This is a genomic window from Pseudarthrobacter sp. 902506025, assembly GCF_040702325.1.
In the GTDB taxonomy this organism is placed as follows: Bacteria; Actinomycetota; Actinomycetes; order Actinomycetales; family Micrococcaceae; genus Arthrobacter.
The window spans coordinates 1-55154 of the sequence record NZ_JBFBKW010000009.1; the positions used below are offsets into that span (position 1 = coordinate 1).

General features: G+C 64.0%; 57 protein-coding genes, 3 tRNA genes, 1 other RNA gene and 1 pseudogene (1 of these 62 running past the window's edge). 38 read left to right on the forward strand and 24 right to left on the reverse strand.

The window, feature by feature from the left end:
* Window positions 1-153 precede the first annotated feature (153 nt).
* From AB0280_RS15530 to AB0280_RS15575, 10 genes are all read left to right on the forward strand, one after another.
* On the forward strand, window positions 154-666 hold the full coding sequence (locus AB0280_RS15530; RefSeq protein ID WP_366367720.1) for a hypothetical protein: 513 nt from the start codon (window positions 154-156) through the stop codon (window positions 664-666).
* Entirely contained in the window at window positions 666-1187 is a 522-nt protein-coding gene (locus AB0280_RS15535; RefSeq protein ID WP_366367722.1) for a hypothetical protein, read from the forward strand. Before AB0280_RS15530 ends, AB0280_RS15535 begins: the two co-directional genes overlap by 1 nt.
* On the forward strand, window positions 1187-1681 hold the full coding sequence (locus AB0280_RS15540) for a hypothetical protein (RefSeq protein WP_366367724.1): 495 nt from the start codon (window positions 1187-1189) through the stop codon (window positions 1679-1681). The genes AB0280_RS15535 and AB0280_RS15540 overlap by 1 nt, the downstream gene beginning before the upstream one ends.
* Window positions 1681-2106, forward strand: a complete 426-nt coding sequence (locus AB0280_RS15545; protein WP_366367725.1) for a hypothetical protein — start codon at window positions 1681-1683, stop codon at window positions 2104-2106. The genes AB0280_RS15540 and AB0280_RS15545 overlap by 1 nt, the downstream gene beginning before the upstream one ends.
* An 18-nt stretch (window positions 2107-2124) precedes the next feature.
* Window positions 2125-3354: a hypothetical protein gene (locus AB0280_RS15550; RefSeq protein ID WP_366367727.1), complete on the forward strand. Its 1230-nt coding sequence runs from the start codon at window positions 2125-2127 to the stop codon at window positions 3352-3354.
* A 3-nt stretch (window positions 3355-3357) separates the two neighbouring features.
* Complete coding sequence (locus tag AB0280_RS15555) at window positions 3358-3813, forward strand: hypothetical protein (protein WP_366367728.1); 456 nt, start codon at window positions 3358-3360, stop codon at window positions 3811-3813.
* A complete protein-coding gene (locus AB0280_RS15560; RefSeq protein ID WP_366367730.1) occupies window positions 3814-4569 on the forward strand; it encodes a hypothetical protein in 756 nt (251 codons plus the stop codon).
* The gene (locus tag AB0280_RS15565) at window positions 4569-5075 is read left to right on the forward strand and encodes a hypothetical protein (protein ID WP_366367732.1); all 507 of its coding nucleotides are present in this window, start codon (window positions 4569-4571) and stop codon (window positions 5073-5075) included. Before AB0280_RS15560 ends, AB0280_RS15565 begins: the two co-directional genes overlap by 1 nt.
* 11 nt (window positions 5076-5086) lie before the next feature.
* A complete protein-coding gene (locus AB0280_RS15570; RefSeq protein WP_366367733.1) occupies window positions 5087-5308 on the forward strand; it encodes a hypothetical protein in 222 nt (73 codons plus the stop codon).
* 111 nt (window positions 5309-5419) lie between these two features.
* A complete protein-coding gene (locus AB0280_RS15575) occupies window positions 5420-5761 on the forward strand; it encodes a histone-like nucleoid-structuring protein Lsr2 (RefSeq protein WP_366367734.1) in 342 nt (113 codons plus the stop codon).
* A gap of 51 nt (window positions 5762-5812) precedes the next feature.
* Here AB0280_RS15575 and AB0280_RS15580 read toward each other — a convergent pair whose 3' ends face one another.
* The 3 genes from AB0280_RS15580 to AB0280_RS15590 form a co-directional block, all read right to left on the reverse strand.
* A complete protein-coding gene (locus AB0280_RS15580) occupies window positions 5813-8059 on the reverse strand; it encodes a type IV secretory system conjugative DNA transfer family protein (protein WP_366367736.1) in 2247 nt (748 codons plus the stop codon).
* Between the two features lie 88 nt (window positions 8060-8147).
* Complete coding sequence (locus AB0280_RS15585) at window positions 8148-8282, reverse strand: hypothetical protein (protein ID WP_366367738.1); 135 nt, start codon at window positions 8280-8282, stop codon at window positions 8148-8150.
* 278 nt (window positions 8283-8560) lie between these two features.
* The gene (locus AB0280_RS15590) at window positions 8561-8878 is read right to left on the reverse strand and encodes a hypothetical protein (protein ID WP_366367739.1); all 318 of its coding nucleotides are present in this window, start codon (window positions 8876-8878) and stop codon (window positions 8561-8563) included.
* 163 nt (window positions 8879-9041) lie between these two features.
* Between AB0280_RS15590 and AB0280_RS15595 the strand changes: the two genes are divergently transcribed.
* The gene (locus AB0280_RS15595; protein WP_366367741.1) at window positions 9042-9926 is read left to right on the forward strand and encodes a hypothetical protein; all 885 of its coding nucleotides are present in this window, start codon (window positions 9042-9044) and stop codon (window positions 9924-9926) included.
* Here AB0280_RS15595 and AB0280_RS15600 read toward each other — a convergent pair.
* Window positions 9889-11346 (reverse strand): recombinase family protein, encoded by a 1458-nt coding sequence (locus tag AB0280_RS15600; RefSeq protein WP_366367742.1) that lies wholly within the window; start codon window positions 11344-11346, stop codon window positions 9889-9891. The genes AB0280_RS15595 and AB0280_RS15600 overlap by 38 nt on opposite strands.
* A gap of 37 nt (window positions 11347-11383) precedes the next feature.
* Here AB0280_RS15600 and AB0280_RS15605 point away from each other — a divergent pair.
* From AB0280_RS15605 to AB0280_RS15620, 4 genes and pseudogenes are all read left to right on the forward strand, one after another.
* Window positions 11384-11998: pseudogene (locus tag AB0280_RS15605) on the forward strand (ATP-binding protein); the annotation flags it as partial.
* A 116-nt stretch (window positions 11999-12114) separates the two neighbouring features.
* Window positions 12115-13251 carry a DNA-processing protein DprA gene (gene dprA, locus AB0280_RS15610; protein ID WP_366367874.1) on the forward strand — a complete coding sequence of 379 codons (1137 nt, stop codon included), beginning with the start codon at window positions 12115-12117 and terminating at the stop codon, window positions 13249-13251.
* A gap of 46 nt (window positions 13252-13297) precedes the next feature.
* Window positions 13298-14224 (forward strand): tyrosine recombinase XerC, encoded by a 927-nt coding sequence (locus tag AB0280_RS15615; protein ID WP_275181329.1) that lies wholly within the window; start codon window positions 13298-13300, stop codon window positions 14222-14224.
* Between the two features lie 241 nt (window positions 14225-14465).
* Window positions 14466-14969, forward strand: coding sequence for a DUF3145 domain-containing protein (locus AB0280_RS15620; protein ID WP_159631751.1), 504 nt, complete (start codon window positions 14466-14468; stop codon window positions 14967-14969).
* 117 nt (window positions 14970-15086) lie between these two features.
* Here AB0280_RS15620 and fabF read toward each other — a convergent pair whose 3' ends face one another.
* The 6 genes from fabF to aceE form a co-directional block, all read right to left on the reverse strand.
* Window positions 15087-16322, reverse strand: a complete 1236-nt coding sequence (gene fabF, locus AB0280_RS15625) for a beta-ketoacyl-ACP synthase II (protein WP_224026390.1) — start codon at window positions 16320-16322, stop codon at window positions 15087-15089.
* A gap of 174 nt (window positions 16323-16496) precedes the next feature.
* Window positions 16497-16742 (reverse strand): acyl carrier protein, encoded by a 246-nt coding sequence (locus tag AB0280_RS15630; RefSeq protein ID WP_009359314.1) that lies wholly within the window; start codon window positions 16740-16742, stop codon window positions 16497-16499.
* 77 nt (window positions 16743-16819) lie between these two features.
* Window positions 16820-17881 carry a beta-ketoacyl-ACP synthase III gene (locus AB0280_RS15635; protein ID WP_224026389.1) on the reverse strand — a complete coding sequence of 354 codons (1062 nt, stop codon included), beginning with the start codon at window positions 17879-17881 and terminating at the stop codon, window positions 16820-16822.
* Window positions 17878-18807, reverse strand: coding sequence for an ACP S-malonyltransferase (locus tag AB0280_RS15640; RefSeq protein WP_224026388.1), 930 nt, complete (start codon window positions 18805-18807; stop codon window positions 17878-17880). The genes AB0280_RS15635 and AB0280_RS15640 overlap by 4 nt, the downstream gene beginning before the upstream one ends.
* Window positions 18808-18895: 88 nt before the next feature.
* Complete coding sequence (locus AB0280_RS15645; RefSeq protein ID WP_159631754.1) at window positions 18896-20140, reverse strand: PucR family transcriptional regulator; 1245 nt, start codon at window positions 20138-20140, stop codon at window positions 18896-18898.
* 186 nt (window positions 20141-20326) lie between these two features.
* Window positions 20327-23068 carry a pyruvate dehydrogenase (acetyl-transferring), homodimeric type gene (gene aceE, locus AB0280_RS15650; RefSeq protein WP_366367745.1) on the reverse strand — a complete coding sequence of 914 codons (2742 nt, stop codon included), beginning with the start codon at window positions 23066-23068 and terminating at the stop codon, window positions 20327-20329.
* Between the two features lie 426 nt (window positions 23069-23494).
* On the opposite strand from aceE, the gene AB0280_RS15655 reads away from it, so the two are divergent.
* The 5 genes from AB0280_RS15655 (at window position 23495) to AB0280_RS15675 (ending at window position 25898) form a co-directional block, all read left to right on the forward strand.
* A complete protein-coding gene (locus tag AB0280_RS15655; RefSeq protein WP_141160169.1) occupies window positions 23495-23914 on the forward strand; it encodes a DUF3052 domain-containing protein in 420 nt (139 codons plus the stop codon).
* Window positions 23911-24405 (forward strand): peroxiredoxin, encoded by a 495-nt coding sequence (locus tag AB0280_RS15660; RefSeq protein WP_224026385.1) that lies wholly within the window; start codon window positions 23911-23913, stop codon window positions 24403-24405. The genes AB0280_RS15655 and AB0280_RS15660 overlap by 4 nt, the downstream gene beginning before the upstream one ends.
* A 6-nt stretch (window positions 24406-24411) precedes the next feature.
* Window positions 24412-25332 carry an NAD-dependent protein deacetylase gene (locus AB0280_RS15665; protein WP_224026384.1) on the forward strand — a complete coding sequence of 307 codons (921 nt, stop codon included), beginning with the start codon at window positions 24412-24414 and terminating at the stop codon, window positions 25330-25332.
* A 97-nt stretch (window positions 25333-25429) separates the two neighbouring features.
* Window positions 25430-25505: transfer RNA gene (locus AB0280_RS15670), tRNA-Val, on the forward strand.
* Between the two features lie 102 nt (window positions 25506-25607).
* Window positions 25608-25898, forward strand: coding sequence for a hypothetical protein (locus tag AB0280_RS15675; RefSeq protein ID WP_159631757.1), 291 nt, complete (start codon window positions 25608-25610; stop codon window positions 25896-25898).
* A 163-nt stretch (window positions 25899-26061) separates the two neighbouring features.
* On the opposite strand, the gene AB0280_RS15680 is transcribed toward AB0280_RS15675, so the two are convergent.
* Window positions 26062-26787, reverse strand: coding sequence for a FadR/GntR family transcriptional regulator (locus tag AB0280_RS15680; RefSeq protein WP_159631758.1), 726 nt, complete (start codon window positions 26785-26787; stop codon window positions 26062-26064).
* A 232-nt stretch (window positions 26788-27019) separates the two neighbouring features.
* Between AB0280_RS15680 and gndA the strand changes: the two genes are divergently transcribed.
* Both gndA and AB0280_RS15690 read left to right on the forward strand, forming a co-directional pair.
* On the forward strand, window positions 27020-28456 hold the full coding sequence (gene gndA / locus AB0280_RS15685) for an NADP-dependent phosphogluconate dehydrogenase (protein ID WP_224026383.1): 1437 nt from the start codon (window positions 27020-27022) through the stop codon (window positions 28454-28456).
* A gap of 135 nt (window positions 28457-28591) precedes the next feature.
* Window positions 28592-29425: an oxidoreductase gene (locus AB0280_RS15690; RefSeq protein WP_224026382.1), complete on the forward strand. Its 834-nt coding sequence runs from the start codon at window positions 28592-28594 to the stop codon at window positions 29423-29425.
* Between the two features lie 32 nt (window positions 29426-29457).
* Here the strand turns inward: AB0280_RS15690 and epsC are convergent, their stop codons facing one another.
* From epsC to msrA, 3 genes are all read right to left on the reverse strand, one after another.
* Entirely contained in the window at window positions 29458-30042 is a 585-nt protein-coding gene (gene epsC, locus AB0280_RS15695) for a serine O-acetyltransferase EpsC (RefSeq protein WP_159631761.1), read from the reverse strand.
* A 39-nt stretch (window positions 30043-30081) separates the two neighbouring features.
* Entirely contained in the window at window positions 30082-31017 is a 936-nt protein-coding gene (gene cysK / locus AB0280_RS15700; protein WP_159631762.1) for a cysteine synthase A, read from the reverse strand.
* A 65-nt stretch (window positions 31018-31082) separates the two neighbouring features.
* Complete coding sequence (gene msrA, locus AB0280_RS15705) at window positions 31083-31607, reverse strand: peptide-methionine (S)-S-oxide reductase MsrA (RefSeq protein ID WP_224026381.1); 525 nt, start codon at window positions 31605-31607, stop codon at window positions 31083-31085.
* A gap of 100 nt (window positions 31608-31707) precedes the next feature.
* Here msrA and AB0280_RS15710 point away from each other — a divergent pair, with 100 nt between their 5' ends.
* A complete protein-coding gene (locus tag AB0280_RS15710) occupies window positions 31708-32631 on the forward strand; it encodes a Nif3-like dinuclear metal center hexameric protein (protein ID WP_201302414.1) in 924 nt (307 codons plus the stop codon).
* Between the two features lie 61 nt (window positions 32632-32692).
* Window positions 32693-33430, forward strand: a complete 738-nt coding sequence (locus tag AB0280_RS15715) for a zinc ribbon domain-containing protein (protein WP_159631764.1) — start codon at window positions 32693-32695, stop codon at window positions 33428-33430.
* Between the two features lie 27 nt (window positions 33431-33457).
* On the opposite strand, the gene AB0280_RS15720 is transcribed toward AB0280_RS15715, so the two are convergent.
* Entirely contained in the window at window positions 33458-34222 is a 765-nt protein-coding gene (locus AB0280_RS15720; RefSeq protein WP_224026379.1) for a YaaA family protein, read from the reverse strand.
* A 58-nt stretch (window positions 34223-34280) separates the two neighbouring features.
* On the opposite strand from AB0280_RS15720, the gene rnpB reads away from it, so the two are divergent.
* The 5 genes from rnpB to AB0280_RS15745 all read left to right on the forward strand — a co-directional run bounded on the left by rnpB (window position 34281) and on the right by AB0280_RS15745 (window position 38205).
* Window positions 34281-34668, forward strand: an RNA gene (rnpB, locus tag AB0280_RS15725) — RNase P RNA component class A.
* 44 nt (window positions 34669-34712) lie between these two features.
* Window positions 34713-35246 (forward strand): TspO/MBR family protein, encoded by a 534-nt coding sequence (locus AB0280_RS15730; RefSeq protein ID WP_201302415.1) that lies wholly within the window; start codon window positions 34713-34715, stop codon window positions 35244-35246.
* A 271-nt stretch (window positions 35247-35517) separates the two neighbouring features.
* Window positions 35518-36996 (forward strand): glyceraldehyde-3-phosphate dehydrogenase, encoded by a 1479-nt coding sequence (locus AB0280_RS15735; protein WP_366367749.1) that lies wholly within the window; start codon window positions 35518-35520, stop codon window positions 36994-36996.
* A 75-nt stretch (window positions 36997-37071) separates the two neighbouring features.
* The gene (locus tag AB0280_RS15740; RefSeq protein WP_159631767.1) at window positions 37072-37281 is read left to right on the forward strand and encodes a hypothetical protein; all 210 of its coding nucleotides are present in this window, start codon (window positions 37072-37074) and stop codon (window positions 37279-37281) included.
* A 126-nt stretch (window positions 37282-37407) separates the two neighbouring features.
* Entirely contained in the window at window positions 37408-38205 is a 798-nt protein-coding gene (locus tag AB0280_RS15745) for an HNH endonuclease family protein (protein WP_224026378.1), read from the forward strand.
* A 51-nt stretch (window positions 38206-38256) separates the two neighbouring features.
* Here the strand turns inward: AB0280_RS15745 and def are convergent, their stop codons facing one another.
* The 3 genes from def to orn form a co-directional block, all read right to left on the reverse strand.
* On the reverse strand, window positions 38257-38829 hold the full coding sequence (gene def / locus AB0280_RS15750) for a peptide deformylase (protein WP_224026377.1): 573 nt from the start codon (window positions 38827-38829) through the stop codon (window positions 38257-38259).
* Window positions 38830-38959: 130 nt separating this feature from the next.
* Window positions 38960-39032, reverse strand: a tRNA-His gene (locus tag AB0280_RS15755).
* A 129-nt stretch (window positions 39033-39161) separates the two neighbouring features.
* Window positions 39162-39791, reverse strand: coding sequence for an oligoribonuclease (gene orn, locus AB0280_RS15760; protein ID WP_224026376.1), 630 nt, complete (start codon window positions 39789-39791; stop codon window positions 39162-39164).
* Between the two features lie 155 nt (window positions 39792-39946).
* On the opposite strand from orn, the gene mptB reads away from it, so the two are divergent.
* Window positions 39947-41503 carry a polyprenol phosphomannose-dependent alpha 1,6 mannosyltransferase MptB gene (gene mptB, locus AB0280_RS15765; protein ID WP_366367751.1) on the forward strand — a complete coding sequence of 519 codons (1557 nt, stop codon included), beginning with the start codon at window positions 39947-39949 and terminating at the stop codon, window positions 41501-41503.
* Between the two features lie 6 nt (window positions 41504-41509).
* Here mptB and AB0280_RS15770 read toward each other — a convergent pair whose 3' ends face one another.
* Complete coding sequence (locus AB0280_RS15770) at window positions 41510-42217, reverse strand: DNA alkylation repair protein (RefSeq protein ID WP_224026374.1); 708 nt, start codon at window positions 42215-42217, stop codon at window positions 41510-41512.
* 79 nt (window positions 42218-42296) lie between these two features.
* On the opposite strand from AB0280_RS15770, the gene AB0280_RS15775 reads away from it, so the two are divergent.
* A complete protein-coding gene (locus AB0280_RS15775) occupies window positions 42297-43199 on the forward strand; it encodes an aldose 1-epimerase family protein (RefSeq protein WP_224026373.1) in 903 nt (300 codons plus the stop codon).
* A gap of 27 nt (window positions 43200-43226) precedes the next feature.
* Here the strand turns inward: AB0280_RS15775 and AB0280_RS15780 are convergent, their stop codons facing one another.
* Complete coding sequence (locus AB0280_RS15780; protein WP_224026372.1) at window positions 43227-43994, reverse strand: alpha/beta hydrolase; 768 nt, start codon at window positions 43992-43994, stop codon at window positions 43227-43229.
* Window positions 43994-45109, reverse strand: a complete 1116-nt coding sequence (locus tag AB0280_RS15785; protein ID WP_307490340.1) for a LacI family DNA-binding transcriptional regulator — start codon at window positions 45107-45109, stop codon at window positions 43994-43996. Before AB0280_RS15785 ends, AB0280_RS15780 begins: the two co-directional genes overlap by 1 nt.
* Before the next feature lie 167 nt (window positions 45110-45276).
* On the opposite strand from AB0280_RS15785, the gene AB0280_RS15790 reads away from it, so the two are divergent.
* The 3 genes from AB0280_RS15790 to AB0280_RS15800 are packed head-to-tail and all read left to right on the forward strand — an operon-like array spanning window position 45277 to window position 48496.
* Window positions 45277-46446 carry a Gfo/Idh/MocA family protein gene (locus tag AB0280_RS15790; RefSeq protein WP_366367753.1) on the forward strand — a complete coding sequence of 390 codons (1170 nt, stop codon included), beginning with the start codon at window positions 45277-45279 and terminating at the stop codon, window positions 46444-46446.
* Window positions 46446-47660, forward strand: coding sequence for a dihydrodipicolinate synthase family protein (locus tag AB0280_RS15795; protein ID WP_275180265.1), 1215 nt, complete (start codon window positions 46446-46448; stop codon window positions 47658-47660). The genes AB0280_RS15790 and AB0280_RS15795 overlap by 1 nt, the downstream gene beginning before the upstream one ends.
* Complete coding sequence (locus AB0280_RS15800) at window positions 47657-48496, forward strand: sugar phosphate isomerase/epimerase family protein (protein ID WP_275180264.1); 840 nt, start codon at window positions 47657-47659, stop codon at window positions 48494-48496. Before AB0280_RS15795 ends, AB0280_RS15800 begins: the two co-directional genes overlap by 4 nt.
* A gap of 132 nt (window positions 48497-48628) precedes the next feature.
* On the opposite strand, the gene xylB is transcribed toward AB0280_RS15800, so the two are convergent.
* On the reverse strand, window positions 48629-50047 hold the full coding sequence (gene xylB / locus AB0280_RS15805; protein WP_366367755.1) for a xylulokinase: 1419 nt from the start codon (window positions 50045-50047) through the stop codon (window positions 48629-48631).
* A 3-nt stretch (window positions 50048-50050) separates the two neighbouring features.
* The gene (xylA, locus tag AB0280_RS15810; protein ID WP_224026366.1) at window positions 50051-51238 is read right to left on the reverse strand and encodes a xylose isomerase; all 1188 of its coding nucleotides are present in this window, start codon (window positions 51236-51238) and stop codon (window positions 50051-50053) included.
* Window positions 51239-51387: 149 nt separating this feature from the next.
* On the opposite strand from xylA, the gene AB0280_RS15815 reads away from it, so the two are divergent.
* Complete coding sequence (locus tag AB0280_RS15815; protein WP_366367756.1) at window positions 51388-52614, forward strand: ROK family protein; 1227 nt, start codon at window positions 51388-51390, stop codon at window positions 52612-52614.
* Window positions 52615-52665: 51 nt separating this feature from the next.
* On the opposite strand, the gene AB0280_RS15820 is transcribed toward AB0280_RS15815, so the two are convergent.
* A tRNA-Arg gene (locus AB0280_RS15820) sits at window positions 52666-52738 on the reverse strand.
* Window positions 52739-52945: 207 nt separating this feature from the next.
* Between AB0280_RS15820 and AB0280_RS15825 the strand changes: the two genes are divergently transcribed.
* From AB0280_RS15825 to ettA, 3 genes are all read left to right on the forward strand, one after another.
* Complete coding sequence (locus tag AB0280_RS15825) at window positions 52946-53497, forward strand: single-stranded DNA-binding protein (RefSeq protein ID WP_159631781.1); 552 nt, start codon at window positions 52946-52948, stop codon at window positions 53495-53497.
* Window positions 53498-53683: 186 nt separating this feature from the next.
* Window positions 53684-54271: a DUF6993 domain-containing protein gene (locus tag AB0280_RS15830; protein ID WP_275180261.1), complete on the forward strand. Its 588-nt coding sequence runs from the start codon at window positions 53684-53686 to the stop codon at window positions 54269-54271.
* Window positions 54272-54332: 61 nt separating this feature from the next.
* A protein-coding gene (gene ettA, locus AB0280_RS15835; protein WP_159631783.1) for an energy-dependent translational throttle protein EttA crosses the window boundary here: on the forward strand, window positions 54333-55154 show its start. The gene runs 861 nt beyond the window's last position; only the first 822 of its 1683 coding nucleotides appear in the window; it begins with the start codon at window positions 54333-54335; its stop codon lies beyond the right edge, outside the window.

Consider the following 55154-nt stretch of genomic DNA (forward strand, 5'->3'; position numbering starts at 1 on the left):
CGGAACTCCGCCCCATAAGCCGTGGGCATGGTCAACATCCTTCCACGAGCACAAGCTCGCTAGGTCAAGGAGTCAACAAAACCCGGGGCAGTCCCCCTCACCAATCTGGTAGACGGCAAGTTCGACTTCAAGTTCCTAGCGGATAAGACGGTGATGACCTACCCGCAGCTCGGCTCACCGCGGACTGACTTCCGCATCGTGTTTGACCGCACTACTAAACGGTCCAACTTTGACAGGGCGACTCTCTCACGCGGTGCCAACAACCTTTTCAACCAGATAATCGGCGTCGGTAGCGGGCAGGGCTCGGATCAGATCTTCTCATTCAAAAACGACACGGCGTCACAGATCGAGTTCAAGCTTCGCCAGAAGACCGTCCAGTTCAACGAGGTCAAAGTGCAAGCCACGCTCGATGAAAACACCCAGGCACAACTTGATCGCTACAAGAAGCTTCTACGCATGCCGCAGATAACGCTGTCTGGTGCTGACCTTCCAGATGTACCCCTTGAAGTCGGTGACATCATCCCGTGCGTGTTCAATGGGCGAAAGCTGCTCGAAGACCTGACTGGCGTCTACCGCATAGAGCGGCGAGAGGTAACTGTCGATGAGAACCACTTCATCAAGGAGATGAAGCTGTACTTCGAGAAGACAGGGGAGTACGTGGGCTAATGGACAGCTTGATTAGCCAGCTTCCAGAACGCCAGCTCATAAACGGCATCCGGCAGGCGGAACAGATCGGGGCAGAGCTAAAAGCTGCCAAGAGAATGAGCGGCGCCAGTGGCCAACTGAACTACACACTTCAATCTGCCAATACATGGGATCGAACGGAGACAGTCAGCGCGGGAAGTATCACTCAGATGACCCTTGTCGTCACCATGACGTGTGACCAGACACAGCCGTGGCCAGAGGCGCTGCTGTATATGGACATGCGCGCCAACGGCACAGCAGATGCCAACAAGTTCAGCTACCTCAATGGGACCTATGCCGGTACGACGTACTCAGGCGCTCTCGGTTGGAGTGACGGCACCAGCGTCATCACGAGTGGAGGCATGACCAGGAACTTCAGCAACCTCAGTGTGATCTTCACCTGGACGATGGACTTCTTCTACAAGGGAACCATCACCTATTACGCCAAGCCAGTCATTCGCTCTTCGTGTGGTGGCACCATGACGCTGACGAGGACGCTCTAATGGGAGTCACCAACGTCGATAGCCTGTTGGAGAATCACGCCGTCTCAACCCTTCGAGACGCGGCCCAACTAATGAACGAGCGCAAGGCCATGCAACGCGTCGGCGGTTCGAGTGTCCGCTACTTCCGAACGGATAGTCCTGGTGCGTGGCTCTGGACCGGGCAGATAGATACGGTGCCGGCTGCCGCTGGCAGCTTCTCGGGCTTGGCGCGATTCCTGGTGATTCTGACATCAGGCACGAGCGTTGCTTTGATGTCATCATGCGTCGTCGAAGTTGAGGGCAGTACTGATGGGGTCACATGGGTTTCCCTTCCAGCCGCCACAGGTCCGGGTGCAGGTAACTGGACGCTTCAAGATGCGGGGGTGATCAATGCAGAGCCTTACAAGTCCAAATACGAACTACGGCTGGACGGTCCCTACAACGAGTACCGGCGATTCAAAGTACAGGCGCTCTCATCTGATCCCGTTGCGATTAGTACCACGAGGATTCTCTAATGAGCGTGCTCGATTCTCTCCCAGAAGGCGAAGTCAGTCGTCTCATCCGCCAAGTCGAAACGGTGCAGAAAGAAAGCAAAGCGCCGCAGACGATTGGTAGCTCGGGTGTCTTGATGGGCATCACTATCAGCCAATTTTCGGTCGATCTTACCGTCCCTCCACTGGACGGACGCATGATCCTCTTGCAATACACGCCTTCAGACCTCAGCTTTGGCGGCGGGCTCATCTACCGCGCTTATCAGAGCGTAAATGGGGCCGGGACTTATACGGAGATATTTCTCCAATACCGACTCCGCGTTGGTTCGGATGGCATTCAGTCATGGAAGTTTCCATCATTCAATGACGCGAGCGTAAATCCCAAGACCTATAAATTCTTTTTCTATGGCATTGGCACTGGCGCATTCTCTGCAAGTTTAGTAAGTTAAAAATAGGAATCAACATGAATGTTTAACAATTTCAAAACCTACAACTACTCACTCTCAAATGTCACCCCCGATGGTCTTGGTCGTCACGAAGGCGCGTTCCTTAATGGCGACATCATCAACGGCTTCGACACGGTTATTGGAACCGGCCTTCAAGTCATCATCAACCCTGGCAATGCGCTAATCCGTATCGGCACAGGTGGTACGACCAGCGCCCGACTAGTAAGCTTGACTGCTGCGTTTACGGGTACCCTCGCTACGGCTGACGCCAGCAACCCACGTATAGATGCCATCGTCATGTACGTCGATACCAGCGTGAACCTTCCTGGTGGCACACCAACGTCAGCCAACTCAGACGGTCCTGGTGTCACAAAAGTTGCCTATGTATCTGGTACGCCAAACGCCAGCCCCGTCGCTCCAAGCACAGCAGCCATCCAAACAGCTATTGGATCTGCAAGCTATCCGTACACGATCTTGGCCAACTGGCGGGTAGATGCAGGCGCGGCTACCTTGTCGCAGAGCAAGTGCACCGATACTCGAGTCTTTGCCACTCCAACGAATCCCCGGGCAATCGGCAACAGGAGCATGATTGAAAGCGGCTGTAACTGGACGTACACAAATGCCACACTGAATGGTGCTGGAACAGCCGGCCAAGTCTTGATTGCAGTAGGAACAGCTTTAGTCCCTCAGCCTGTCGCTGCCGCCAGCAAGACTTTCACAGCAAACCGAGACACATACATCTACGTCACGCTTGGAAACTCCACCCCTCAGTACTCAGAACAAACAATCGGCGGTATCAACCCGACTCTTCCAGCAAACTCAGTGCTCGTTGCGGTGGTCTACAGCACGGCGACAATCCAGTCTGCTTCAAACCAGAAGCCAGCGGGATCAATAGTGACTGGAACCATTCCGGCTGCCACCTTCGGCAGTACCGGCGTAAAGAGAATCACCGGAATTGGCGGCACGCCAAAGATCGTTCGGTTTACTATCATGCCGACCGCAAGTACGACGGTTTCCGCTTCCGGCAGCGGTGGGATGACGAGCAGTGGTCAGTTTTGGGTCTTTACATCCGCGTTTGGATCGAATCTTGCTCGCGAGTCCGGAGCGACGGCTTGTATCGTCATACGCTCATCGGGCGCCAACACCCCTCTTGTGACCGCTTCATATTCTTCTATGGACGTTGACGGCTTCAGTATCAACGTCACCACGGCAGCCACTGTTTACGACGTTGCTTACGAGGTCTACGCGTAGGCCATGAACTTCGAATACCTCCCAGCCACGATTTCAGCCGCAGGCGGAGCCCTGATTGGGATTTTAGGTGCGGTCCTGATCAACAATCGCAAGAACAGGAAGTCAGCGGCATCATTGGCCGACGCCCATCTGAAGACGTTCTACGAGACGATGAACAGCGCTCTTACTGACCAGGAGAAACGCCACTCAGACTCAATCGCACAACTTCGCGCGGAACAACGTGAGGAGCGCAAACAGTGGGCAGACGAGCGCAAGGCGTTCAACGAAAGAATCGACAAGCTCCAAGACCAGGCACGGCTAGATGGCCGACAGCTCCACGCCAAAGAGCTGGAAGTAGCCAACCTCACCGGCAAAGTAAATGTACTTGAAGAGCGCCTACGCCTCATGAACGGCGATACATCGACGACTTCTGTAGTCGTGCCGCACGGTGGACACGTCACTGTTGGAGCGGCTGCCTAAATGAAGACAAAAGACGAAGTCCGAAACTGGCTCGTCGCCAACGTAGGTGCTCGCCACGTCACCTACGACAGCAACGGAAACTCAATCGGCGCTCAGTGTGTCGGCCTCATCAACGCATTTACCGATTGGCTTGGATACCCGCGGATACCTGGGTTATACGCCTTCGAGCTCTTCGACAACGCCAAACAGTTCTCGGAGTACGAGGTGATTCCTAACTCAGCGACGTTCGTGCCACAGCTGGGAGACATCCTGGTCTATGCGGAGGGGTCCTTTGGTTCAAGTGTCGGCCACGTCGAGATTGCAGGGGACAACAGCACTCTGAACGTAGTGGATGCCCTGGCCCAGAACTACCTGAATCCTTCTGCCACTAAGGGATCGCCCGCTGCTTGGGTGAAGCACGGTTATGGAGACTTCCTGGGAGCAGTTCGTCCCCGGCTCATGCAAAGAGTAAAAGAAAGCGTGGCAGCAGAATCAGCTCCACAGAAGGAGAAAGTCACAATGGTTGATGAAGCAGGATTAAACGTACTCTACAAGTTTTACTTGGCGTCCCCTATTACCGACTACGGCTACAAGAACCGGCTAGGCAAGCAAACCTTTGCTCAAGCTCAACGAGAGATCATGGAATCTGCGGCGGCTAAGGCGCTTGTGAAGAAGCGTGCCGAGGAGCAGACGGGATTCATCAACCACTTGCCAGATATGTACAAGGCGGTAGTGAAGCTTCCAGAGCAGGTAAATGTGGAGCCTAGTAAGGGCTAATGAAAACGCAGCTGGTCATTCTCTTGATCTGCTGTGGCTTGTTGCTTCTGCTCCTGCATGTTCTACCTGCCCCAGCCCCAGCGTCGGCCCCGGCTTCTAGTGACGCCAAGTGCAAGATGCGCGGAGAGCTACCAGATCCCGTTTGCACGCCAGGAGTCATCAATCCGAAGGTGACTCAAGCGAACATCCAGCAGACGATCTGCGTGAGCGGATGGAGTTCAAGCATCCGCCCTGTGACCAGTTACACCAATGCTCTCAAGCTTCAACAGATGAAAGAGTACGGCTTCACAGACAGCCCAAGTAAGTACGAGCAAGATCATCTGGTGAGCATCAGCCTTGGTGGGCATCCAACAGACCCGAAGAATTTGTGGCCACAACCTGACGCAGCGCCTAACCCAAAGGATGCTGTTGAAAACAAGTTGCGGGCCAAGGTTTGTTCGGGAGCCATGTCACTCGCCACAGCTCAACAGAGGATCGCGACTGACTGGCGCACAGCATCAAATTAATAAGGAGGCATATGACACAAACAACTAAAACATCATTCTGGAACACCAACGTAGGCAAGACCTTCAAGGCAGCGCTCTACTTAGCTGCGTCAGCTGGGTTGAGCTACTTGATCACAGCTTCAGCGAATGACCAGGCTCTATTCGGTCCGGTTACAGCGATCATTAACGTCGCGTTAGTCTTCGTCAAGCAGACATGGTTCACATCAACCACGCCGAATCTTGGCTCTAATTAGTGCCTAGCGTCGCTTCTGAAAGCTTCTAGGCTCAAAGACGATATCTTGCACACGTGAAGCTCTCCACGTCGCTGGAGAGCTTCTTACATCTTTTGCGTGTAGTCTTGAAGAATGGCTAAAGAAACTATCGTCGTCCTTCGTTCCGATGTATCCGGTGAAGTTATCCCGGAAGGCGAGGGCGAAACCATCGCTTTCAGTGTTGGGAAGAACTCCTACACAATCGATCTGACCTCCGCAGAGGCAGCAGAGTTCAAGAAGACTCTCGGCAAGTACACGTCGGTTGCCACTCAAGAAGTATCGCGGCTTCCGCGCTCAGCTGGATCGTCTGCTCCGAAGAGCAATAAAGAAGAATTGTCTAAGATCCGTGCATGGGCACAGGAGCAAGGCTTGAATGTCGCACCTCGTGGGAGAATCTCGCAGGATATTCAGGACAAGTACCGCGCCGCAAACTAGGTTGCACCACGAAGAAGCCCCATCTCACACTGAGAGTGGGGCTTCTTTTTTCTATTCGTCGTCACTTGTCTTCTTGCGTCGCCCCATATTTGGATGCCTATGGGTTTCATCAACTCGCGCGCGACGTCGGTTGTCGATGTCCTCGTGGACCTTGGCGATGGGCGTGCCGTGCTTGATTCCCGATAGATGCATAGCCCGATCAGCGGTACCGAGTGACGGGAATGGTGCCAGGGCTGTGAAGGTCACGGGATCTCCGGTGCCGCGCTCGTTGGCTATCCAGGCTATCGCGTCGTACTTCTTGAGGCCGGTAATGTCAGTCTCGGTGACATGAGACGAACCGATTGAATTGAGCCACATGCGAGCTTCCTTGGCGGTGCTCTCGAACAAGACTTTGGTTCCGGTGTTGTTGAGGATGGCCGAGCGTGTGTTTCTGTCGATCCTGTCGCTGTCGTCCATGTACTGGGTAGAGGTAGTCAGGATGAACTTGTGCTTGCGGGCCTGAGACAAGACGTCATCGAACGGGACGTTACTCTTGGTCATCTGTTGAGCCTCATCAAGGTAGATGAAGTTGTATTTGTCTGGAGTAAGGTTCTGCGCTTCGGTCCAGAGGGCTTGGAAGAACAATGATGCAAGGAGCGCAGAGGTGTCCTCTGGAAGACCAGCTAGGTTGATCAGGAGAATCTTGTTGCCAAGCAACACATCTTTGATGTTGAAGCCTGACTTGGTCTGCCCCAGGATGTTGTAAATTTCGGGACGGCTATTGAGCTGCCAGAGCCGGTCATAGAGCGGTTGCGACCGTACTCGTCTCTCTTCCTCCTTCAAGTTCATCCAGTCATCCATGAAGTACTTGATCTGGCGGTCTTTCACTGAGCTAACGACAGACCTTGCCCACGTCACTTCTTCGGGTGTCCGCGGCCTGAGGAGAGGAAGAAGGTCAATCAGGGTGGCATTGCCGTACTCGATCAGCGCGTACAAGCCATGGTGGATTAGCTCACGCGTCCACACTCCCTTGCTATCGGGGTAGAGCTGCTGGAACATCGCGGAAATTTGATCGACAACCTTGTGAGCATTTCCTTGATCGAGAGGGTTGAAGCCCACGGGATTCATATCGCTGACGTTTACGATGATCACGTCATCAAGCCGTTCAAACGGTATGTAGTTGAGAGTGCGGTTGAAAAATGTCTCTGGTGAGTTGCTGTTGCTGGCATCAATGCCGACCACACCGTACCCGTTGGCCATATTCTGAGCAGCCGAGTTACCGAGTGTCACTGACTTACCAGTACCAGGCTTGCCACCAATGTGCATGTGCAGTACCTCTTTTTCTCCGTAGCCCTGAGCGATTCGTCGTCCCTTCTGACTGCTGTGGTTGCTTGTTCCGAAGACGAGTCCGACTCGTGCGATCTCTTCGGTTGCGTAGAACTGTCGTGCCTGAGAACGGGCAAGTCCTGGCATAGAGACGTCACCAAGTGGGAAGCCGGCCACTGCCGCTAGCTCAGGGACGTTTAGCAGTGAGGGCAGTCGCCAGGGCGTCGAAGCGCTGTTCACGGTGTCTCGTTGCACGTCGATGTCGCCTACTGGTTTCTTGGTAAGGAACCAAGTGCTCTGACTATTGGCTGTCTTCAAGCCCTTGAAGATGCCGCCTGTAAGGAACTTTGCCCTCGCCTCAGTTTTGGCTTGCGCAGCAACCCGAGCAATGACCTCATAGCAGTCGTAATCGAGCTTCTTACGCCGATCTTCTACTTCCTCACGGCTAGCTGTTTGCCCGAGCATCTCGGATACGATGCCATGTCTGGTTGAGGTGACGGGATGCTCTGTAGATGGCTTCCGTATGAGTCCTGCTGGGGCGATGACCCACTGAAGAACTGCTGATTCACCGTCACCTAGCGCGTGCGCCAAATTGGTCAGGATGTCCTTCGAGATCACTTCCGGGGTGTTGACGTTGAGCGTGCGGGTGCTATCTGAAAGCGTGATTTCTTCCACGTAGGTCCATGCCTTGCGCGGCCTCGTCACGTCGTCTTCAATGACGCTTCCGGGGATCTGGTGACGTATCTGGCTCGTGACCTGTTCGGCGTACTGCCACGGAACAAGCAGGCGAAACTCCATGCTGCCGTTTAGTGCCCACGCTTCAAGCACGAGACTAGGCCTGCCCATGATGAAGGTGAACGAACCAAGCGGTAGCGTCGTGTGGATGACTCTAAACATCGCCTGTACGGCATCTACAGGCAGCTCTCCAGGGAACCTCACGATGTAGGTCTTGCGCTCTTTGTCATAGTCGGATTGCGACTTAAACAGTCCCATCTAACCCTCCTGAGGGATGGATTGAAAAAGGGGATTGAAAAAGCCGCGTCATGCCACTTTTTACTGTGACACAACGCGGCTTTTTCGACTAGCGGCGGCTTCTGAGCGATCCGTTGATGAACCTCTTGATCAAAACGTAGATGACCACAAAGAAGCCGATGACCGCGAAGAATGGCGACGTGGCGGTATATAGCCAACCAAAGAGCGCGGTAATGAGATCCATAACGCTGTTGTTGAACTCATCAGCGTTTGTTGTAGTTGCTCGAACCATCAAACTGATCATGACGTCCCCTTAGACGATTCCGCGCAAGCGGTGGTAGTGATTAGCGGTTCTATCCATACGGCGCTTTGTTTCAGCGGCGTCCCTAGATAGGGCGATGGCCCTCTGGCGTACAGGATCAATTCGCTTTGGCTTGTCCGGTATGAAGAGATCAAGGATGGTCACAACCCCGTGGTAAGTCGCGATACCAAGGCCGATGCAGACGATCAGCAGTGAGAGGTTCATGAGAAGCCCCACTTCGATTCGGTGGTTGACTGACCACCATTAGCGCGGGTTGCTGCCCTCTCGATGAACGCCAATTCCAATGGAGCCAGGAGGCGGTTCAATGTCTCGTCATCACCCGCAAGCTGCCGGCGGTAGGCATCAACTTCGACAGCCTTCTCCATGCTGTACTTCGTGAGATGAGCGTCGCCCTCAGTGACGTAAGCCCGGAACCTAAGAACGTCCCGGTATTCAGCCGTTGCGACCTCAAGCTCAGAAAGCTTCTTCTTGTCGTTGTTGTCGTCGCCAGTGATGAGGCGAACCAGTGCGTTGGCCATGATGGCTCCTTGGTTGGAAGGGGGGGGTTTGCCCGATTGGGCGTATTTCCAGCCTGGGACACGAATGGCTATAAATCAGCCCCATGTAGCTACTCTGGCGGGTGACACTTTAGAGTTGCGCCATAAGGCAGACGCGACAACTTAGCGACATGGGGGCTTCAAGATGATGACCGTTGACCAGTTAGTAAAGGCGTTCCAGCAGATGCGGCAAGGTCAGGGAATCACCGTTGAGAAGTTGCAGCATCGCCCTGAGCTGCTTGCGCACTTCAACATCGCGACCGGTGCCGAGTTCATAAGCTTCCTTGAAGAGGCGACTGTGCCGGTTATGAACCACCCAAAGTGCAAGGCTGCGCTCGTCGCCCTGGCCATCGGGCATGACCGTCTAAAGGACTTGAGAGAACGGCGGCGGAAACTGGCGGGGGTCCCCATTGACTATAAAGGCGATTTTGAGCAGAACTGTCGCCGTGTTGAAAATGAAGGATTTATAGAGATCGCCACCCTGCTACTGGACATTGGTCGAAAGCGTATAGACAGTCGGGATCTCTACGCGCGTATGGACGCGCTAGAAGCAGCTGTTCGGAATCTCTCAAAGATTGCATTGGAGCTAATTGGCCTTGCGCCTGTTCATGAAGAATACACGAAGCGGGTAACGGAAGCCATAAAGGAGTTCGGGCAGAACCTACGTGTGCCACCACCTGGAGATATGCCTCTGTACGGGGACGAATTCGATTTCATCCTTCCGGCGATAAGATTTCCCAAACCAAGCGAACGTCAGGGCGGGATCGATCGGGTTGAGTTGATTGGGACTGCGCTTACGCTTCAGACGGGGATAAACGCCTTGCTGGTTGCTGGCGGTAGTTTTGACACCGAAGACAGAGTAAAAGCCCGTAAGGTCAACAATGATATAGCGCGTCTTGGTGAATTACTCCAACCCATGAGGACTCCGGTGCAAGAGGATGGGCAGAAAGTTCCCCTGATCGGTGACTCGATCCAGATCCGTGAACCAGGAATTACGCCTTCCAGCGAATCTCAACGCGGTCAGGATTGAACTTGAACCCTTTGTAGATCACCTTCTGATCTCCAAGCTGCTTCGGATAAATCAAGACCTTCTCGATGAGCGTGTCCACAAGCTGCCGTCGCCACTGTATGTCTGCCTTATCCCACGCCTCACGGACAGTCTGGCCGGCAGGAATGAGCCCAATGGTATTGCGACTCGTCTTTTGGTCTAGCTCGCGTCCTAGAGCATCTAAACGTGCCGAGGCGGCGGTTTTTGCACTCTTGTATTCGCTGAAGGTCATCTCACCTGTTGAATAGAGGTTCAAGATCTCCTGCAAGCGAAGACTCTGGGCCTCATGGTCGCGCATGAGTTCCTTGAGCTTTCCTGAGTCGCCTTTATCTTTCGCCAGCATGGCAGTGAGGTCCGGAGTGTCCAAGCGGTACATCAGACAGTCAATGACGAGAGCTTCCACGGGTTCTTTTTTGCGTTTGACCCTTCCGCAGCCAACATCTTGCCCGCGATGGTCCTTTTTGCGGCAGTTGAATGCAGGGGAGTAGCTGCCGTCTCGCTGTTGGGCGTTGATGATGTTCATGCGTGTATCGCAGAGTCCACAGTGAACGAACCCCTTTAGCAGGTGCTTGCGCGTATAGCTTCGTTGCCCGTGGAGAGCCTGCCCCCTCTTGATCGCCAAGTGCAGGTCTTCCCAGGTCTCCATGCTGATCAGAGAGGGCCAGACAGCTGGATACTCATTGTCGTTGTGGACGCGGATTGAGATGTTTCGTGGTCTGACAGCGACGTTTCGAACATTGATGGCTGCCCAAAGTTTCCCCTTAGCGGTCGGGATGCCACGTTCATTGAAGTCGAGGGCAATGGTCCGCCAGGAATCTCCGGCTACGAATCTATCTATGGCTTCGCGGACGACAGCTGCTTCCTCGGGGATGATAACCATGCCGTTTTGTTCGTATCCATAGGCCCGGTTACCGCCGCTTGGCTTTCCCGCTTTAGCAGCTTGGAGTTTGGCTGACTTCACCCTGTCAGTTGATGTTTCGACTTCGTACGATGCCCAGGCGGCGAGCGTCTTTGCCGTCGCTCGTCCAGCTGGAGTTGTGAGATCAAAAAAGCCGGCCATGACTGTATGAGTCGGGGTCTTCGTTGGCTGGCAGACATCGATGTAGTGCTCGAGATCAATGGTGCGACGCAGTAAACGATCTTGGTGCCAGACCGCTACGGCATCGACATCGCCGTTCTTGATTACCCGGAGAAGGGCTTCGTAGCCAGGGCGAGGCTTACCGGAGTACGCCGAAATGTCGTTGTCCGAGAATGTGGCAACGATTTGACCGCCGAGCTGTGCGACCAGCTTCTCGCAGTCTTCCTGCTGCCGCTCCACACCTAAGCCGGCGCCTACGCGGTCGCGGCTGATTCGGCTGTAGATGGCGAAGCGAGTGTCTTGCATATATTCAGTTCCGTGCATGATTATGAGGCCTCCGGGGTATGCCGTCAATAGTTTTGACGAGGCGCCGGAATACGAGCGGCGCGTCCTGGACGCGCTGCGGCAGCCCCTGGAGAGCGGGGAACTGGTGATTCACCGATCCGCCGGGACTGCGGCGTACCCGGCCCGGTTCCAGCTGGTGCTTGCAGCTAATCCCTGCCCGTGCGGCAAGGCCTCCGGCAAAGGGCTGGACTGCACCTGCACTCCCGTGATGCGCCGCCGCTACCTTGCCAGAATGTCCGGGCCCCTGCTGGACCGAGTGGACATCCAGCTCCAGGTGGAGCGGGTTTCCCTGGCTGACTTCGGCCAGGCAGGGGCCGAGGAGGACACCGCTTCCGTGGCGGACCGGGTGCGGGGTGCCCGTGCGCGGCAGGCGGATCGCCTGCGATGCTTCGGGCTTGAGACGAACTCCCAGGTACCGGGGCGAATCCTCCGCGGTGACCTGCGGCTCGCGCCGGCAGCAACCCGGATCCTGGACCAGTCCCTTGAGCGCGGCATCCTGACCGCCCGCGGGTACGACCGCGTCCTTCGGCTCGCCTGGACCCTGGCGGACCTGGGTCGCCGGGATACGCCGGACACCAACGACATCGGACAGGCACTGGGCCTGCGGCAGGCTACGGCGGCCGCGGCATGACAAGCCTCCAGGAACGGAACGAACCAAAGGAACTGCGGGTGGACAAGGAACGGGTCGTGGAAAAGACGCGAAGCATTGATAAGGAACGGCTGGCCCGGGCCGCCCTCTCACGGCTGATGGAACCCCAGGACGCGGCGGGCCTTGCCATCGTTCGGACTGCGGGGGCAACAGACGCCCTGCTCATCGCTACCGGACAGGTGTCGGCCGGCCCTGGCCTTGAGCGGGAAATCACCGCATTGCTGGCGGACACCGCGGCGGCCGGCAGTTGGGCCGGCCTTGCCGCAGCGTTGAAGCGGTGGCAGCCACGGATCCCTGACCTCGCACCCGAACGTGACCTTGCCACCATGGCCCGGCTGGGCGGCCGCATCATCATCCCGGGCGACGAACTATGGCCGGCCCAGGTCGCAGACCTGGGCATCCAGGAGCCCATCTGCCTCTGGTGGCGGGGAGAGGAACAGCCATTGCCCGCACTGGATAAATCCATCGCCCTGGTGGGGTCCCGGGACAGCACGAGCTACGGAGCGGCGGTCACAGGCGACCTGGCCTACTCGCTGGCGCAGCGGGGCTTCACGGTCGTTTCGGGAGGAGCCTACGGCATCGACGCCCATGCGCACCGGGCAGCCCTCGCCGGCAGCTCCACGGCGGTACCAACGGTCGCCGTCATGGCCGGGGGAGTGGACAGGTTCTATCCGTCCGGCAATGAGGACCTGCTGCGCGCCGTGGCCAACCAGGGAGCCGTCCTGGCCGAGGTGCCACCGGGATCGGCCCCCACCCGCTACCGGTTCCTGCAGCGGAACAGGCTGATTGCCGCCCTCTCCGCGGTGACGGTGGTGGTCGAGGCCCGCTGGCGTTCGGGAGCTCTTAATACGGCCCACCACGCCGAGACCCTGGGCCGTGCGGTTGGTGCCGTTCCCGGATCAGTCCACAGCGCCAACTCCGCCGGCTGCCACCGTCTTCTGCGGGACGGAGGGGCGGTCTGCGTCACCGATGCGGCGGAGGTGGCTGAACTTGCCTCGCCCAGCGGAACTGCCCTGCCAGGGCAACGGACTACGGAAGCGGCAGTCCAGGACGGCCTGACCCTGGAGGACTTGATCCTGCTGGACGCACTGCCGCTTCGCTCCACCACATCCGTGGAAAAGCTCTCCGCCGTGGCCGGCCTGGGACAGGACTCGGTGCGGGCCGGACTTGGCAGGCTGGGGCTGCTGGGCCTGGCCGTGTCGGAGCGGGGAGGCTGGAAACGCGGCAAAGGATAGCCGTGTCCGCGCACGGTGCAGGGCCCGCAACTGGGAAAGTAGAGGAGTGGAACATGAAGAACTGCCCGGGGCACTCGGCAAGGCACTGGACGCGTTCGCCGGCTACCTGTCGGGGGAGCGTGCGGTGTCAGACCACACCAGGCGCGCCTACCTGGGCGACCTGCACAGCCTCCTGGTCCATGCGGCATCGGAAGGCGTGGCAGAACTGAAGGACCTTGAACTGGGAACGTTCCGCCGGTGGCTCGGAAGCCAAAGCTCTGCGGGCGCCTCGCGGGCGACCCTTGCCCGCCGGTCCGCCACGGCGCGGGTCTTTACAGCTTGGGCACTCCGGGAAGAGCTCATCGACACAGATCCCGCCCTTCGCCTGAAGGCACCCAAACGGGAAGGATCCCTGCCGGGGGTGCTTCAGGCGCCGCAGCTCACGCGCCTGCTGGATGGTCTGGAGGCCTCCGCCACGGACGGTGAGCCACTCGCTGTCAGAAACCGCGCCCTGGTGGAACTCCTGTACGCCACGGGCATCCGGGTGGGCGAACTGGCCGGGCTCGATGTCGACGATCTTGACCCTGACCGGCGCACGCTCCGCGTGATCGGCAAGGGCAACAAGGAACGCACAGTTCCCTTCGGCGTTCCCGCTGCCGTGGCGGTCGATGACTGGCTTCGGCGGGGGCGTCCGGCGCTGGCGAAAGGCAACAGCGGGCCTGCCCTTTTTCTTGGAGCCCGCGGCGGCCGCATCGATCAACGGCAGGTCCGTGCCCTGGTCAACACGCTGTTCGCGGCACTGGGCGACACCTCGGCGTCCGGGCCCCACGCGCTGCGGCACTCGGCCGCCACGCATCTGCTTGATGGGGGCGCGGACCTGCGCGCGGTGCAGGAGATCCTGGGCCACAGCAGCCTGGCGACCACCCAGATTTACACCCACGTCTCGGTTGACCGCCTTCGGAAGAGCTATCAGCAGGCGCATCCAAGGGCCTGATCCGGTGTGGCTAATCGCACTGGCGTAATTCTGCGGGGTACGGCACAATAAGAGTCACGTCCGGCAACTTTCAAGTGTCGCTTGAAGCTCCCTGAGCTTTGTGCGGCGCGGCAAGTCCGGACTCAGCTTTATGTGATACATCTGAATACGCGCAGGGAACCACCGCCGCAGAGCAGGGCACGGCAGTTCCATCCAGGCAGAGGTCGTTGGGGAAGACGTACCTATAGCTATGGAGGATGGAATGTCTGTTGCAATGACCCGCGGTGTGCTGTTCGTTCACTCGGCCCCTACGGCGCTGTGCCCCCACGTTGAGTGGGCGGTTGGCGCTGTGGTGGACAAGCGGACGGACCTTGAGTGGACCCCGCAGCCTGCCGCGCCCGGCATGTTCCGGGCCGAGTTGTCCTGGACCGGTACCCCCGGCACGGGAGCCAAACTGGCGTCCTGCCTCCGTGGCTGGGCGCATCTTCGGTATGAGGTGACGGAGGAGCCGAGCCAGGGCGTGGACGGCGGCCGCTGGTCGCACACTCCCGAACTGGGGATTTTCCATGCCGTGACGGACGTCCACGGCAACATCATGGTGTCCGAGGACCGGATCCGTTACGCCTATGAGTCCGGCGCCGGGGACCCGGCTGCGGTGTACCACGAACTCTCGCTGGCCCTCGGGGAAGCCTGGGACGAGGAACTCGAACCGTTCCGCCACGCTGCCGAAGGCGCCCCGGTGCGCTGGCTCCACCAGGTGGGCTGACCGCCGTCGTCCGTCCCCGGTGACCTGGGGTACTGCAACACTTCCATAGCAAAAAAGGGAGGCCCCGCCAGTTGGCGGGGCCTCCCTTGCGTTTCCGGGGCGCTTCCCCGGCAATGCCTAGACGCTGCGGATTGCCACGACGGCGTTGTGGCCGCCGAACCCAAACGAGTTGCTCAGCGCCACGATATTGCCGGCAGGCAGGTCGCGGGCGGAGGTGACAACGTCGAGCGGGATCTCCGGATCCTGGTTCTCAAGGTTGATGGTGACCGGTGCCTTGCGCTCATGGACGGCCAGCACGGTGAGGACAGCCTCCACCGCGCCGGACGCGCCCAGGAGGTGGCCCATCTGCGACTTGGTGGCGGAAACGGCCACATTGTCCACGTGGTTGCCCAAGGCGGCACGCAGGGCCGTGTACTCCGGCTTGTCACCAACAGGAGTGGAGGTTGCGTGGGCGTTGACGTGAACCACGTCTTCAGCCTGGATGCGGCCATCAAACATGGCAGCCTTGAGTGCACGGGTGGCACCCAGACCTTCGGGGTCCGGTGCGGTGATGTGGTAGGCGTCGGCGGTGACGGACGTGCCGGCAAGTTCGGCGTAAATGCGGGCGCCGCGCGCCAGGGCGTGCTCCTCGGCTTCGAGGACAAGGGCGCCGGCACCTTCGCCCATGACAAAGCCGTCACGTGCGGTGTCGTACGGGCGGGAGGCGCGCTGCGGATCGTCGTTCCGGCGGGAGAGTGCCTGCATGGAGGCGAAGGCCGCCAGCGGCATGGGGTGAATGGCGGCTTCTGCTCCACCGCACATCACCACGTCTGCCTTGCCCGAGCGGATGAGTTCCAGGCCCAGGTGCATGGCCTCCGTCCCGGAAGCGCAAGCGGAGACGGGGGTGTGGGCGCCGGCGCGGGCGCCGAGGTCCAGGCTGACGGCTGCGGCAACGCCGTTGGGCATCAGCATGGGGACGGTCATGGGCAGGACCCGGCGGGGGCCCTTTTCCTTCAGGGTGTCCCAGGCGTCCAGGAGGGTCCAGACGCCACCAATGCCGGTGGCGAAGGCGACTGCCAGCCGGTCCTGGTCGATTTCCGTGATGCCGGAATCGGCCCAGGCTTCCCGGGCAGCGATGACGCCGAACTGGGTGGAGGGGTCCATCCGCTTTGCTTCAACACGGCTGAGCACGTCCAGTGCCGGGGTGCTGCAGCGGGCGGCGAAGTGGACGGGGAGCTCGTACTTGGCTACCCAGTCGTCCTCGAGGGTGCGGGCACCGGAGACCCCTTTAAGGGCGTTGTTCCACATCGTGGGTACATCGCCGCCGATGGGCGTGGTGGCACCCAGACCGGTAATGACTACTTTGCGCGTCATGGGATCACTCTTTCGTCGGTGGGGAGTCCGTCTGCGCCTGTCGCAGGGTCCCGCACATGTTGATGATCGGCCAGTCCCGGTCGGGGTTCTGCCCGGATAAATGCGGCGGGCTGCCGGTCCGGTCAGTCCGGACCGGCAGCCCTGCCAAGCCGTGAGACGGCGGAAAGCCTGTTATTAGGCCTGTGCTCCGGCAATGAAGCTGACGGCGTCGCCAACGGTCTTGAGGTTCTTGACCTCTTCGTCGGGGATGCGCACGCCGAACTTCTCTTCAGCGTTGACCACGATGGTCATCATGGAGATGGAGTCGATGTCCAGGTCCTCGGTGAAGGACTTGTCCAGCTCGACGGCCTCCGGGGCCAGGCCGGTTTCTTCGTTGACGATTTCAGCCAAGCCGGCCAGGATCTCTTCGTTGCTAGCCATTGGTGGCTCCTTTTCTTGTATTGCCGGCAGGGGCTGCCGGAAACGGTCCGGGCCGCGGTTGCGACCCTTGGGCGTATCTAGGGAAGGACAACTACCTGTGCGCCGAAGACCAGTCCGGCACCGAAACCGATCTGCAGGGCCAGCCCGCCGCTCAGTCCGGGGTTCTCCTGCAGGAGCCGGTGGGTTGCGAGCGGGATGGAGGCAGCGGACGTGTTGCCGGCCTCGGCAATGTCCCGTGCCACTGTAACCGTCTCGGGCAGCTTCAGCTTCTTCACCATCTCGTCGATGATGCGCATGTTGGCCTGGTGGGGGATGAAGGCCACCAGGTCTTCCGCCTGGATCCCGGCGGCATCGAGTGCCTGCTGGGCCACTTTGGCCATCTCCCACACGGCCCAGCGGAACACGGTCTGTCCGTCCTGGCGAAGGGTGGGGTACAGCTCCTGGGCTTCTTCCAGCAGTGCGAGATCGCCCGTGGAGTCCGACTGGCGGGCAGCCAGGCCGAGGTCGCGGACGTCAAGCATGGAGCGCGTCATGCCGATGGCGTCCCACCTGCTGCCGTCCGAGCCCCACACGGACGGGGCAATGCCCGGCGTGTCGGAAGGGCCTATGACGACGGCGCCCGCGCCGTCGCCGAGGAGGAAGGAGATGGTGCGTTCCCGGTTGTCGATGACGTCGGAGAGCTTCTCCGCACCGACCACGAGGACGTACTTCGCGGTGCCGGACCGGACCAGTGCGTCGGCCTGGGCAATGCCGTAGCAGTAACCGGCGCACGCAGCGGAGATATCGAAGGCAGGGGCCGGAGTGGCGCCGATGCGGTCGGCCAGGCTGGCCGCGGCGGAGGGAGTGGCGTAGGGGTGGGTCACGGTCGACACAATGACTGCACCGAGTTCAGAGGCTTCAATGCCTGCCTTCGCCATGGCTTCACGGGCTGCGCCTTCGGCCATGTCGATCACGCTGACGTCGGCAGCGGCACGGTGGCGGGTGACGATGCCGGTGCGCTGGCGGATCCATTCGTCGGAGGAGTCAATCCACTGGCAAACATCTTCGTTGGTGACGATGACGTCCGGCCGGTAGGCGCCGAGGCCGAGAATGCGGGTGTGCTCCTGGATGGGAGCCTGTTTCAGCGTGGGAACGCTCATGCGTTGCCCTCCAGTTCTGCGAAGAGCGCCAGTGCGGCGGACAGGTCATCGGGGGTTTTGACGGCAACGGTCTTGACGCCGGGCATGCCGCGCTTGGCCAGGCCCGCCAGCGTGCCGGCAGGCGCGAGTTCGATCACGCCGGTAACACCGCGCTTCACCATGGTTTCCATGCACAGGTCCCAGCGGACCGGGCGGGAAACCTGGGCGATCAGGCTTGCGACGGCGGCACCACCGTCGGTGACTTCGCCGCCGTCGTAATTCGACAGGAGGGGCACCTTGGGGGCAACCGGGTTCAAGGTGGGTTCCAGCGCCTTGAGCGCATCGACGGCGGGCGACATGTGGCTGGTGTGGAACGCGCCGGCCACCTTGAGCGGGATGACGCGGGCTTTTGCCGGCGGGTTGTCGGCAAGGGCCTTCAGCTGTTCGAAGGTTCCTGCCGCCACCGTCTGGCCGGCACCGTTGACGTTGGCGGGGGCAGCGCCGGCGGCTTCAATGGCGGCCAGCACCTCGGCGGGGTCGCCGCCGACGACGGCGCTCATGCCGGTGGGGGTGACGGCTGCCGCGGCGGCCATGCTGTTGGCCCGTTCACGGACGAACGTCATGGCTTCCTGTTCGGTCAGCACACCGGCCAGGGCTGCTGCGGTGATCTCACCCACGGAATGGCCGGCGAGGATCACCGGGAGGGAGTTGAGTTCCACGTCGAAGAGGGAAGCCGCGGCGACAAGCCCGGCAGCAACGATCAGGGGCTGCGCCACGGCAGTGTCCTTGATGGTTTCCTCATCGGAGGTGGTTCCGTGGGCTATCAGGTCGATGCCTGCGATGTCACTCAGGGAGGCCAGCTGGCCTGCCACCGAGGGAAGTTCCAGCCAGGGGGCAAGAAAACCCGGGGTCTGTGAGCCCTGTCCAGGGCAGACTATTGCAAGCACGTAACCAGCTTTCCAAATTACTGTGTGATCCAGCGGTGTTTCTCCGCACCAAGCTCACGGGGTCAGGTTGTAGGAAGTCTACAATGCCTCAGGCCTGGTTCCGGGACGCCTGGCGCTCCGTGGCGGCCTTCGGTGGCGCCGAAAGACGGCCCACCACCAGTGCTGCCTGCAGCACGAACGCCTCCCGCGGGAGCAGCGGGTCCCAGCCTGTAACATCGCAGACCCGCTTCAGCCGGTAGCGCACCGTGTTGGCATGGACGAAGAGTTCCCGGGCCGTGGCCTCCAGTGAGTGGCCCAGTTCCAGGTAGGTTCCCAGTGTCTCCACCAGCCCGTTGGAGGCGGCCAGGAGCGGCCGGTAGATGTTCTTAACGAGTGAGCGCCGGGCAGCGTCATCCCCGGAAATCACCCGCTCCGGCAACAGGTCGTCCGCGGCCACCGGACGTGGCGCAGACGGCCACGCCCTGGCTGCCGTCAATCCGGCGAAGGCGGATTGGGCGGATCCGCTGGCCTCCAGCAGCGAACTGGCCTCGGGTCCATAGACCACCGGCCCGGGGGCGAACATGTCGCTCAGCTTCACATAGGCGGTTTCGCGGTCCTGCACCCCGCCGAGGATGAGGATCAGCCGGTCGCCCTGGATGCCCACCAGCGCGTCCTCGGCATAACGGCCAGCCATCCGACGCAGTTCACTGACATAGCTGGCGCTGGGCTCAGACGGGGAATTGCCCACCATGACGGTGAAGCGCTCCTGCGCCTTCCAGCCCAGCGCGGCGATACGGGAGCGCAGGGCGTCCGTGTTTTCGCCGCGCAGGATCGCATCCACAATCAAAGCTTCCAGCCGGGTGTCCCAGGAGCCGCGGGACTCGGCGGCGCGGGCGTAGACGTCCGCGGCAGCGAATGCGACTTCCCGCGAATAGCGCAGCACGGCCTCCCGCAGGGAGGGCTGGTCGGCCTCGGGCGCAATGACGGGAACCTGGTCCTCCACCACTTCCACCACGATCCTGATCAGCTGGAGCGCCTTCTGCAGGCTGATGGAACGCGTCAGTTCCGTGGGGGCCGTCCCAAAAACGTCGGTGAGGATCCAGGAGGGAGAGCTTGGCCGCTCGTACCAGGTGACGAACGCCGCGATGCCGTTCTGTGCCACCATGCCGAGTGCGGAACGCTCATCAGCGCTGAGCCGGCTGTACCACGGCAGCGACTGCTCAAGCTTGCGCATGGTGGTCGTGGAGAGCTGGCCCACGTTGGCGCGGAGCTGCTTGAGGGTCTCGGACTTCTCCGGCGTGACCTTCGGCGGGGACGGTTTCCGCTTCGGGGACTGGCTGGCTGATGCTGGCATTCTTTGAGCATACGGCCACCGCGGGGCAAGCTCCATTTGTGCGAAGGCTACAACCCGCCTTGCGCTGCGTCACAGCCTCCGTACCTGCCGGCGGCTTACCCCGGGACAGAACGACGGCGGCCCTCACCTTGTGGGGTGAGGGCCGCCGTCGTGTAGCGCTGCTGGTTCCGATGTCCAGCCGGAAGGCTAGGCTTCGCCTCCGGCGTTGCCGGTGGTGCCGGCGTTGACGTTGAGCAGCTTGTACTTCTCGATCGCCTTCACCGGGGCGTCGACATCCACCTCGCCGCGGCGCGCCAGCATTTCAAGGGCACGGACCACGATGGAGTGGGTGTCGTTCTTGAAGAAGCGGCGGGCTGCTGCGCGGGTGTCGGAGAAGCCGAAGCCGTCGGCGCCGAGGGTGGCGTATTCGTTGGGGACGAATTGCCGGATCTGGTCGGGGACGGCTTTCATGTAGTCCGAGACGGCGACGATGGGGCCGGTGGCTCCTTCGAGTTGCTGGGTGACGAACGGGACGCGGGCGGGTTGGCCGGGGTTGAGGAAGGCTTCCTCTTCGGCGGCGAGGCCGTCGCGGCGCAGTTCGTTCCAGGAGGTCACGGACCAGACGTCGGCGGAGACGTTCCAGTCATCGGCCAGCACGCGCTGGGCTTCGATGGCCCAGGGCACGGAGACGCCGGAGGCAAGGATCTGGGTGCGGGGACCGTCGATCTTGGCCGGGGCGAGCAGGTAGATGCCCTTGATGACGCCTTCGACGTCGAGGCTCTCCGGTTCTGCGGGCTGGATGATGGGTTCGTTGTACACCGTGAGGTAGTACATGACGTTCTTGTCCGTCGAATCCGCACCGTACATCCGTTCCAGGCCGGAGCGGACGATGTGTCCGATTTCGTAGCCGTAGGCGGGGTCGTAGGTGAGGACGGCGGGGTTGGTTGAGGCCAGCAGGGGGGAGTGTCCGTCGGCGTGCTGGAGGCCTTCGCCGGTGAGGGTGGTCCGTCCTGCGGTGGCGCCGATGATGAAGCCGCGGGTCATCTGGTCTCCGGCGGCCCAGAAGGCGTCGCCGGTGCGCTGGAAGCCGAACATGGAGTAGAACACGTAGACCGGGACCAGGGGTACGCCGTGGGTGGCGTAGGAGGTTCCGGCGGCGGTGAAGGCTGCCACGGCGCCGGCTTCGTTGATGCCGGGGTGGATCAGCTGACCGGCGGGGGATTCCTTGTAGGCCAGGACCAGGTCCCGGTCCACCGACAGGTAGTTCTGCCCCTTGGGGTTGTAGATCTTCGCCGTCGGGAAGAACGCGTCCATGCCGAACGTGCGGGCTTCGTCCGGGATGATCGGGGCGATGTGCTTGCCGAAGTTCTTATCCCGCATCAGGTCCTTCAGGAGCCTGACGAACGCCATGGTGGTCGCGGCCTGCTGCTTGCCCGAACCGCGCTTGGCCACCTCGTAGGACTTGGCCTCCGGCAGCACGATCTCGGCGTGGGTGTCGCGGCGCTCCGGGACGGATCCGCCCAGGGCCGCCCGGCGCTCCATCATGTACTTGATTTCCGGGGCGTCGTTACCGGGGTGGTAGTACGGCGGCCGGTAGGAGTCCTTCTCCAGCTGCTCGTCGGTGACCGGGATCCGCAGGTGGTCGCGGAACTTCTTCAGGTCATCGAGGGTGAGCTTCTTCATCTGGTGGGTCGCGTTGCGGCCCTCGAAGTGCGGGCCCAGGCCGTAGCCCTTGACGGTGTGGGCGAGGATGACGGTGGGTTTGCCCTTGAATTCGGTGGCGGCCTTGTATGCGGCGTAGACCTTGCGGTAGTCGTGGCCGCCGCGTTTGAGGTTCCAGATCTGGTCATCGGTGAGGTCCGCGACGAGGTCCTTGGTCTGCGGGGTCTTGCCGAAGAAGTGTTCGCGGACGAACCCGCCGGACTCTGCCTTGTAGGTCTGGTAGTCGCCGTCGACGGTTTCGTTCATGATCTTTACCAGGGACCCGTCGGTGTCGCGGGTGAGCAGGTCATCCCACTCCCGTCCCCAGACAACCTTGATCACGTTCCAGCCCGCGCCGCGGAAGAACGCTTCGAGTTCCTGCATGATCTTGCCGTTGCCGCGCACCGGGCCGTCCAGGCGCTGGAGGTTGCAGTTGATCACGAAGTTCAGGTTGTCCAGGTTCTCGTTCGCTGCCAGCTGCAGCAGGCCCCGGGACTCGGGCTCGTCCATTTCACCATCGCCCAGGAACGCCCAGACCTGCTGGTCCGAGGTGTCTTTCAGGCCCCGGTTGTGCAGGTAGCGGTTGTTCTGGGCCTGGTAGATCGCGTTCATCGGCCCGATGCCCATGGACACGGTGGGGAATTCCCAGAACTGCGGCATCAGGCGCGGGTGCGGGTAGGAGGACAGGGCGTGGCCCTCGCGGGACTTTTCCTGCCGGAACCCGTCCAGGTCTTCCTCGGACAGGCGTCCTTCCATGAACGCCCGGGCGTACATGCCGGGGGAGGCGTGGCCCTGGAAGAAGACCTGGTCCCCGCCGCCGGGGTGGTCCTTGCCGCGGAAGAAGTGGTTGAAGCCGACCTCGTACAGGGTCGCGGCCCCGGCGTAGGTGGAGATGTGTCCGCCGACTCCGATATCGGGCCGCTGCGCCCGGTGCACCATGACCGCGGCGTTCCACCGCATGTACGCCCGGTACCGGCGCTCGAACTCCTCGTTGCCCGGGAACGCAGCTTCCTGGTCCACCGGGATCGTGTTCACGTAATCGGTGGTGGTCACCATCGGCACACCCACGCTCTGCGCGCCGGCGCGCTGCAGCAGGCTCCGCATGATGTATTGGGCACGCTCGGTGCCCTGTTCCCTGATCAACGCGTCCAGGGACTCAACCCACTCGGCAGTCTCTTCCGGATCACGATCAGGCAGCTGGTTAGTCAACCCGCTGAGGATATGGGAGGTATCTTCTCCTGCAGCCACGTCCAACCTCTCTTTGCGCGCATGAATCGGCGCACTCAGGCCAGGCAGGGTGACTGCCCGGCGTATATACGCCGTGTGCGACGTATCGGTTACAACAGCCCGGTCATGTGTGCCGGGCAGCTTCCTAGCGCTCCTATGTCTGCACGGAGTCACAAGGTCGTCGTCCGCAGGCATAGTTGTCATCAGCCACTCTAGCCGTCACGGCAAGACGATGCGTAGCTGCGGTCCGGGTGCTGCAGTTGTATTTCGTTCGTCATACTGGTTGTGTGACGAAAAGCCCCTGTGCCGGGGCCGCTGTGGCCCGATGTGACGCAGAATATGCGCAGTCCAGGGGGCGGCAGCTTGAAGCGCAGGCACAAAGGGTGTTGGCTTGGGAGTAATGGAAATCACTATGCACACCGCATATATGAGGTATTGGAGGAACACGTGAGCGAGGCCGACGCCGCCACTTCGGTAAATGTGGCGGAAAAATTGGGTTTCAAAAATGGGGATCTGATTCAGGAGTTCGGTTACGACGACGATGTCGATTTCGACTTGCGTGACGATATTGAGGACCTCACCGGGTCCGAAATGCTTGACGAGGACGACCATGAGGTGGCGGACGCCGTCATCCTTTGGTGGCGCGACGGCGACGGGGACCTGGTGGACAGCCTGATGGATTCCCTCACCACCCTGAGCGAAAACGGCGTTGTCTGGGTGCTCACCCCCAAGTCGGGCCGGGACGGCTACGTTTCGCCGGCGGAAATCCAGGAGGCTGCTCCCACGGCGGGCCTGCATGTCACCACCTCAGCCGGGGTCTCAAAGGACTGGAGCGCCGTCCGCCTGGTCAGCAGGAAGAACAAGTGACGGCAGCGGTTGAGGCCGCGTCTGCAGCTGTTCCTTCGCTGGGCGCCGCAGCTCCCGATTTTGAGCTGGCCAACCAATACGGCGAGCCGGTGAAGCTCTCCTCTTTCCGGGGGCAAAACGTGGCGCTGGTCTTTTACCCCTTTGCGTTTTCGGGTATCTGTACCGGTGAACTTTGCGAAATCCGGGACAACCTGGGCATGTTCGAGTATTCGAATGCGGTTGTCCTGGCCGTGTCCGTGGACAGCAAGTTCAGCCTCCGGGCCTACGCGGCGCAGGAGGGCTACACCTTCGACCTTCTGGCTGATTTCTGGCCCCACGGCGCCGTGGCGAATGCCTACGGCGTGTTCGACGCCGGCAGCGGCATGGCGAAGCGGGCCACCTTCATCATTGATGGTGACGGGAGGGTCCGCTACAGCGTGGTGAACCCCCGCGGCCAGGCCCGCGACTTCAGCGAATACCGCGCCGCGCTGGCGGATCTTAAGCAGGCCTGAGGCAGCATGGCTGGGGAACGGCGGGGGACGGGCCTTACCGGCTTCGCCAGCATGCCGCCGGTAGCCCCGGCCCCGCCTTCCGGCAATGACCTCCACGTTCTGGCACGGATCCGGGACCTTCTCGCGGGCGCCCCCTTCGCCCTGTTGACGGGTGCCGGCCTCAGTACCGACTCCGGCATTCCGGATTACCGCGGTCCGGATTCGCCGCCCCGTTCGCCCATGACGTATCAGGAATTCGTCCGGGACGCGGCCAACCGGCAGCGGTACTGGGCCAGGAACCACATCGGCTGGTCCCACATGCGGCATGCAGACCCGAACCAGGGCCACTATTCCGCCGCGGCGCTGGAGCGGCGCGGATACCTCACCGGGCTGATAACCCAGAACGTCGACCGCCTGCACCAGGACGCCGGCAGCGCCAACGTGGTGGATCTCCACGGAAGGTATGACCAGGTGGTTTGCCTGGACTGCCGGCGCACATACTCCCGTCGCCTGCTGGCCGGTGTGTTTGAGGAACTCAACCCCGGCTTCCTGGAGCGGGCAGCGGCCGGCGGACTCGTGGAAATGGCCCCCGACGCTGACGCCACCGTGGAGGACCAGGCCCTCATCAGCAGCTTTGTGGTGGCGGTGTGTCCCGCCTGCGGCGGTACTCTGAAGCCGGATTTCGTCTACTTCGGCGAGAACGTGCCCAAGGACCGCGTGGAGCGCTCGTACGCAATGGTGGACCAGGCTGCGGCGCTGGTGGTTGCCGGGTCGTCGCTGACTGTCATGAGCGGCCTGCGGTTCGTCAGGCACGCCGCCAAGGAATCCAAGCCCGTCGTCATCATCAACCGGGGCGCCACCCGTGGCGATGACAAGGCAACCATCAAGCTGGAAACCGGTGTCAGCCAGGCACTGGATTACCTCGCCGCAGAACTTCCTTCGCTGTAGGCGGGACACTTCTTCCATGGATTCGCGTTTCCGGCCCACAGTCGGGTAGAGTCTATGTTCGTTGGTTACGGCGGAACGGCCGGAAACCACGCGATTTGGGTCTTTAGCTCAGCTGGTAGAGCGCCACGTTTACACCGTGGATGTCATCGGTTCGATCCCGGTAGGACCCACCAGCAAAACCCCCGTTGCCCCCGCCTGATGGCGGAGGCAGCGGGGTTTTTTTGTTGTGCCGCCCTCCCGGCGCCATTGTCAGTGCCTTGCCATAGCTTGCAGGAATGGAACACGTCATAGTGCACACAGACAGCGATGGAATGCCGACGGCGGTGCTGAGCCGGGGAAGGGAATGGGCTGTTGGTGCCGAGCCGGTGAGGTGGTTCGAGCGCGTCAACTGGTGGGAGACCAGCCGCCGGATGCCCAAAGGCAGCAGCGGTGTGGACGTCGAAGTCCTGCAGGTGCAGGTCAGGCTGGGAAACAACTCCAGGTCGGCCCTGACCACCATGTATCTTCAGCGGGACGGGCTGGGCGGCGGCTGGCGGCTGAGGGAACCGGTGGCCGGCGCAGCGTAGGAGGTCAGGCTCCGCGCCTTTGTCCGGGCATTGGAAAACCCTCCACCGCGACTATTGGGGGATGCCGCGGTGGAGGGCCTGGGATGAATATACCGTGAACTCCCGGAAACAAAAAGTCACATGTCGCGGGTATTACACGTTTCTTCCCGGTTCCCGCTGATGCTTACTGCCGAACAGGAATAAAGACCCGCGGCTGTTCCGTCCAGGTATCGGCCATTTGGGACATCGTGCGCCGCATGATCCGGTCCGAGGCCTCACGCGCGGACACAGCGTCGCCACGGGCGATCGCTTCCGCCACATCCTCATGCCACTGCAGGGCGGCCTGGTGCGGGTGGTCGGGCATCAGTCCGTGGACGGTGCGGCCTGTCAGGGTTTCCGCCACCTGGCCCATAAGGTTGGCGAACATCTCGTTTCCGGAACCGGAGAGCAGGAGCGAATGGAAGCGGATGTCCAGTTCCAGGAACCGGGCCACCTCGCCGTTGTTGCCGGCCTCCCGCATGGCCCGGGCCACGTCCACGAGTTCCATCCGCAGCGCTGCCGGAGCGTTCTGCGCGGCCAGTTCGGCAGCCGCAGGCTCCACTGCTGCCCGCAGTTCGGCAAGGGAGCGCAGCTGGGCGCCGCGTGCATCGCTGGCCAGGCGCCACCGGATGACCTGCGGATCAAAGGGATTCCACCGGCTGGCCGGCAGCACCCGGATACCCACCCGCTTGGTGGTTTCCACCAGGCCCAGGGACTGCAGGACCCGTACCGCTTCCCGGATCACGGACCGGGAAACCTTCAGTTCAACCTCAAGCTGCTCCGCGAGCATGACATGGCCGGCAGGAAGATCCCCCGAGATGATCCGCGTGCCCAGGTTGTCGATGGCACGGTGGTGGAGGCTGCTGGTCATGAAGCTAAGCCTAGTTGTTGGCAGGCGTCCGGAGCTCAGGCAAGCCCACGGCCCAGGACACTGCAAGGCAGCAGCCCTAGACTGGCACCGACACAAAGGGTTCCATGACGCGGACGTTACTTTCGCGTCACCGCCAGAATATATATGCTTTATTCCGACCCCCTGATCTGGCCCGGTGACTTCCCGCCTGCGGAAGCCGGCAGCCGAGGCCACCAATGAATTGGAGTTATTGATGTCTGCACACATCGGTGTCACCGGACTCGCCGTCATGGGCGCCAACCTCGCCCGGAACCTGGCCCGCAACGGCTTCACCGTTGCGCTGCACAACAGGTCCGTGGAGAAGACGGATGCGCTGCTGGAAAAGCACGGCTCGGAGGGTGACTTCGTCCGCACCGAGACCCTGCAGGAACTGGTGGACTCCCTGGAGAAGCCCCGCCGCGTCCTCATCATGGTCAAGGCCGGCAAGCCCGTCGACTCGGTCATCGAACAGCTGGAGCCGCTGCTGGAGCCGGGCGACATCATTATCGACGCCGGCAACTCCCACTACGAGGACACCCGCCGCCGGGAAGCGGCCTTGGCCAAGAAGGACCTGCACTTCGTGGGCGTCGGCGTGTCCGGCGGCGAGGAAGGTGCGCTGAACGGGCCGTCCATCATGCCCGGCGGTTCCAAAGAGTCCTACAAGGCACTTGGCCCGCTGCTGGAAAAGATCTCCGCAAAGGTCGACGGCGAGCCCTGCTGCGCCTGGATCGGCACCGACGGCGCCGGTCACTTCGTCAAAATGGTCCACAACGGCATCGAATACGCCGACATGCAGGTCATCGGCGAGGCTTTCGACCTGCTGCGCTCCGGCGCGGGCATCGAGCCGGCCGAGCAGGCAAAGATCTTCTCCGAGTGGAACCAGGGCGAGCTGTCCTCCTTCCTGATCGAGATCTCGGCCGAAGTGCTGGGCCACGTTGACGCCAAGACCGGCAAGCCGTTCGTGGACGTCGTCGTCGACGCCGCAGGCCAAAAGGGCACCGGCCGCTGGACTGTCATCTCCGCCCTGGAACTGGGCTCGCCGGTGTCGGGGATCGCTGAGTCGGTCTTTGCCCGTGCACTGTCCTCCCAGGCCGCGCAGCGCAAGCTGGGCCAGGAACTGCTGGCCGGCAACGAGGTCACAGTGGAGATCCCGGAGACGTTCGTCGAGGACGTCCGCCAGGCGCTCTACGCCTCCAAGCTGGTCTCCTACGCCCAGGGCCTGGACATGCTCACCTCCGCGGCCAAGGAATACGGCTGGGACCTGAAGCTGGACGAAATCGCGTCCCTGTGGCGCGCTGGTTGCATCATCCGCGCCGAGCTCCTCAAGGACATCACCAAGGCGTACGCCGCCGACGAGAAGCCGGCCAACCTGCTCTTCGCGCCGGCGTTCACCAAGGCCATCGCAGACGCCCTGCCGGCCTGGCGCCGCGTTGTTGCCACCGCCGTCCAGCTCGGCATTCCGGTGCCGGTGTTCTCGTCGTCCCTGGCGTACTACGACGGCCTGCGGCGCAAGCGCGTGGCTGCCGCCCTGATCCAGGGCCAGCGCGACCTGTTCGGCGCCCACACTTACGGCCGCGTCGACGCCGAGGGGACCTTCCACACCCTCTGGGGCGAAGACAAGTCCGAGGTCGAAGCGGTGGACACGCACTAGTCCGCACCGTTTCCGGCCCGGCGGCCGGCGCTACCCGATACTCTGGGGGCGCCGGCCGCTGGTGTTTCCTGCCGGAACGACCGTCGATCCGCGCTGCCTGCCCGTCCCGCCGCACCGTCCCAAGGAGTCCCGCCCATGAGCCAGCCTGTCGTTTTTGTCACCGGCGCGTCCACGGGAATCGGCTTTGAAGCCGCAAAAAAGCTCGCGGCCCACGGTTTCACCGTCTACGCCGGCGCCCGCCGGGTGGAGAAAATGGAACCGCTCAGGGCTGACGGCGTTCGGATCCTGCCGCTGGATGTGACAGACGAGGAGTCCATGGGTGCGGCCGTGGGGGAGGTTCTCGCAGCCCACGGCAGGATCGACGTGCTGGTCAACAACGCCGGGTACGGGTCCTACGGGTCGCTGGAGGAAGTGGAGCTGGCCGAAGGCCGGCGGCAGTTTGAGGTCAACCTTTTCGGGCTGGCCCGGATGACGCAGCTCGTCCTGCCGGCCATGCGCGCCGCCGGCAGGGGCCGGATCATCAATATCTCATCGATCGGCGGAAAGATGTACGAGCCGCTGGGCGCCTGGTACCACGCCACGAAGTTCGCGGTGGAGGGCCTCAGCGATTCGCTCCGGGTGGAGCTCAAGCCGCACGGAATCGACGTGGCCATTATCGAACCGGGCGGTACCCAGTCTGAATGGGGGGCTATCTCCTCCGAGGGCCTGTTGGCCAATTCAGGCACGGGACCTTATGCGGTGCAGGCCAAGGTCGTGGCAGCCGCGCTGGCCTCCACCGACGGCTCGGCAATGTCCTCGCGCCCGGAGGTTATTGCGGAGGCGATTGTCCATGCCGCCACCTCGCCGCGGCCCAAGACCCGGTATCCGGTGGGTAAGGGCGCGCGGGCCATCCTGCTGCTGCGCCGGCTGCTCCCGGACCGTGCCTTCGATGCCGTTCTGTGGGCCATCTACAGGCGTTTCCCCGGTTAGCAACGCAGCGGGCCGGGCCCGAACTGCGTCCGCTAGATCCGGTACTCGATGTCGTATTCGGCCGGATCCACCGCGGGCTTGGTCTCCCGCTGGGCATCCCGGTGCCGCCACTTGGCGGGAACTCCGGTGATGATGGACTCCGGCGGCGCGTCCTTGACCACCACGGCGTTGGCTCCCACGGCACTGTCCCGGCCAATGGTGATGGGCCCCAGGATCTTGGCGCCCGCACCGATGGTCACGCGGTCGCCAATCGTGGGGTGCCGCTTGATCCTGGCCAGCGAACGGCCGCCCAGCGTCACACCGTGATAGATCATCACGTCCTCGCCGATCTCGGCAGTCTCGCCGATCACCACCCCCATGCCGTGGTCGATGAAGAAGCGGCGGCCAATGGTGGCGCCTGGATGGATCTCGATCCCGGTCCAGGACCTGCCCAGCTGCGACAGGAGCCGGGCCGGGAAACGCAGCTCCGGCTTCTGCCACATGCGGTGGGTCAGCCGGTGGATCCAGATGGCATGCAGCCCGGAATAGGCGAAAAAGTTCTCAAAAGAACCTCGAGCCGCCGGGTCGTGGGACCGGGCGGCGTCGAGGTCTTCCTTTAGTCTTGCGAAAAAGCCCACAAAGTTCTTTCTATAGGAATCGGGCGGAGAGCGGACTGATCAGCCGCGGATGTCGTCATAGAGCACGGTGGAGATGTAACGCTCACCGAAGTCGCACACCACGGCCACGATCAGCTTGCCGGCGTTTTCCGGCCGCTTGGCCAGTTCCAGGGCAGCCCAGACGATGGCTCCGGAGGAGATGCCGCCAAGGATGCCCTCCTTGATGCCCAGGTCGCGGGCGACGCGGACCGAATCTTCGAGGGTGGCGTCGATGACCTCATCGTAGACATTGGTGTCCAGCAGTTCCGGGATGAAGTTGGCGCCCAGGCCCTGGATCTTGTGCGGGCCGGGGGCGCCGCCGTTCAGGATGGGGGAGTCCTTGGGTTCCACGGCCACGATCTGCACGCCGGGCTTGCGCTCCTTCAGGACCTGTCCGACGCCGGTGATGGTTCCGCCGGTGCCGATGCCTGCCACGAAGATGTCAACGGCGCCGTCGGTGTCGGCCCAGACCTCTTCTGCCGTGGTCTTGCGGTGGATCTCCGGGTTGGCTTCGTTGGCGAACTGCTGTGCCCAGATGGAGTTCTCGGTGTTGGCCACGATTTCCTGGGCCTTCTCCACGGCGCCGCGCATACCCTCTGATCCCGGAGTCAGCACAATCTCGGCGCCGAAGGCACGCAGCATGACCCGGCGCTCTGTGGACATGGTCTCGGGCATGGTGAGGATGACCTTGTACCCGCGTGCGGCACCCACCATGGCCAGGGCAATGCCCGTGTTGCCGGAGGTGCCTTCAACAATGGTGCCGCCGGGCTTCAGGGCGCCCGACTTTTCCGCGGCGTCGATGATGGCGACACCGATGCGGTCCTTGACGCTGTTGGCCGGGTTGTAGAACTCCAGCTTCACGGCAACGGTGGCGTCCAGCCCTTCGCTGAGCCGGTTCAACCGAACCAGCGGGGTCCCGCCGACCAGCTGCGTTACATCGTCATAGATCCGTGCCATGTACATACGCCTATCTCTAAGGGGTGGATACTGAGGTCAGCCTAACGAGGCCGCGTAACGCCGGGCTAAGCGTTAAGCCATGCAGAGTAATATTTCCTGGCCTTGGCCAGCTTGGGGTTGATGATCACCTGGCAGTACCCCTGTTCCGGGTGCTTTGCGTAGTAATCCTGGTGGAATTCCTCCGCCACGTGGAACCGCGGCAGCCGGCTGACCTCGGTAACGATGGGGTGGGACCACAGGGCCTGGTTGCGGTCGATGGCTTCCTCGAACAGGATCTTTTCCTCGTCGGTTTCGTAGAACATCGAGGAGCGGTACTGGGTGCCGACGTCGTATCCCTGGCGGTTCAGCGTGGTGGGGTCATGCAGGGCGAAGAACATGTCCAGGACCACCTCCGCCGGGATGATGTCCTCATCGAACGTCACCGCCACAACTTCGGCGTGCCCGGTGGTCCCGCTGCAGACCGAGTAGTAGTCCGGGTGGGGGTCGTGCCCGCCGGTGTAGCCGGATACAACGGAGGTGACGCCCCTGGTCTTCTGGTAGACGGCGTCAAGGCACCAGAAGCACCCTCCGCCAAGAACAAAAGTTTTCATGACCTCTTCAATGGTTGACAGCGCCGGAAGATTCCCCGGGTACCCCGGCACAGCGCCGTAAACTGCGGCGGCGGGAAGCCCATGGGGTAAAACTAAGACTATGGAACCTGTGGACACCGACGTTACCGGCCAGGCAGATCACGACGGCGAGGCCTCCTCCGACACGCCGCCCGCGGCCGGTTCCGCGGACGCCCCGACTTTGGCTGAGCTGCTGCTTGCGGTTGAGGAGCTGTGGCCGGAATCCCTGGCGGAGACCTGGGATGAGGTAGGGCTCGTCGCGGGCCACCCGTCCGCCCCCGTCACAAAGGTGATGTTCGCGGTCGATCCCACCCTGGAAGTCATTGAGGAAGCGGTTGAGTGGGGAGCGGAGCTGCTCATCACCCACCACCCCCTGCTGTTGAAGGGCGTCACGTCCGTGGCAGCCACGTCGGCAAAGGGGCGGGCGGTGCACCGGCTTATTGAGTCGGGGACGGCACTGCTGACCGTGCACACCAACGGCGACTCCGCCGTCGGAGGTGTCTCCGATGTCCTGGCTGACGCCCTGGGACTCCAGGACGTCGCCCCGTTGACCGTGGCGGCCAACGGGCTGCCGGAGGAAGGCATCGGGCGCGTGGGCGACCTCGCGGATGCCATGAGCCTGGGCGACTTCGCCGCCCGCGTATTCGGGATCCTTCCCTCCGTGGCCGGGGGAGTGCGTGTTTCCGGCGATAAGGACGGGCTGGTTCGGCGCATCGCGGTGTGCGGCGGTGCCGGCGATTCGTTGTTCAACGAAGTGCGGGCCAGCAATGCCGACGTCTACGTCACCGCCGACCTTCGCCACCACCCGGCGTCGGAGGCGCGCGAGGCCGCCCTCAATGGACGGCCGTACCTGGTGGACGTGTCGCACTTTGCCAGCGAATGGCTGTGGCTGCCTGCCGCCGCCGCGGCCCTGGGCAACGTCCTGTCCGACCAGGGCCATGACGTTGAGATCCTGGTCAGCACCACCAACAGCGATCCGTGGGACTTCATCCTCACTCCCGGCTAGAGTCTAGGAAGCGCCGGTTCGGTGCCCGGCCCCGGCCGGAAGGGATCTAGCGGAGGTAAACGTGGCTAAGGCAGCACCGGCGGAACAGTTGAAGTTGCTCGAACTGCAGGGGCTTGATGCCCGGCTGAAGGGCCTCGCCAACCGCCGCCGCACGCTGGAAAACGATCCCCGGATTAAGGACCTCGAGGCCGCCCTGTCCGTCGCCAACGGTGAACTGGGCGCAGCCAAGGTGGCCGTGCACGACGCCGAGGCCGCGCTGAAGCGGGCAGAGGCCGACGTCGAACAGGTTGCCTCGCGCATCGAACGCGACGAAGCCAGGCTCAACAGCGGCACCGGCCTGTCCAAGGACCTGGTGGCACTTCAAAAGGACATCGCGTCGCTGAACAAGCGGCGCTCGGACCTTGAAGACGTGGAACTGGAAGTCATGGAGCGGCTCGACTCGCTGCGGGAGCGGCAGGCAGCCCAGCAGCAGATCGTCGATGACATCCAGGGGTCCTTTGGAACCATCAGGGCCGAGCTCGATGCGGCCCTGGCCGAAGTGGAAACGGAAGCGGCGGGCCTGCGTGCCCAGCGCGGCGAATTTGCCCAAGGCCTGGACGCGGGCCTGGTGGCGGTCTACGAGAAGACGCTGGCCAAGCGGGGAGTGGGTGCGGCCAGGCTCTTCCACGGAACGTCGGAAGCCTCGGGCATGAAGCTCAGCCCCGGCGACCTCGCCGAGATCAAGGCAGCTGCTGCCGACGACATCGTTTTCTGCCCGGACTCCGGCGCCATCCTGGTCCGTTCGGACGAGTGGTCCTAAGCAGCCCACAGGCACCCTGCCGGGCGGTCAGCCCGGCAGGATGATGTTCAGGGCGTGCGGCTTGCGTGCGGTCCCGGGCACCAGTTCGGCGTCCCACTGTTCGCGGGCAGCTCTCAGGAGGTCCGACGGCGTGGCCGGGGCTTTGCCGCGGCGCACCAGCAGGTGCCGCGCCAGTTCGCCGCGCGTGTGCTTGGCGAAGTGGCTCACTACCTTGCGGACTCCTGCACTCTCGGTGAAGACATTCACGGAGACGGTCTGTTCCGCCGGGGGCGCCCACGCCGCTGCGTACGTGCTGGACCGGCAGTCCACCACAAGGTGTCCCTGGGCTGCTGCGCCCAGGGTGTCGGCAAGCTGCGCCTTCCAGAAGGGAGCCAGCCGGCCGACGTCGGGCAAGGACGTGCCCATGGACAACCGGTAGGCAGGAACGCTGTCGCCAAAGCGCAGGGCCCCCCACAGCGCCGAGATCACCAGGACGGACTCATCGGCCTTCCGGCGCTGAACCGGCGTCAGCGTCCGGTAGCCCAGGGCGTCATACAGGACGCCCGAATAAATGCTGTGCGCCGGCGCCGCCGGTTCGGCATGCAGTCGCGTATTGCGTTCGACGTCGTCCCGCAGGGATGCTCCGACGCCCAGCAGGGCGAGGGCATCCTGATGGGCGCTAACTGTTCCCAGCGCCTCAAGGACCTTGGCGCGGTACGGGTTGAGCTCCGGGAAGCCCAGGGCGGTCCAGTCGACGGCGGGGCCGCGGAGCGCGGGTGTCTTGCCTTCGGAAGGGGGAAGCAGAATCAGCACCGTCCGATCCTACCGGCGGCAAAAGGCGGCCGGCGGCGCCGGTAGACTGGGACCCGGATGGGACAGCCAGACGGCCGCGCGCCACGCAAGTGGCTCGAGGAACGTCCGGGCTCCGCAGGGCAGGGTGGTGGGTAACGCCCACTCGGGGTAACCCGCAGGCCAGTGCCACAGAAAACAGACCGCCTGCATTTCCGGCTCCGGCCGGGGAGGGCAGGTAAGGGTGAAACGGTGGTGTAAGAGACCACCAGCTTCCCGGGTGACCGGGAAGGCTAGGTAAACCCCACCCGGAGCAAGGCCAGACAGGACACGTTCGAGGGCTGCCCGCCCGAGTGTCCGGGTAGGCCGCTGGAGGGTGCCGGCAACGGTACTCGTAGATGGATGGCCGTCGCTCCCTTTCCGGTAACGGCAGGGGAGAACAGAACCCGGCGTATCGGCTGTCCCATCCTTAAACCGCGTTTGACCACGGGCTATGCGTCGGGGATCCTGAACCGTGCCCGTAATTCCTGAAACCCGTCCCGCACCCGCAGCGGGCATTCCCGGCGTCCGTTCACAGGGTGTTGCCCTCGCCGGTTTCCTGGCCCTTTCCGCGCTGGCCTGGGTACTCGCCTCAGTTCCCATCATCCTTAACTCCAACGGCTGGTACGCGGGCTCGCTGAAAGCTCCGTGGATGCCGCCGTCGTGGATGTTCCGCACCACCTGGATGGTGCTCTATGCCGGCGTGGCGGCAGCGGCCTGGCTGGTCTGGCGCAAAGGGCGCCTGTCCGGGGGCACCCTTGCCGGCTATGTGGGGCAACTGCTGCTCAACACTGCGTGGCCGGTGACGTTCTTCGCGATGTATCCCATGCTTGGAGTGGTGGCCCTGTGGGCAGCCTTTGCTGTCATCTGCGCGCTGACCGCAACCCTGGCGTTCCTGATCCTGCGCTTCGGACCGGTGGACGCCACCGCCGGGTACCTGGTGCTGCCGTACTTTTCCTGGCTCGTGTTCTCCGCCAGCCTGAACCTGTACTCTGCCATCCACAACTGAAGGCCGGCAGTCTGCGTTGTGCGGTCCGCCCCGGGCGTGTGAGTGATTTCACGCATCCCGAGCGTGTTCCGTGGACCGTGCCAAATTAGAATGGATTCCGGACGCAGGAGTTCTACCGCCGAAAGTTGCGTCCGCAACCGGCGGTTTTTCTTTGCACGCGATCCAGGCGCCTGGGGACCATCCCCTGCGGGCGCCGGTGCCCCTGGACATCATCAGGTGGCCTACATCTGTGTACGACGACGTACACGGCTGAACCGAGGAAGGTATTTCTGTGAGCCAGACGTCTGATTCTTGTCTTGATACGTGGATGGGCCGGGAGGCCCTCGCCGAGGCCATGATCCCGGTGATCGGCAGGCTGTACCGCGAAAACAACGTGGTGACCAGCATCCACGGCCGGAGCCTGATCAACAAGTCCACCATGAACATCCTCAAGGCGCACCGCTTCGCGCGCCGGATGAGCAAGGACGAACTGCTCCTGGAGGACACGGCGCCCCTGCTGAACACGCTGGCCGGACTCGAACTGGGTGCCGCCGCGATCGACATCGCCCGCCTGAACCAGAAGTTCAAGGAAGAAGGCAACGGCGCCACGCTGGAGGAATTCCTCCGCGAAGAGCTCGCCGAAATCGTGGGCAAGCGGGGCGGCGATGACCGCACCAGCACCGACGTCGTGCTCTATGGCTTTGGCCGCATCGGCCGCCTCCTGGCCCGCGTCCTCATCGAAAAGGCCGGCGGTGGCCACGGCCTGCGCCTGCGGGCCATTGTGGTGCGCCGCGGATCCGACAACGACCTCTCCAAGCGGGCCAGCCTGCTGCGCCGCGACTCCGTCCACGGGTCCTTCGAAGGCACCATCCGGATCGACGAGGCGGCCAACACCATCACTGCCAACGGTGTCCAGATCCAGGTCATCTACTCGAACGACCCCGCCACCATCGACTACACCGCCTACGGCATCAACAACGCCCTGGTGGTGGACAACACCGGCCGCTGGCGCGACGCCGAAGGCCTGTCCCAGCACCTGCAGAGCAAGGGCGTTGCGCGGGTCCTGCTGACCGCGCCGGGCAAGGGTGAATTGAAGAACATCGTCCACGGCATCAACCACCGGGACATCACCGACTCGGACAAGATCGTTTCCGCGGCGTCCTGCACCACCAACGCCATCACCCCGGTCCTGAAGGCCATCAACGACAAGTTCGGCGTGGTCCACGGCCACGTGGAAACCGTCCACTCCTTCACCAACGACCAGAACCTGATCGACAACTTCCACAAGGGCGACCGCCGCGGCCGTTCCGCTGCGCTGAACATGGTCATCACCGAAACCGGTGCCGCCAAGGCAGTGGCGAAGGCCCTGCCCGAACTCCTGGGAAAGCTCACCGGCAGCTCCATCCGCGTCCCCACCCCGGACGTTTCGCTGGCCATCCTGAACCTCACCCTTGAAAACGGCACCACCAAGGACGAGGTCAACAACTACCTGCGTGAAATGTCGCTGCACTCGGACCTGCGCAAGCAGATCGACTACATCGACTCGCCCGAGGTTGTCTCCACCGACTTCGTCGGATCCCGCCGCGCCGGGATCGTGGACGGCCTGGCCACCGTGTCCACGGACAAGAACCTGGTCCTCTACGTCTGGTACGACAACGAGTTCGGCTACAGCTGCCAGGTGGTCCGCGTCATGGAAGAGATGGCAGGCGTGAACCCGCCGTCCTTCCCCGCCAAGGAAAGCGCTGCCGCCTTGGCCGCGATCGCCGTCTAGGCACATCCGCCCGCGTCCTGCGAATTCCCGGCTGATTCTCTGGAATCAGCCGGGAAACGGGACCACACTGGTGGCATGGACAACGAATCGACACTTCAGCACGAAACCACCCTCGAGCACGCACTGGACGTGGCCAAAGCCAACCATAAGGAAGCCGTGCGGCTTCTGGAGCGCGCCCGTGCCGCCCAGAGGACCGGCGACGTCACCGATGAGCGGGTGCGCCAGCTCGAGGACCTGCTGTCCATCGCGGAAGAAGACCTGCGTAGGGTCACCAGGGAACAATAACCCGGCGGCCACCACCGGGCGCTGTGACCCATCACTCGTCCTCAACAGTGTGGATATCAGCGGCCGCCCGCGCCCTGTGTCCTAGGCTCTTGGGGTGCCCGACTTTCCCCTCCCGGCGTCAACCCCGTGACCGTCAGCTGGTCCGCCTACCGCCGCGCACGCCGCCGTTCCCGGCAGGCTTGGGCGCTTCTGGTGACGGCCGCGGTCTCCATCCTTGCCGCACTGTTCTGGTTCTTCACCGCCGGACAGTTCGCGGCAGCCGGGCCCGCCACGGAGGGGCCCACGGAGGCGCCGGTCTTCGACCCCGCCTGGATGAAGCCCGTCCAGGAACCCAACCCGGTGCCGGCCGGCAGCGCCCTCGCAGCCCTTGACGGCCTGGCTGTCAAAGGGCGGGCGCCCAGCACCGACTACAGCCGGGACGCCTTTGGCCAGGCCTGGCTCGATGTGGACCGCAACGGCTGCGACACCCGCAATGACATTCTTCGCCGGGACCTCGCCGATGTTGTGTTCTCGGAGGGTTCCTCCTGCAAGGTGACGTCCGGGCATTTCCGGGAACCCTACACGGGGCAGGATATTGATTTCCGGCGCGGTTCGGACAGCAGCCGCGCGGTCCAGATCGACCACGTCGTCGCCCTGGGTGATGCCTGGCAAAAGGGCGCCCAGCGTTTGGCGCCGAAGGAACGCCAGAGCCTGGCAAACGATCCCCTGAACCTCATCGCGGCGGACGGCGCCGCCAATCAGCAAAAAAGCGCGGGGGACGCCGCTACCTGGCTGCCCAAAAACACGGCAATCCGCTGCCATTACGTGGCCCGGCAGATTTCCGTGAAGGCCGCGTACGGGCTGTGGGTAACGGCAGCGGAAAAGGACGCCATGAAGCGGGTCCTGGCCTCCTGCCCCCAGCAGCAGACCATTACGGCAGGCTGACCGGCATCCGCCGGGCCGGGTCGGTGGCCGGCGGCCCCGTGGCTGAACCGGTCAGTGTCCGAAGGGATCCGGGTCAACGCCGGGCATCCAGGTCAGCCCCGGCACGCCCCAGCCGTTCTTCTTGGCCTGCTTCATGGCCTTGCGGGAATACCGGTCCAACAGCCGGTTGACGTACAGCTTGCCGTCCAGGTGGTCATACTCGTGCTGGATGACCCTGGCAAACCAGCCTGTGGCCTCGAAGCGGACCGGTTCCCCGAACCCGTCAAAGCCCTCCACCCGGGCCCATTCGGCCCGCTTGAGCGGATACTGTTCGCCCGGGAAGGACAGGCAGCCCTCTTCCTCTTCGTCGGGATCGGGAGCAGCACCTGAGACCTTGGACAGGGTCAGGACGGGATTCACCAGGACGCCGGTTGGGGGAGCGCCGTCGTCATTGGCGTACTTGTAAACGAAGATCCGCTTGCCGACGCCGATCTGCGGGGCGGCCAGGCCCACCCCGTTGGCGGCGTCGTTGGTTTCGAACATGTCGGCAATCAGGGTGCGCAGTTCGTCGTCGAAGACCTCCACCTCGGCGGCGCGGCGGTGCAGGACAGGCTCGCCCCAGATGGTGATCGGCAGAACGGTCATATCAGTAGTCCTTCGGCTTCGCGGTGTCCCCGGCTGCAATGCGTGTGCCCGGTGGGGCACGACAAAGGAGGCCGCACCGGATATCCGGTGCGGCCTCCTTTGTTGACGGCTGCATGTGCCGCCCCGTGAGGGTGAGCGACGGGGGTTGAACCCGCGACCTCCTGGACCACAACCAGGCGCTCTGCCAACTGAGCTACGCCCACCATGTGCCTCAAGGGAATTCCACCGGAGCGGCTTCCTGGAAACGCAACTCAAATAGCTTACCTGCTCGAACAGGGTGCTTTGTCCACTTTCAGCGATTTGAGCGAAATTTCCTCAAAACGTGGCGCAGATTACTCCGCGGACTGGTTCCCGGCGTCCCCGTTGGTGATTCCCCTGGCAATCTTCTGGGCGGTGGCGCTGTCCGGCCCGGGGGCGGGGACGAACACTGCCTCGCGGTAGTAGCGGAGCTCGTCGATGGAGTCCTTGATGTCTCCCAGCGCGCGGTGGCCACCCTTCTTCGCCGGCGACTGGAAGTACGCCCGGGCGTACCAACGGCGCGAGAGCTCTTTGATGGTGCTGACGTCAATGACCCGGTAATGCAGGTGCTCCACCACGGCAGGCATGTCGCGGGACAGGAACACCCGGTCGGTTCCCACGGAGTTGCCGCCCAGAGGTGCTTTGCGCGGATCCGGGACCCACGTGGAGATGTACTCCATGACCGCGGCCTCTGCTTCTGCCATCGTCTTGCCGTGCGGCAGCTCCGCCAGCAGCCCGGACTTGGTGTGCATGTCCCGGACGAAGTCGGACATCTGGGCCACTGCGGCATCGTCGGGTTTGATGACGACGTCGACGCCCTCACCAAGGATGTTGAGCTCCGAGTCGGTGACCAGTGCTGCCACCTCGATCAGGGCGTCGTTCTTGATGTCCAGGCCGGTCATTTCGCAGTCGATCCAGACGATTCGTTCGTTAGATATAGGCACCGGACCAGCCTACCGTTACACTTCCGGGCACCCTGCCGATGCTAGGATTTCGGTACGCGGCGGGTCGCCCTTCCGCCCCTTAATCGTGTCCCGGCCGGCCCGTGCGGCCCGCCGGATCAACAGCGGAAAACGCAACAAGATTGGACGATCCTGAGATGACGGCGCCTGTGCCCGCAACGGGGGAGATGGCGGCGGCCGGTATTGCCGGAACGGGCAGTGCCGAGGTGGACAATCCGCGCTCACCCCTGCTTGCCGGTTTCCTGGGCTCCATGTTCATGATGATCGGCTCCATTGGCGTCGGCTGGCTGGCCCCGGTCTCGGAACTGCGGCGGATGCCCGTGTTCATCTGGATGCGGACGGAGGCTCCCGGCGTGGCGCTGTCCATCGTCCTGGTGGCCATCGGCGGCATGCTGCTGGTGCGTGCCTGGCTGCGGCTGGGCCAGAAAGTCCGGGTGTGGGGTGAACAGGCACGGCGGGCAACCCTGTCCGCGGTGGTGGCATGGGGTCTTCCCATGATGTTCAGCGTGCCGCTGTTCAGCCGCGACGTGTATGCGTACATCGGGCAGGGGCGCCTGATGGTGGAGGGCTTCAATCCGTACGAAAACGGCATTTCCGCGCTGTCCAACTACTTCCAGCTCGGCGCCGACAAAATGTGGACCGAGGCGCCGGTTCCCTATGGCCAGCTGTTCCTGTGGATCGAGCAGTTCGTCGTCTGGGTGACCAACGTCCAGCCGGAGGCGTGCGTCATGCTCTTCCGGCTGGTGGCGCTGGCCGGTGTGGTGCTCTGCGTCGTCTACGTGCCCCGGCTCGCCGAACTGCACGGCGTGAACCCGCACCGCGCTCTCTGGCTGACCGTGGCCAACCCGCTCTTCCTGACCAATTTCATTGCCAGTGTCCACAACGACTCCCTGATGATCGGGCTCGCCCTGGCAGGCTTGTACTACTCCGCGACCCGGCGCCAGGTCCGTGGCATCGCCCTGGTGACCCTCTCCATCGCGGTGAAGCCCATCACCATTGTCTTCCTGCCCTTCATCGGCCTCCTGTGGGCAGGCCGGAACGCGGGCTGGCTCCGGAAAGTGGCGTTTTGGGCCCTGACGGCCGGCCTGAGCCTGGCGCTGTTGACCGCCTTGAGCATGGTCAGCGGGTTCGGCTTCGGCTGGATCAACGGCCTGTCCGCGCCGGGCAGCATTTCGATCTGGTACGCCCCGGTGGGCTTGATTGGCATGGTGGTCGGATCCCTGGCCACCGCTTTCGGCTTTGACGGTTCGGTCCCCGCGGGCTGGGTATTCGACGCCGGCAAGCTGCTGGCCGTGGGCATCGTCGCCTGGCAGATCTTCAAGGGTGACTACGACCGCCTGATGCGCCGCCTCACGCTCGCCCTGGCGGCCGTGGTCCTGCTGGCCCCGATCATCCAGGCCTGGTACGTCGTCTGGCTCATACCGCTCTTTGCCGTGACCGGCATCAGGAACGACTGGCAGGTCAAGGCCCTGTACTTCGTGGTGTCCTTCTTCATGATCTACGCGATTTCGGACCAGTTGGACGTTTTCCCGTACCTCCAGACCCAGGACCTCGGCTTCGCCCTCGCCCTGGCCCGCGTTGCCGCGGCGCTGACCGCCCTGCTCTTTGCCCTGTACCTGATCTTCTGGGACCCCGGCACCCGCAGGCTGTTCCGCAAATCGCACCAGCCCGTCGTCGAACGTCCCGTGATCTAGCGGCGGCTATTGCTGTGCGGCCCCGGCGCTGATCCTGCGCAGGGCCTCCCGCCGCGACAACGGACTCATGGCGTCCTTGTTGCGGGAAACGAACGCCTCCACCCACTCCGGTGCGGTCTTGGCGTACTCGCGCAGCGCCCAGCCGATGGCCTTGCGGATAAAGAACTCCCGGTCCGCCAGGTTCGGCTCGATGATGGCGGCGAGCAGTCGCGTGTCGGTGGCCTTCCCGGCGCGCAGCTGCGACGTGATGGCGGCCCTGCGGATCCAAAGGTCGGGGTCCTTGCTCCACCGCAGCAGGAGACCCGACATCTCCCGGGGGTGCGCCTGCAGCAGGGTGCAGATCCGGCCGGACACGCCATCGGCAAAGTCCCACCATGCGCCTGTCCGGATCATTTCTGCGTACACAGGAAGCATGTCCAGGTCGGAGGCCACCAGCCGGTGTGCTGTCAGGTCGATGGCCGCGTACTTCTCCTCCCGGAACGTGGAGGTGCGCCACAGGTCCAGCACGGTGGCGCGCAGCTGCCCGGCGGAAACCGGCGGATGCTCCCGGGCAGCCCGCTTCGCGATGCGCCGCACCTCGGGAACCCGTACGCCGAGCGAGGGGAGCTCGGACTTCATGTAGGCCTGCGCTCCCGCAGCCCGGACAGGGTCGGCCAGCCCGTGGAGTGCACCCCTGACGGAGGCGATGAGGTCCTGGTCGGCGGCGGTATCCATGGGGCAACTGTAGCCAGTGGACAGCGCCGGCGGTGCGGTAGGCTGGTGAGCGCTAACACACTACGACGCAGAGGTAACCATGCCCGGAACTGAAGTCCACCTCGCCCACGGACCCTACTCCGCCGTCGTCACCCTCCGCGGCGGGGCGCTGAGGGAACTCCGCCACGGGGACAGGGACTTGGTGGTGGGCTTTGGCCCCGACGGACCCGTACCCGACTACCGCGGCGTGGTCTGCGCGCCCTGGCCCAACCGCCTCGCGGACGGCACCTACTCGTATGGGGGCAAGTCCTATGCCGCTGCCGTCAACGAACCGGAACGCGGCGCTGCCCTGCATGGCCTTGCCATCCACAGGCCATGGAAGGTGCTGGAAGCGGCCGCGGACCGCGCCGTCCTGGGTTGCCGCATTCCGGCCGGCCCGGATTACCCGGGGGACCTGGAGTTGTCGGTGACCTATACGCTCTCCGCCGACGGGCTCCATGGCATGGTGCGGGCGGTCAACACCGGTGCCGCTGCCGCCCCGTACGGGGTGTGCCCCCATCCCTACCTGGTGGCCGGTCCGTCCCCGCTGGATGACTGGACGCTGGATCTGCCGGCCGCTGCCTACCTGGAGGTGACCCCTGACCGGCTGCTGCCGGTGGGCATGCGGCAGGTGGACGGGGATGCCTTCGACTTCCGTTCGCCGCGGCGTCTGGGGCCGGTGAAGATCGACCACGCCTTCACGGACATCGCCCGGGACGGTGCGGGCCTGGCCCGGGTGCGGGTACTGGACCCATTGGGTACAGGTGTGGAACTCGAATGGGGCGCCGAATGGCCCTGGGTCCAGGTGCACACCGGCGACAAGCCCGCCCGCCCGGACCGGCTGGGCCTGGCTGTTGAACCCATGACGTGTCCGCCTGATGCCCTGCATTCAGGCACGGACCTGGTGCACCTGCAGCCCGGCCAGGCCCACTCGGCGGGCTGGACCATCCGCGCTCTGGGCTAGGCCGGTCCGGCCTCGGCGGGCGCGGGGCTAGGCGGGGCCGGCCGTGGCGGCTTGGTGGACGGAGTCCGTCCATCCGGCACGCTGCAGCCAGGCTGCGCACAGTGCGGTCCACTGCCGTGGTCCGGGGTGGTCCGCGGCAAGCCCCAGCCCATGCCGTCCCTGCGGGAAGACATGCAGTTCCGCCGGAACGCCGGCGGCAAAGAGCGCCCTGGCATAGTTCAGGCTGTTGCTCACCGGAACGGCGTCGTCATCGGCTGTATGCCAGAGGAAGGCCGGCGGCGTCCGGGGAGTGACGTTCAGCTCCGGCGAGAGGGCCCTGAGGAGGCCCGACGGCGGCGCGCCGCCAAGGAGGTTTGCCACCGATCCCTGGTGCGCCTCGTGGGTCAGTGATGCAACCGGATAGCAGAGCACCGAGAGGTCGGGGACGGCTGCGGGCACATCCAGGTCCGGGTTTCCGGTGGCAGCTGCCGTGCTGAGGGTGGCCGCCAGGTGGCCGCCGGCGGAGAAGCCCAGGACGCCGATGCGCTCCGGGTCGACGGCGAACCGGTGCTGTCCCTTCCTGATGTGGAGCATTGCTTCCTTTGCGTCCTCCAGGGGAGCAGGGTGCCGGTCAGGGGCCACCCTGTAGCGGAGGACGAAGGCGTGGATTCCCAGGGAGGCCAGCCACTCTGCAACGGGCTCCGCTTCGTGGTCAGCCTGGCGGGCGTATCCTCCTCCCGGCAGGACCAGGATGGCCGGCCGGGCGCCGGCAGCCCCCGGACGGGCGGGAACTGCCGTAAGCGCACGCGCCGCCATCAGGCGGCAGCTTCGGTGCTGCGCCGCAGCGTGACCTCGCCTGTGATGTCACCGGGTGAAGCGTCGTCGGCGCCGTCGCCGTCGTCGCCGTCGTCGCCGGCAAGCCTCCGCTGGGTGGCCCGGGTGGCCACGCGCCCAATGTCCTCCAGCGGCAGGCGGACCGTGGAAAGGGCCGGCCGGAAGTCGCGGAGGGTCTCAATATCGTCGAAACCGGCGATGGCGGCGTCGCGGGGGATGCGGAGCCCCTCGGACCGCAATGCTGCCGCGGCCCCGATGGCCATCACATCGTTGACGGCGAAAATGCACAGCTTGGGTGCGCCGCCCCCCTCGCCGGACGGGCCCGCGTTGGTCCGGGCTGCCTTGATCCGGGCGGCCAGTTCAAGTCCGGCGTCATATCCTCCGGACCGGTTGAACGCGCTGCGGAGCACTTCCGCCGGCCGCCGCCCGGCCCGTTCCAGTCCCTCCTGGAAACCGCGGACCCGGTCATCAGAGGTCAGGAGGCCTTCGGGACCGCCGACAATGACGAAGTCCCCGTCCCAGCTGCCCGCAAGTTCGGTGGCCAGCCGGCCGGCCAGCTCCTGGTTGGGCACTTTCACCACGTGGTACCCCTCCGGAGCAGTTGCACCCACGACGGGGTGGCCCACCACCGCCACTTGGCCGCCGTTGCGGCAATACCGGTCAAGTTCGGCTGCCAGCTCGCTGTTGCCGTCCTTGTCCTCGTCGCGGCTTGAGCGGGAACCGGCGATCACGATCGAGTCTGCCCGGCGCGCCGCGAACGCAGCCACCGCTTCCTTTTCCTCCGCGGGGCCGCCGCCGGTGGTGGCAAGGAGTACCATCTTTCGCTGTTCCCGGGCGGCTTCCTGCACGCCCCTGGCAATGGCCGCGAAGTAGGGATCGGCAATGTCATGGACGATCAGGCCGATCAGGCCGGAACTGGATTTCGCCAGCCCCTGTGCCTGTGCGTTGGGGATGTAGCCGAGCGACTCAGCCGCCTGCCGGACCCGTTCGGCAATGTCCTTCCCCGGTTTGCGGGCGGATCCGTTCAGCACGCGGGAGGCCGTGGCGGGGGAAACGCCGGCAAGGCGGGCCACCTCGGTAAGGGTACTTGCAGCCACTGCATCTCCTGGTCTTGTACGGGCTCGAAGGCTAAAGCACATTATGGCAGTTCAAACTAGTTTCGGAAAGCGCTTGCCAAGGGGAAGCGCGCCGTGCATCATGGAAGCAGTGGGAATGCGCTTTCCCAATTAGCTTGACTACCTTGCTCACTCACCGTGGAGGACACATGGGCTTCGAAACAAAGACAATCCGCATCGCCATGAACGGCATCACCGGCCGGATGGGCTACCGCCAGCACCTGCTGCGCTCCATCCTGCCCATCCGCGATGGCGGCGGCTTCACCCTCCCGGACGGCACCAGGGTCCAGGTTGAACCCATCCTGGTGGGCCGCAACGAGGCCAAGATCCGGGAACTGGCGGAAAAGCACAAGGTGTCCGAGTGGACCACGGACCTGGACGCCGTGATCAACGACCCCACGGTGGACGTCATCTTTGACGCCTCCATGACCAGCCTGCGCGCCGCAACCCTGAAGAAGGCGATGCTGGCCGGCAAGCACATCTTCACCGAGAAGCCCACGGCCGAGACCCTCGAAGAAGCCATTGAACTGGCCCGCATCGGCAAGGAGGCAGGCGTTACTGCCGGCGTCGTCCACGACAAGCTCTACCTCCCGGGCCTGGTCAAGCTCCGCCGCCTGGTGGACGAGGGCTTCTTCGGCCGCATCCTCTCCATCCGCGGCGAGTTCGGCTACTGGGTCTTCGAAGGCGACATCCAGGCCGCGCAGCGCCCGTCCTGGAACTACCGCAAGGAAGATGGCGGCGGAATGACCACGGACATGTTCTGCCACTGGAACTACGTCCTGGAGGGCATCATCGGCCAGGTCAAGAGCGTCAACGCCAAGACCGCCACCCACATCCCGGCGCGCTGGGACGAAGCCGGCAAGGAATACAAGGCCACGGCGGATGACGCCTCCTACGGCATCTTCGAGCTCGAGACCCCGGGCGGCGACCAGGTGGTCGGCCAGATCAACTCGTCCTGGGCAGTGCGTGTCTACCGCGATGAACTGGTGGAGTTCCAGGTTGATGGGACCCATGGCTCCGCCGTCGCAGGCCTGAACAAGTGCGTCGCCCAGCAGCGCGCCCACACCCCCAAGCCGGTCTGGAACCCGGACCTGCCCGTCACCGAGTCCTTCCGCGACCAGTGGCAGGAAGTCCCGGCCAATGCCGAGCTGGACAACGGGTTCAAGCTGCAGTGGGAAGAGTTTCTGCGCGACGTTGTGGCCGGCAGGGAACACCGTTTCGGCCTGCTGTCCGCCGCCCGCGGTGTCCAGCTCGCCGAACTTGGCCTCCGGTCCAATGACGAGCGCCGCACCATTGACATCCCGGAGATCACGCTCTGATGACTTCCCTTATCCTTCCCTCCGAGGACGGCGGCACCAGGGAGTACCGCCTCCGGGGAGCCATGCCGTGGGCCCGCCCCACCGCCCCGCTTACCGCGCGGCGCGCCTACGCCGCGGCCCACGTCATCCCCGAGGTCCTCGCCGACAACACTCCCGGAGCCCCGGCGCGCCTGGACTGGGACGCCACCATGGCGTACCGCCACGAGCTCTGGTCCTATGGTCTTGGTGTGGCCGACGCCATGGACACCGCCCAGCGCGGCATGGGCCTTGACTGGGCCGCCACGCAGCAGCTCATCAAGCGCACCGGCGTCGAGGCAGCATCGGTGGTCTCGGCCAACAACCCGGCCACCGCCGGTAAATCGGTCCGTGACCTCGTGTCCTGCGGTGCCGGTACCGACCAGCTGGACCTCGACGCCCTGCCCACGGGTGAGGCCGGCCTGAAAGCCGTCCTCGGGGCATACCGTGAGCAGATTGCCGTGATCAGCGAGGCCGGCCCCAAGGTCATCATCATGGCCTCCCGGGCACTTGCCAAGGCAGCACGTGGGCCGGAAGACTACCTGAACGTCTACTCCACACTCCTGCAGGAGGTTGACCAGCCGGTCATCCTCCACTGGCTGGGCACCATGTTCGATCCCGCCCTGGCGGGCTACTGGGGCTCGGACGACGTCGCCACTGCCACTGAAACCTTCCTGGGCCTGATCAGGGACAACGCGGCCAAGGTGGACGGGGTCAAGGTCTCCCTGCTCGACGCCGGCCACGAGGTGGCCCTGCGGGCGGCGCTGCCTGAAGGCGTCCGCCTGTACACCGGGGACGACTTCAACTACCCGGAGCTCATCGACGGCGACGGCAGCCACCACTCCGACGCCCTGCTGGGCATCTTCGCGGCCATCTACCCGGCCGCTTCCGTGGCCCTGCAGAACTATGACGCCGGAAATCCGGCCAGGGCACGGGAAATTTTGGACTCCACCCGTGAACTGGGCAAGCACATTTTCAGCGCCCCGACGTTCTACTACAAGACCGGCATCGCGTTCATGTCCTGGCTCAACGGCAAGCAGCCCGGGTTCCAGATGGTCGGCGGCCTGCACTCCGGCCGCTCCGTCTGCCACCTTGCCCGGACCTTTGAGCTGGCCGACCAGGCCGGCTTGCTGAAGGACCCGGCGCTGGCCGCCTTCCGCATGTCCGATTACCTGCGGATCAACGGGGTGGGAGTATGAGCGACTTCTCCCGCCTGTCCATCAACAGCGCCACCACCAAGAAGTGGACGCTTGCCCAGGTGGTCGAGGGCTGCGTCAACGCCGGCATCCCCGCCATCGGCCCCTGGCGCGACCGGGTGGCGGAGGCCGGTCTGGACAAGGCAGCACGCCTGATCAAGGACGCGGGCCTGCGTGTGTCCTCGCTGTGCCGCGGCGGGTTCCTCACGGCGGCGGACGCGGAAGGCCAGGCAAACGCGCTCGCCGACAACCGTGCAGCGATCCTCGAAGCCGTGGCGCTGGACACCACCGAACTGTTCCTGGTGGTGGGCGGACTCGCGTCAGGGGAGAAGGACATCGTGGACGCCCGGCAGCGTGTGGCTGACCGGCTCGCGGACCTGGTCCCTTTCGCACAGGAAAACGGCGTCCGCCTGGTGCTGGAACCGCTGCACCCGATGTACGCCGCGGACCGCGCACTGATCTCCACCCTGGGGCAGGCCCTGGACCTCGCAGCGCCCTTCGACGCATCGACAGTTGGCGTCGCCGTCGATACATTCCACGTCTGGTGGGACCCGGAACTGAAGGCGCAGATCGAACGCGCCGGCCGGGAGAACCGCATCGCCTCCTACCAGGTGTGCGACTTCAACATGCCCATCGCCGCCGATCCGCTGCTCTCCCGCGGGTACATGGGCGACGGCGTGGTGGACTTTGCCACGATCGGCACCTGGGTCCGCGACGCCGGGTACACCGGCGACATCGAAGTGGAGATTTTCAATCAGGAGATCTGGGACACGGACGGCAACACCGTCCTGGCCGCGGTCAAGGAGCGGTACGCGGAGCTTGTCCTGCCGTACGCCTGACCTGGTTCAAGACCGCGGGCTCCTGCTGCGTCACGGCAGGAGCCTGCGCCCCACATGAAAGGACCCGGACCAGGGGAGGCTTTCCCACCCTGGTTCCGGGTCCTTTTTCCTGCCCGCTGCCCTGCTGCAGCCCTATGGGTAGAGCGAGGCGAACCGGCGGTACCTTGCCAACACGCCGGCGTCGTCCTTTCCCAGCGGAAGGTCGACGGCGTCTGCCGCCCACTCGGGGAAGCGTCCGGTGAGTGCCGCCGCAGCCTGGCGCGCGGCGCCGTCGGCCACGTACTCGCCCGGCTGCGGCACCGTGACGCCGGTTCCCAGCAGGCTGGCGGCCACTTCCTGCACGGCTGCTGACTGGGCCCCGCCGCCCACCAGGAGGATCCGCCGGGCGGTCACGCCCTGGTCCTGCAGTGCCGCCAGGCCGTCCGCCAGTGAGCAGACAACGCCCTCGACGGCGGCGCGCGCCACGTTGGCGGGGGTGTAGTTGGCCCGGGTGATGCCGTGCAGGGAGCCGGTGGCGTCCGGCAGGTTGGGGGTCCTTTCCCCATCGAAGTACGGGACCAGGGTGAGGCCGCCGGCACCGGGCCCGGCGGACAACGCCAGCCGGTTGAACTCGGCCAGGTCCACGTCCAGCAGGGCGGCGGTGGCATCGAAGATGCGGGTGGCATTCAAGGTGCACACCAGCGGCAGGAAATGCCCGGCGGCGTCGGCGAATCCGGCCACCAGTCCCGAGGCGTCAGCCGCCGGTGAATCCGAGACCGCGAAGACGGTCCCGGACGTGCCCAGTGACATCACCACATCGCCCAACCGGGCCCCTGCACCAAGCGCGGCCGCCGCATTGTCCCCGGCGCCTGCCGCCAGGAGGGTGCCCGCCGGCGTCTTTCCCGCCGCTTCCAGGGGCCCGAGGACCCGGGGGAGGACCGGCACGTGGCCGAGTGCCGCGGACAGGACGTCCGGCAGGTACTTGCCTTCCGCCGTCGAGTAGTAGCCCGTACCGGATGCGTCCGAGCGGTCCGTGGCCAGGGCGGCCAGCCCTTCTTTACCGCTGCCTGGCCCGTGGCCTGCGAGCCGCCAGGTGAGCCAGTCATGCGGCAGGCAGACGGCGGCCACCCCCGCGGCGTTTTCCGGTTCATTTTCCGCCAGCCAGCGCAGCTTGGTCAGCGTCAGGGATGCGACCGGCACCGTACCGGTGGCGCGCGCCCAGTACTGCGCGCCGACGGCTGGATCGCCGCCGCCGGCGGATTCGATGAGTTCCAGGGCGGCGCCGGCGCTGCGGGTATCGTTCCACAGCAGCGCCGGCCGGATCACCGCACCGTCGCTGTCCAGGCAGACCATGCCGTGCTGCTGGCCTCCGACAGACACGGCGCTGACGTCATCCAGTCCGCCGGCGTCTGCCACCGCCTTCTGCAGTGCCGTCCACCAATGGTCCGGGTGGACCTCGGTGCCCTCAGGGTGCGGGGCCCGGCCCTGGCGGACCAATGCTCCGGTATCGGCATCGCGGATCACCACCTTGCACGACTGGGTGGAGCTGTCGATGCCTGCGACGAGCACCATGGCCTAGTGGGCGCCCAGGAGGTGCTCGATGGCGAGCTGGTTGAGCCGGACGAACGCGAAGGAGCGCTCAGCAGCCTTGTCGGCGTCGAAGTCCTCGAAGGCTGCGGCGTCGGCCAGCAGGTCTGCGGTGCTTTCGCCGGCACTGAGGGTGGGCTCGCCGAGTTCGAAGACGCCGGAGGTCTTGAGTGCTTCCTGGACCTGCGGGTCTGCGCGGAACGCCAGCGCCCGTTCCTTCAGCAGCAGGTACATGGCCATGTTGGCCTTGGCGGACTCCCACACGCCGTCGTAGCCGTCGGTGCGGGAGGGCTTGTAGTCGAAGTGGCGCGGGCCGTCGTACTTCGGGCCGCCGCCCGGGAAGCCGTTCTCCAGCAGGTCGACCGTGAAGAAGGCGCTGGTGAGGTCGCCGTGGCCGAACACCAGGTCCTGGTCGTACTTGATGCCGCGCTGGCCGTTGAGATCGATGTGGAAGAGCTTGCCGGCCCAGAGTGCCTGCGCAATGCCGTGGGTGAAGTTCAGTCCCGCCATCTGCTCGTGGCCGGTCTCGGGGTTCAGGCCCACGATGTCCCCGTGTTCGAGCTGGGCAATGAAGGCCAGGCCATGGCCGACAGTGGGCAGGAAGATATCGCCGCGGGGTTCGTTCGGCTTGGGTTCAAGGGCGATCCGCAGGTTGTAGCCCTTGTCCTTGATGTAGCCGGCCGCGGTGTCAACGCCTTCCTTCATGCGGTCCAGGGCGGCTGCCAGGTCCTTGGAGCCGTCGTATTCGCTGCCTTCGCGGCCGCCCCACATGACGAACGTTTCAGCGCCGAGCTCTGCGGCGCGGTCAATGTTGCGCAGGACCTTGGAGAGGGCAAAGCGGCGGATGGAACGGTCGTTTGAGGTGAAGCCGCCGTCCTTGAAGACCGGGTGGCTGAACAGGTTGGTGGTCACCATGGGGACCTTCAGTCCCGTCTCGGCCAGGGCTGACCGGAAGTTTTTCAGGATCAGGTCCCGCTCTGACGCGGAGGCGTCAAAGGGAACAAGGTCATTGTCGTGGAACGTGATGCCGTAGGCGCCCAGTTCTGCCAGGCGGTGGACTGCCTCCACCGGATCCAAAGCGGCACGGGTGGCCACGCCGAACGGATCGGCGCCGGTCCAGCCGACCGTCCAGAGGCCGAAGGTGAACTTGTCAGCGGGCGTGGGGGAGAGAGTCATGATGCGTCCTTGCGATCGGGTTGCGCCGCGGAATTGCGAAGCTTTAGTTCATTGCCTGAACTATATGAGCGGACGTAGGGTGGGGTCAATAGTCCAGCGTGGAGACCGCCGAAAAACTTGGCGGAAGCGTCTAACCAAGGAGCTTTGTCATGGTGATGCCGGCGCCTGCAGCGGCGGGGTCCGGATCCCCGGCCCCCGGAAACGTGGGGGACGTGAGGCGCAGCAATCTTGCCCTGGTCCTCGGCGCGATTGCCGAGTTCCCGCCCGGCACGCATCCCAGCCGTGCCCAGGTTGCCGGCGCCACCGGATTGACCAAGGCGTCGGTGTCCAGCCTGGTGCTGGACCTCCTGGACGCCGGGGTCATCCGCGAAATCGGGCTTAACCCCCAAGGCCGCGGCCGGCCGGGCGTGGGGCTGGAGCTCAGCCCCAGCCGTGCTGTCATGGGAATGGAGGTCAACGTCGACTACATTTCCGCCGCCGTGGTTGACCTGTCAGGGAAGGTGCTGCGGCGCGAGGTACGGGAGCGCGATAACCGGAACAGCCCGGACAAGCCGGTGCTGGCCGCACTCGCAGGCCTGGCGGCCAGGGTGCGGGGTGCTGCCGGTGAACAGGGCGTCGACGTCGTGGGCGGCGGGCTGGCGGTACCCGGACTGGTGGACCCGGCCAGGGCGCGCGTGCTGACCGCTCCCAACCTGGGCTGGGTCAATGTTGACCTCGACCTTTACGCCCTGCTGCCCGAAACAGCGCTGGGGGTTGCACTGTTCAACGAGGCCAATGCCGCAGCCCTGGCCGAACTGCGGCACCGGCCGGACCGCGCAGCGAACTTCCTTTTCGTCTCCGGTGAGGTGGGCGTGGGCGGCGGGATTGTCATCGGTTCCGAGCTGTTCACCGGCCCCGGAGGCCATGCCGGCGAAGTGGGACACATCGTGGTGGATCCGGACGGCGGCCATTGTTCCTGCGGGGGGACCGGCTGCCTGGAGACGGTGGCCGGCCAGGACGCCATCTTCATTGCTGCCGGCCTGGCCCCGGACGGGAGTTCACGGTCTGCCGCGATGTCAGCGCTCCTGCAGGCACTCGAGGGCGGGGCACCCAAGGCGGTATCGGCCGTCGAACGTGCGGGCCGCTGCCTGGGCATAGCGCTTGCTTCAACGGCCCGGGTGGTGGATATCGATTCGGTAGTACTGGGCGGCCATTTCGCAGTCCTTGAGCCCTGGCTGCGTGCCCCGTTGCTGGACAGCCTGCAGAAATATGCGCCCGGAAAGTATGCGTCGGAGCAGGTAACGGTGTCCGCGGTGGGGGAGTTTGGTGCCCTGCTGGGGGCTGCCGGCAGCGTGATCCGGTCCCTTGTGGCCGCGCCGCACCGGCTGCAGGCATAGCGGCGGGTGCACAACGCCCCGGTCCGAAGACCGGGGCATCAGCCACCAAGGTGCCCCAGGAGGGAATCGAACCCCCGACCGGCGGATTAGAAGGCCGCTGCTCTATCCCCTGAGCTACTGAGGCATCAGCTACCGGCCTGCAGGCCGGCGCCTCAAAAAGTTTACATTGCCCGGCATGGCGGCGGCGTCATCCGGCCTGCACTGTTCCTCCCCATGTGGCGTGGCGGGCCCTGTTGTCCACATACGGGAACCCGTGCCTCCTGCCCGCGGGCATCCGGGGCGATGCTGGTCATGCCTGCTACAGGCGCCACCATCCAGACAGGACGTAGACATGAGCGAAACGATTACCATCCGGGGCTTCGTTGCCACTGAGATCACGAGTTCCACCACGCCGGGAGGAGTGGCAACAGCCTCCTTCCGGCTCGGTTCCACCACGCGCCGCTTTGACCGGGAATCCAAAACGTGGGGCGACGGGCACACCAACTGGTTCACCGTGCAGGGCTACCGCAACCTCGCCGGGACCCTGGGCTGCAGCATCCGGAAAGGCCAGCCGGTCATCGTCGTGGGCAAGCTGAAGATCCGCACCTGGGAAAAGGAAGGCCGGGTCTACCACTCCACCATCATCGATGCCGAGGCCGTGGGGCATGACCTTACCTTCGGCTCGGCAAACTTCATCCGGACCGCTTCAAGGCCTGCGCTTTCCCTCGTGGAGCAGCCGCAGTCCCCGGAGGATGCCCCTGCCATGGACCCGGCCCTTGACGAACCGGAGGACCGTGAGGACGACCATCCCGGGGAGCTTGGCCATGCAGCGGTCGTCATTGAGGACAACGACGGCGGACTCGCTGCCCTTGACCTGGAAACCGGGGAACTCGCCGAAGTCTAGGAAACACGCATCAGCTGTCAACGTTCCCCGTTCAGTCCCGGGCGGACGGACCGGTGGCACCCCCCGCCGCCGGCCGTCCGCCCGCCTCCATCCCACCCCCGCCACCACGCGTCCGCACCAGCGCGCGGGTGGCCACTTGCAGCCGGCCATACCGGCCTGGCGTCCGGCGCATGGCACAATGACACCATGCGTCCCACCCCTTACCGCCGGCAGATAAACCGGGCCGGTGCAGCGCTGTCATGTGCTGTCCTGGCCGCTCTCGTGTCGGGGTGTGCCGCCGGTCCCGCAGCGGACAATCCGCGGGTCGAGGGCAGCGGTGACGGATCGCTGAAGGCACCGGCAACGGCAACGGCAACGGCGGCGGCAACGGCGCCGGCGGCGCAGGAAGCTGCAGCCCAGGGTGCCAATCCAGCGGCCCCAGGCAGCGCCGCCGACGGGGAAACGTTGGCCAACACGTCAGCCGGTGCCAGCACCTCGGCCGCCGCGGCCACCGAAACCGTAAAGCGGACCGTAACCGACACCCTGGCCAAACTGGCAGCAGGAACACCCAAGCCGGCCACGGCCCAGGTCAGCGACGCCCTGACGGGAGCCGGCATCGCGCCGGCAGTGCTCCAGGTCTCGCAGAGCCGGACGCCCACCGGCCTGGAGGCGGACGCCATCGAGGCTGCCGTGCTGCAGGGCAAGGACTGCGTCATTGGACAGGTGCGCGAGGGTGCAGTGACCGTCACCGTCCTTCCGGTCCTGGCCAGCGGCAAGTGCTTCGTGGGTTCCTGATCCTGCTGACTTTCCGGCTGTAAATGTGAGATCTGCCCGCCAACCCACTAGATTTGAGACCATGGCGGAATTTATCTACACAATGACCAAGGCCCGTAAGGCCGTTGGCGAAAAACTCATTCTTGATGACGTAAGCATGTCCTTCTTCCCGGGCGCCAAGATTGGTGTTGTGGGCCCGAACGGTGCCGGTAAGTCCACCATCCTCAAGATCATGGCAGGGCTGGACACGCCCTCCAACGGTGAAGCCAGGCTCAGCCCCGGCTACAGCGTGGGCATCCTTCTCCAGGAACCGCCCCTCAACGAGGAAAAGACAGTCTTGGGCAACGTCCAGGAAGGCGTGGGCGAGATCTACGGCAAGATCCAGCGCTTCAACGAGATCTCCGAGGAAATGGCCAGCCCCGATGCTGACTACGACACCCTCCTCGAAGAAATGGGCAAGCTGCAGGAAGCCATCGATGCCGCCGACGCCTGGGACCTCGACTCCCAGCTGGAGCAGGCCATGGACGCCCTCCGCTGCCCGCCGGCCGATGCCGACGTCACCAACCTCTCCGGTGGTGAGCGCCGCCGCGTAGCCCTGTGCAAGCTCCTCCTGCAGAAGCCGGACCTGCTGCTCCTCGACGAGCCCACCAACCACCTGGACGCGGAAAGTGTCCTGTGGCTCGAGCAGCACCTTTCCAGCTACCCCGGCGCCGTCCTCGCCGTCACCCACGACCGTTACTTCCTGGACCACGTGGCGGAATGGATTGCCGAAGTGGACCGCGGCCACCTGTACCCGTACGAAGGCAACTACTCCACCTACCTGGAGAAGAAGCGCGCCCGCCTCGAGATCCAGGGCAAGAAGGATGCCAAGCAGGCCAAGCGCCTCGCCGAGGAACTCGAGTGG

Excerpts from the sequence above, each read along its gene's own strand:
- AB0280_RS15665 (WP_224026384.1), top strand. The coding sequence starts at position 24,412 with ATGGCTGGGGAACGGCGGGGGACGGGCCTTACCGGCTTCGCCAGCATG.
- AB0280_RS15580 (WP_366367736.1), bottom strand. The coding sequence starts at position 8,059 with ATGGGACTGTTTAAGTCGCAATCCGACTATGACAAAGAGCGCAAGACC.
- AB0280_RS15590 (WP_366367739.1), bottom strand. The coding sequence starts at position 8,878 with ATGGCCAACGCACTGGTTCGCCTCATCACTGGCGACGACAACAACGAC.
- AB0280_RS15690 (WP_224026382.1), top strand. The coding sequence starts at position 28,592 with ATGAGCCAGCCTGTCGTTTTTGTCACCGGCGCGTCCACGGGAATCGGC.
- AB0280_RS15795 (WP_275180265.1), top strand. The coding sequence starts at position 46,446 with ATGACTTCCCTTATCCTTCCCTCCGAGGACGGCGGCACCAGGGAGTAC.
- AB0280_RS15545 (WP_366367725.1), top strand. The coding sequence starts at position 1,681 with ATGAGCGTGCTCGATTCTCTCCCAGAAGGCGAAGTCAGTCGTCTCATC.
- AB0280_RS15540 (WP_366367724.1), top strand. The coding sequence starts at position 1,187 with ATGGGAGTCACCAACGTCGATAGCCTGTTGGAGAATCACGCCGTCTCA.
- AB0280_RS15680 (WP_159631758.1), bottom strand. The coding sequence starts at position 26,787 with ATGACCAGCAGCCTCCACCACCGTGCCATCGACAACCTGGGCACGCGG.
- AB0280_RS15535 (WP_366367722.1), top strand. The coding sequence starts at position 666 with ATGGACAGCTTGATTAGCCAGCTTCCAGAACGCCAGCTCATAAACGGC.
- AB0280_RS15550 (WP_366367727.1), top strand. The coding sequence starts at position 2,125 with ATGTTTAACAATTTCAAAACCTACAACTACTCACTCTCAAATGTCACC.
- fabF (WP_224026390.1), bottom strand. The coding sequence starts at position 16,322 with ATGACGCGCAAAGTAGTCATTACCGGTCTGGGTGCCACCACGCCCATC.
- AB0280_RS15595 (WP_366367741.1), top strand. The coding sequence starts at position 9,042 with ATGATGACCGTTGACCAGTTAGTAAAGGCGTTCCAGCAGATGCGGCAA.
- AB0280_RS15775 (WP_224026373.1), top strand. The coding sequence starts at position 42,297 with ATGCCCGGAACTGAAGTCCACCTCGCCCACGGACCCTACTCCGCCGTC.
- AB0280_RS15630 (WP_009359314.1), bottom strand. The coding sequence starts at position 16,742 with ATGGCTAGCAACGAAGAGATCCTGGCCGGCTTGGCTGAAATCGTCAAC.
- AB0280_RS15570 (WP_366367733.1), top strand. The coding sequence starts at position 5,087 with ATGACACAAACAACTAAAACATCATTCTGGAACACCAACGTAGGCAAG.
- def (WP_224026377.1), bottom strand. The coding sequence starts at position 38,829 with ATGACCGTTCTGCCGATCACCATCTGGGGCGAGCCTGTCCTGCACCGC.
- AB0280_RS15790 (WP_366367753.1), top strand. The coding sequence starts at position 45,277 with ATGGGCTTCGAAACAAAGACAATCCGCATCGCCATGAACGGCATCACC.
- AB0280_RS15555 (WP_366367728.1), top strand. The coding sequence starts at position 3,358 with ATGAACTTCGAATACCTCCCAGCCACGATTTCAGCCGCAGGCGGAGCC.
- AB0280_RS15710 (WP_201302414.1), top strand. The coding sequence starts at position 31,708 with ATGGAACCTGTGGACACCGACGTTACCGGCCAGGCAGATCACGACGGC.
- xylB (WP_366367755.1), bottom strand. The coding sequence starts at position 50,047 with ATGGTGCTCGTCGCAGGCATCGACAGCTCCACCCAGTCGTGCAAGGTG.
- AB0280_RS15770 (WP_224026374.1), bottom strand. The coding sequence starts at position 42,217 with ATGGATACCGCCGCCGACCAGGACCTCATCGCCTCCGTCAGGGGTGCA.
- AB0280_RS15560 (WP_366367730.1), top strand. The coding sequence starts at position 3,814 with ATGAAGACAAAAGACGAAGTCCGAAACTGGCTCGTCGCCAACGTAGGT.
- AB0280_RS15530 (WP_366367720.1), top strand. The coding sequence starts at position 154 with ATGACCTACCCGCAGCTCGGCTCACCGCGGACTGACTTCCGCATCGTG.
- AB0280_RS15825 (WP_159631781.1), top strand. The coding sequence starts at position 52,946 with ATGAGCGAAACGATTACCATCCGGGGCTTCGTTGCCACTGAGATCACG.
- gndA (WP_224026383.1), top strand. The coding sequence starts at position 27,020 with ATGTCTGCACACATCGGTGTCACCGGACTCGCCGTCATGGGCGCCAAC.
- mptB (WP_366367751.1), top strand. The coding sequence starts at position 39,947 with ATGACGGCGCCTGTGCCCGCAACGGGGGAGATGGCGGCGGCCGGTATT.
- AB0280_RS15575 (WP_366367734.1), top strand. The coding sequence starts at position 5,420 with ATGGCTAAAGAAACTATCGTCGTCCTTCGTTCCGATGTATCCGGTGAA.
- AB0280_RS15635 (WP_224026389.1), bottom strand. The coding sequence starts at position 17,881 with ATGAGCGTTCCCACGCTGAAACAGGCTCCCATCCAGGAGCACACCCGC.
- AB0280_RS15780 (WP_224026372.1), bottom strand. The coding sequence starts at position 43,994 with ATGGCGGCGCGTGCGCTTACGGCAGTTCCCGCCCGTCCGGGGGCTGCC.
- xylA (WP_224026366.1), bottom strand. The coding sequence starts at position 51,238 with ATGACTCTCTCCCCCACGCCCGCTGACAAGTTCACCTTCGGCCTCTGG.
- AB0280_RS15740 (WP_159631767.1), top strand. The coding sequence starts at position 37,072 with ATGGACAACGAATCGACACTTCAGCACGAAACCACCCTCGAGCACGCA.
- AB0280_RS15800 (WP_275180264.1), top strand. The coding sequence starts at position 47,657 with ATGAGCGACTTCTCCCGCCTGTCCATCAACAGCGCCACCACCAAGAAG.
- dprA (WP_366367874.1), top strand. The coding sequence starts at position 12,115 with ATGGAACCCCAGGACGCGGCGGGCCTTGCCATCGTTCGGACTGCGGGG.
- AB0280_RS15675 (WP_159631757.1), top strand. The coding sequence starts at position 25,608 with ATGGAACACGTCATAGTGCACACAGACAGCGATGGAATGCCGACGGCG.
- AB0280_RS15645 (WP_159631754.1), bottom strand. The coding sequence starts at position 20,140 with ATGCCAGCATCAGCCAGCCAGTCCCCGAAGCGGAAACCGTCCCCGCCG.
- AB0280_RS15585 (WP_366367738.1), bottom strand. The coding sequence starts at position 8,282 with ATGGATCTCATTACCGCGCTCTTTGGTTGGCTATATACCGCCACGTCG.
- AB0280_RS15815 (WP_366367756.1), top strand. The coding sequence starts at position 51,388 with ATGGTGATGCCGGCGCCTGCAGCGGCGGGGTCCGGATCCCCGGCCCCC.
- AB0280_RS15830 (WP_275180261.1), top strand. The coding sequence starts at position 53,684 with ATGCGTCCCACCCCTTACCGCCGGCAGATAAACCGGGCCGGTGCAGCG.
- cysK (WP_159631762.1), bottom strand. The coding sequence starts at position 31,017 with ATGGCACGGATCTATGACGATGTAACGCAGCTGGTCGGCGGGACCCCG.
- AB0280_RS15620 (WP_159631751.1), top strand. The coding sequence starts at position 14,466 with ATGTCTGTTGCAATGACCCGCGGTGTGCTGTTCGTTCACTCGGCCCCT.
- msrA (WP_224026381.1), bottom strand. The coding sequence starts at position 31,607 with ATGAAAACTTTTGTTCTTGGCGGAGGGTGCTTCTGGTGCCTTGACGCC.
- AB0280_RS15565 (WP_366367732.1), top strand. The coding sequence starts at position 4,569 with ATGAAAACGCAGCTGGTCATTCTCTTGATCTGCTGTGGCTTGTTGCTT.
- AB0280_RS15600 (WP_366367742.1), bottom strand. The coding sequence starts at position 11,346 with ATGCACGGAACTGAATATATGCAAGACACTCGCTTCGCCATCTACAGC.